The organism is Nocardia fusca NBRC 14340 (assembly GCF_001618425.1).
GTDB lineage: Bacteria > Actinomycetota > Actinomycetes > Mycobacteriales > Mycobacteriaceae > Nocardia > Nocardia fusca.
Genome location: NZ_BDCU01000069.1, coordinates 1 through 57,529, shown reverse-complemented (window position 1 = coordinate 57,529; position 57,529 = coordinate 1). Strand labels below are relative to the sequence as shown.

General features: G+C 65.7%; 51 protein-coding genes and 4 pseudogenes (1 of these 55 cut by a window edge). 34 read left to right on the top strand and 21 right to left on the bottom strand.

Translation table 11 applies throughout. The features are described from left to right. The 4 genes in view from NF4_RS34900 to NF4_RS34885 are tightly spaced (at most 60 nt apart) and all read right to left on the bottom strand, a layout consistent with a single transcriptional unit that may run on beyond the window. Positions 1–745, bottom strand: partial view of a tyrosine-type recombinase/integrase gene (locus NF4_RS34900; RefSeq protein ID WP_198165592.1) — the 5' portion only. The gene continues 464 nt to the left of window position 1, outside the view; only the first 745 of its 1,209 coding nucleotides appear in the window; it begins with the start codon at positions 743–745; its stop codon lies off the left edge, out of view. 13 nt (positions 746–758) lie between these two features. Next, positions 759–1,238: a DUF2637 domain-containing protein gene (locus NF4_RS34895; RefSeq protein WP_063131662.1), complete on the bottom strand. Its 480-nt coding sequence runs from the start codon at positions 1,236–1,238 to the stop codon at positions 759–761. 20 nt (positions 1,239–1,258) lie between these two features. Next, complete coding sequence (locus NF4_RS34890; protein ID WP_232330794.1) at positions 1,259–2,260, bottom strand: tyrosine-type recombinase/integrase; 1,002 nt, start codon at positions 2,258–2,260, stop codon at positions 1,259–1,261. Positions 2,261–2,320: 60 nt separating this feature from the next. Next, on the bottom strand, positions 2,321–2,755 hold the full coding sequence (locus NF4_RS34885; RefSeq protein WP_063131660.1) for a hypothetical protein: 435 nt from the start codon (positions 2,753–2,755) through the stop codon (positions 2,321–2,323). A 1,227-nt stretch (positions 2,756–3,982) separates the two neighbouring features. Between NF4_RS34885 and NF4_RS37320 the strand changes: the two genes are divergently transcribed. Beyond that, on the top strand, positions 3,983–5,053 hold the full coding sequence (locus NF4_RS37320) for a tyrosine-type recombinase/integrase (RefSeq protein WP_198165591.1): 1,071 nt from the start codon (positions 3,983–3,985) through the stop codon (positions 5,051–5,053). A gap of 299 nt (positions 5,054–5,352) precedes the next feature. Further along, positions 5,353–5,679 carry a histone-like nucleoid-structuring protein Lsr2 gene (locus NF4_RS37315; RefSeq protein WP_084533813.1) on the top strand — a complete coding sequence of 109 codons (327 nt, stop codon included), beginning with the start codon at positions 5,353–5,355 and terminating at the stop codon, positions 5,677–5,679. 508 nt (positions 5,680–6,187) lie between these two features. Here NF4_RS37315 and NF4_RS34875 read toward each other — a convergent pair. Next, positions 6,188–6,682, bottom strand: a complete 495-nt coding sequence (locus NF4_RS34875) for a DUF6283 family protein (RefSeq protein WP_063131658.1) — start codon at positions 6,680–6,682, stop codon at positions 6,188–6,190. 274 nt (positions 6,683–6,956) lie between these two features. Between NF4_RS34875 and NF4_RS34870 the strand changes: the two genes are divergently transcribed. Both NF4_RS34870 and NF4_RS34865 read left to right on the top strand, forming a co-directional pair. Continuing rightward, the gene (locus NF4_RS34870; protein WP_063131657.1) at positions 6,957–7,823 is read left to right on the top strand and encodes a sigma factor-like helix-turn-helix DNA-binding protein; all 867 of its coding nucleotides are present in this window, start codon (positions 6,957–6,959) and stop codon (positions 7,821–7,823) included. After that, positions 7,823–8,230, top strand: coding sequence for a hypothetical protein (locus NF4_RS34865; protein WP_063131656.1), 408 nt, complete (start codon positions 7,823–7,825; stop codon positions 8,228–8,230). Before NF4_RS34870 ends, NF4_RS34865 begins: the two co-directional genes overlap by 1 nt. 229 nt (positions 8,231–8,459) lie before the next feature. Here NF4_RS34865 and NF4_RS37310 read toward each other — a convergent pair whose 3' ends face one another. Further along, a complete protein-coding gene (locus NF4_RS37310) occupies positions 8,460–9,488 on the bottom strand; it encodes an NADPH:quinone reductase (RefSeq protein ID WP_063131655.1) in 1,029 nt (342 codons plus the stop codon). Positions 9,489–9,717: 229 nt separating this feature from the next. On the opposite strand from NF4_RS37310, the gene NF4_RS38340 reads away from it, so the two are divergent. After that, the gene (locus NF4_RS38340) at positions 9,718–9,873 is read left to right on the top strand and encodes a hypothetical protein (protein WP_198165590.1); all 156 of its coding nucleotides are present in this window, start codon (positions 9,718–9,720) and stop codon (positions 9,871–9,873) included. A 10-nt stretch (positions 9,874–9,883) separates the two neighbouring features. On the opposite strand, the gene NF4_RS34855 is transcribed toward NF4_RS38340, so the two are convergent. Next, entirely contained in the window at positions 9,884–10,618 is a 735-nt protein-coding gene (locus NF4_RS34855; protein WP_063131654.1) for an SDR family NAD(P)-dependent oxidoreductase, read from the bottom strand. A 117-nt stretch (positions 10,619–10,735) separates the two neighbouring features. Here NF4_RS34855 and NF4_RS34850 point away from each other — a divergent pair, with 117 nt between their 5' ends. Continuing rightward, entirely contained in the window at positions 10,736–11,383 is a 648-nt protein-coding gene (locus NF4_RS34850; protein WP_063131653.1) for a TetR/AcrR family transcriptional regulator, read from the top strand. 113 nt (positions 11,384–11,496) lie between these two features. On the opposite strand, the gene NF4_RS34845 is transcribed toward NF4_RS34850, so the two are convergent. After that, on the bottom strand, positions 11,497–12,108 hold the full coding sequence (locus NF4_RS34845; RefSeq protein ID WP_063131652.1) for a TetR/AcrR family transcriptional regulator: 612 nt from the start codon (positions 12,106–12,108) through the stop codon (positions 11,497–11,499). 127 nt (positions 12,109–12,235) lie between these two features. On the opposite strand from NF4_RS34845, the gene NF4_RS34840 reads away from it, so the two are divergent. From NF4_RS34840 to NF4_RS34760, 16 genes are all read left to right on the top strand, one after another. After that, positions 12,236–12,796: a pyridoxamine 5'-phosphate oxidase family protein gene (locus NF4_RS34840; protein WP_063814800.1), complete on the top strand. Its 561-nt coding sequence runs from the start codon at positions 12,236–12,238 to the stop codon at positions 12,794–12,796. Further along, positions 12,786–15,569 (top strand): amino acid permease, encoded by a 2,784-nt coding sequence (locus NF4_RS39680; protein WP_063814799.1) that lies wholly within the window; start codon positions 12,786–12,788, stop codon positions 15,567–15,569. Before NF4_RS34840 ends, NF4_RS39680 begins: the two co-directional genes overlap by 11 nt. Then, entirely contained in the window at positions 15,566–16,009 is a 444-nt protein-coding gene (locus tag NF4_RS34825; protein WP_063131651.1) for a nuclear transport factor 2 family protein, read from the top strand. The genes NF4_RS39680 and NF4_RS34825 overlap by 4 nt, the downstream gene beginning before the upstream one ends. After that, positions 16,006–16,884 (top strand): NAD-dependent epimerase/dehydratase family protein, encoded by an 879-nt coding sequence (locus tag NF4_RS34820; RefSeq protein WP_063131650.1) that lies wholly within the window; start codon positions 16,006–16,008, stop codon positions 16,882–16,884. The genes NF4_RS34825 and NF4_RS34820 overlap by 4 nt, the downstream gene beginning before the upstream one ends. 3 nt (positions 16,885–16,887) lie before the next feature. Then, positions 16,888–18,690 carry an acyl-CoA dehydrogenase gene (locus tag NF4_RS34815; protein ID WP_063131649.1) on the top strand — a complete coding sequence of 601 codons (1,803 nt, stop codon included), beginning with the start codon at positions 16,888–16,890 and terminating at the stop codon, positions 18,688–18,690. Positions 18,691–18,755: 65 nt separating this feature from the next. Continuing rightward, positions 18,756–20,294 (top strand): class I adenylate-forming enzyme family protein, encoded by a 1,539-nt coding sequence (locus tag NF4_RS34810; protein WP_063131648.1) that lies wholly within the window; start codon positions 18,756–18,758, stop codon positions 20,292–20,294. Next, entirely contained in the window at positions 20,291–21,244 is a 954-nt protein-coding gene (locus tag NF4_RS34805; RefSeq protein ID WP_369690973.1) for an NADP-dependent oxidoreductase, read from the top strand. Before NF4_RS34810 ends, NF4_RS34805 begins: the two co-directional genes overlap by 4 nt. 63 nt (positions 21,245–21,307) lie before the next feature. Further along, positions 21,308–22,069, top strand: a complete 762-nt coding sequence (locus NF4_RS34800) for an SDR family NAD(P)-dependent oxidoreductase (protein ID WP_063131646.1) — start codon at positions 21,308–21,310, stop codon at positions 22,067–22,069. Beyond that, entirely contained in the window at positions 22,066–23,070 is a 1,005-nt protein-coding gene (locus NF4_RS34795) for a phosphotransferase (protein ID WP_198165589.1), read from the top strand. Before NF4_RS34800 ends, NF4_RS34795 begins: the two co-directional genes overlap by 4 nt. Before the next feature lie 76 nt (positions 23,071–23,146). Next, positions 23,147–24,478 (top strand): aspartate aminotransferase family protein, encoded by a 1,332-nt coding sequence (locus tag NF4_RS34790; protein WP_063131644.1) that lies wholly within the window; start codon positions 23,147–23,149, stop codon positions 24,476–24,478. A gap of 3 nt (positions 24,479–24,481) precedes the next feature. Further along, positions 24,482–25,243, top strand: a complete 762-nt coding sequence (locus NF4_RS34785; protein WP_063131643.1) for a 5-oxoprolinase subunit PxpA — start codon at positions 24,482–24,484, stop codon at positions 25,241–25,243. A gap of 19 nt (positions 25,244–25,262) precedes the next feature. Further along, positions 25,263–26,150 (top strand): 5-oxoprolinase subunit B family protein, encoded by an 888-nt coding sequence (locus NF4_RS34780; RefSeq protein ID WP_232330793.1) that lies wholly within the window; start codon positions 25,263–25,265, stop codon positions 26,148–26,150. After that, the gene (locus NF4_RS34775; protein ID WP_063131641.1) at positions 26,147–27,133 is read left to right on the top strand and encodes a 5-oxoprolinase subunit C family protein; all 987 of its coding nucleotides are present in this window, start codon (positions 26,147–26,149) and stop codon (positions 27,131–27,133) included. The genes NF4_RS34780 and NF4_RS34775 overlap by 4 nt, the downstream gene beginning before the upstream one ends. Positions 27,134–27,163: 30 nt before the next feature. Beyond that, entirely contained in the window at positions 27,164–28,564 is a 1,401-nt protein-coding gene (locus NF4_RS34770) for an NAD-dependent succinate-semialdehyde dehydrogenase (protein ID WP_063131640.1), read from the top strand. A gap of 58 nt (positions 28,565–28,622) precedes the next feature. Further along, the gene (locus tag NF4_RS34765) at positions 28,623–29,372 is read left to right on the top strand and encodes an SDR family NAD(P)-dependent oxidoreductase (RefSeq protein WP_063131639.1); all 750 of its coding nucleotides are present in this window, start codon (positions 28,623–28,625) and stop codon (positions 29,370–29,372) included. Between the two features lie 32 nt (positions 29,373–29,404). After that, positions 29,405–30,583 (top strand): thiolase family protein, encoded by a 1,179-nt coding sequence (locus tag NF4_RS34760; protein WP_063131638.1) that lies wholly within the window; start codon positions 29,405–29,407, stop codon positions 30,581–30,583. Positions 30,584–30,713: 130 nt separating this feature from the next. On the opposite strand, the gene NF4_RS34755 is transcribed toward NF4_RS34760, so the two are convergent. Both NF4_RS34755 and NF4_RS34750 read right to left on the bottom strand, forming a co-directional pair. Then, positions 30,714–31,604 carry an NmrA/HSCARG family protein gene (locus NF4_RS34755; RefSeq protein ID WP_063131637.1) on the bottom strand — a complete coding sequence of 297 codons (891 nt, stop codon included), beginning with the start codon at positions 31,602–31,604 and terminating at the stop codon, positions 30,714–30,716. 123 nt (positions 31,605–31,727) lie between these two features. Continuing rightward, entirely contained in the window at positions 31,728–32,153 is a 426-nt protein-coding gene (locus NF4_RS34750; RefSeq protein ID WP_063131636.1) for a MarR family winged helix-turn-helix transcriptional regulator, read from the bottom strand. Between the two features lie 352 nt (positions 32,154–32,505). Between NF4_RS34750 and NF4_RS34745 the strand changes: the two genes are divergently transcribed. The 3 genes and pseudogenes from NF4_RS34745 (at position 32,506) to NF4_RS34740 (ending at position 37,041) form a co-directional block, all read left to right on the top strand. Continuing rightward, the gene (locus tag NF4_RS34745) at positions 32,506–35,748 is read left to right on the top strand and encodes a protein kinase domain-containing protein (RefSeq protein ID WP_369690972.1); all 3,243 of its coding nucleotides are present in this window, start codon (positions 32,506–32,508) and stop codon (positions 35,746–35,748) included. Between the two features lie 142 nt (positions 35,749–35,890). Then, positions 35,891–36,304 (top strand): annotated as a pseudogene (locus NF4_RS37295) (helix-turn-helix domain-containing protein); the annotation flags it as partial. A gap of 62 nt (positions 36,305–36,366) precedes the next feature. Continuing rightward, positions 36,367–37,041: a TetR/AcrR family transcriptional regulator gene (locus tag NF4_RS34740; protein WP_063131635.1), complete on the top strand. Its 675-nt coding sequence runs from the start codon at positions 36,367–36,369 to the stop codon at positions 37,039–37,041. 139 nt (positions 37,042–37,180) lie between these two features. Here the strand turns inward: NF4_RS34740 and NF4_RS34735 are convergent, their stop codons facing one another. From NF4_RS34735 to NF4_RS34720, 4 genes are all read right to left on the bottom strand, one after another. Continuing rightward, positions 37,181–38,050 (bottom strand): mycofactocin-coupled SDR family oxidoreductase, encoded by an 870-nt coding sequence (locus tag NF4_RS34735; protein WP_198165587.1) that lies wholly within the window; start codon positions 38,048–38,050, stop codon positions 37,181–37,183. A gap of 170 nt (positions 38,051–38,220) precedes the next feature. After that, the gene (locus NF4_RS34730) at positions 38,221–38,682 is read right to left on the bottom strand and encodes a VOC family protein (RefSeq protein ID WP_232330791.1); all 462 of its coding nucleotides are present in this window, start codon (positions 38,680–38,682) and stop codon (positions 38,221–38,223) included. Then, on the bottom strand, positions 38,679–40,187 hold the full coding sequence (locus NF4_RS34725) for a CoA-acylating methylmalonate-semialdehyde dehydrogenase (protein WP_063131633.1): 1,509 nt from the start codon (positions 40,185–40,187) through the stop codon (positions 38,679–38,681). Before NF4_RS34725 ends, NF4_RS34730 begins: the two co-directional genes overlap by 4 nt. 43 nt (positions 40,188–40,230) lie before the next feature. Further along, the gene (locus tag NF4_RS34720; RefSeq protein ID WP_063131632.1) at positions 40,231–40,791 is read right to left on the bottom strand and encodes a cupin domain-containing protein; all 561 of its coding nucleotides are present in this window, start codon (positions 40,789–40,791) and stop codon (positions 40,231–40,233) included. A gap of 342 nt (positions 40,792–41,133) precedes the next feature. Between NF4_RS34720 and NF4_RS34715 the strand changes: the two genes are divergently transcribed. Continuing rightward, positions 41,134–42,072 carry an alpha/beta hydrolase gene (locus NF4_RS34715; protein WP_063131631.1) on the top strand — a complete coding sequence of 313 codons (939 nt, stop codon included), beginning with the start codon at positions 41,134–41,136 and terminating at the stop codon, positions 42,070–42,072. A 238-nt stretch (positions 42,073–42,310) separates the two neighbouring features. Here the strand turns inward: NF4_RS34715 and NF4_RS34710 are convergent, their stop codons facing one another. Next, positions 42,311–43,339 (bottom strand): NADP-dependent oxidoreductase, encoded by a 1,029-nt coding sequence (locus NF4_RS34710; protein WP_063131630.1) that lies wholly within the window; start codon positions 43,337–43,339, stop codon positions 42,311–42,313. Positions 43,340–43,624: 285 nt separating this feature from the next. On the opposite strand from NF4_RS34710, the gene NF4_RS34705 reads away from it, so the two are divergent. The 4 genes and pseudogenes from NF4_RS34705 to NF4_RS40355 all read left to right on the top strand — a co-directional run. Further along, positions 43,625–44,107, top strand: a complete 483-nt coding sequence (locus tag NF4_RS34705) for a nuclear transport factor 2 family protein (protein ID WP_084533808.1) — start codon at positions 43,625–43,627, stop codon at positions 44,105–44,107. After that, positions 44,104–44,565, top strand: a complete 462-nt coding sequence (locus NF4_RS34700; protein ID WP_063131629.1) for a DUF3237 domain-containing protein — start codon at positions 44,104–44,106, stop codon at positions 44,563–44,565. The genes NF4_RS34705 and NF4_RS34700 overlap by 4 nt, the downstream gene beginning before the upstream one ends. Positions 44,566–44,757: 192 nt before the next feature. Next, positions 44,758–46,254 carry a long-chain-fatty-acid--CoA ligase gene (locus NF4_RS34695; protein ID WP_063131628.1) on the top strand — a complete coding sequence of 499 codons (1,497 nt, stop codon included), beginning with the start codon at positions 44,758–44,760 and terminating at the stop codon, positions 46,252–46,254. A gap of 130 nt (positions 46,255–46,384) precedes the next feature. Continuing rightward, positions 46,385–46,675, top strand: a pseudogene (locus NF4_RS40355) (fumarylacetoacetate hydrolase family protein); the annotation flags it as partial. A 416-nt stretch (positions 46,676–47,091) separates the two neighbouring features. Here the strand turns inward: NF4_RS40355 and NF4_RS37285 are convergent. Then, complete coding sequence (locus NF4_RS37285; protein WP_198165586.1) at positions 47,092–47,265, bottom strand: hypothetical protein; 174 nt, start codon at positions 47,263–47,265, stop codon at positions 47,092–47,094. Between the two features lie 353 nt (positions 47,266–47,618). Here NF4_RS37285 and NF4_RS34685 point away from each other — a divergent pair, with 353 nt between their 5' ends. Then, entirely contained in the window at positions 47,619–48,971 is a 1,353-nt protein-coding gene (locus NF4_RS34685) for an FAD-dependent oxidoreductase (protein ID WP_063131626.1), read from the top strand. A 76-nt stretch (positions 48,972–49,047) separates the two neighbouring features. Here the strand turns inward: NF4_RS34685 and NF4_RS34680 are convergent, their stop codons facing one another. Both NF4_RS34680 and NF4_RS34675 read right to left on the bottom strand, forming a co-directional pair. Beyond that, positions 49,048–49,848 carry an enoyl-CoA hydratase/isomerase family protein gene (locus tag NF4_RS34680; RefSeq protein ID WP_063131625.1) on the bottom strand — a complete coding sequence of 267 codons (801 nt, stop codon included), beginning with the start codon at positions 49,846–49,848 and terminating at the stop codon, positions 49,048–49,050. Beyond that, positions 49,832–51,052 carry a CaiB/BaiF CoA transferase family protein gene (locus NF4_RS34675; protein ID WP_063131624.1) on the bottom strand — a complete coding sequence of 407 codons (1,221 nt, stop codon included), beginning with the start codon at positions 51,050–51,052 and terminating at the stop codon, positions 49,832–49,834. Before NF4_RS34675 ends, NF4_RS34680 begins: the two co-directional genes overlap by 17 nt. 181 nt (positions 51,053–51,233) lie before the next feature. Here NF4_RS34675 and NF4_RS34670 point away from each other — a divergent pair, with 181 nt between their 5' ends. Together NF4_RS34670 and NF4_RS34665 are read left to right on the top strand one after the other, a co-directional pair. Further along, entirely contained in the window at positions 51,234–52,292 is a 1,059-nt protein-coding gene (locus NF4_RS34670; protein WP_232330788.1) for a LacI family DNA-binding transcriptional regulator, read from the top strand. Positions 52,293–52,662: 370 nt separating this feature from the next. Beyond that, the gene (locus NF4_RS34665; RefSeq protein ID WP_063131622.1) at positions 52,663–54,033 is read left to right on the top strand and encodes an MFS transporter; all 1,371 of its coding nucleotides are present in this window, start codon (positions 52,663–52,665) and stop codon (positions 54,031–54,033) included. Between the two features lie 115 nt (positions 54,034–54,148). On the opposite strand, the pseudogene NF4_RS34660 reads toward NF4_RS34665, so the two are convergent. Beyond that, positions 54,149–54,418 (bottom strand): annotated as a pseudogene (locus NF4_RS34660) (phosphoenolpyruvate carboxykinase domain-containing protein); the annotation flags it as partial. 649 nt (positions 54,419–55,067) lie between these two features. On the opposite strand from NF4_RS34660, the gene NF4_RS38335 reads away from it, so the two are divergent. Then, on the top strand, positions 55,068–55,211 hold the full coding sequence (locus NF4_RS38335; RefSeq protein ID WP_157120760.1) for a hypothetical protein: 144 nt from the start codon (positions 55,068–55,070) through the stop codon (positions 55,209–55,211). A gap of 71 nt (positions 55,212–55,282) precedes the next feature. Here the strand turns inward: NF4_RS38335 and NF4_RS34655 are convergent. Further along, positions 55,283–56,055: pseudogene (locus NF4_RS34655) on the bottom strand (MmyB family transcriptional regulator). A 267-nt stretch (positions 56,056–56,322) separates the two neighbouring features. After that, positions 56,323–57,488, bottom strand: a protein-coding gene (locus NF4_RS34650; protein ID WP_439956808.1) for an IS3 family transposase whose coding sequence is annotated in 2 segments (ribosomal slippage) — positions 56,323–57,201 and positions 57,204–57,488 — 1,164 coding nt in all. Because the reading frame shifts where the segments join, the coding sequence is not laid out codon by codon here. Positions 57,489–57,529: the final 41 nt, after the last annotated feature.

Sequence of the window (57,529 nt, the reverse complement as noted above, 5' to 3'; positions counted from 1 at the left end):
CCCAGTCGATATCGTGCAGTCCGATACCCAGCAGCTCGCTGGCCCGCGCCGCGCTCGACACGTAGAACAACAGCAGTGCCCGATCCCGGTCGTTGCGCATCGCGTCGAACAATTCCTCCCACCGGTCGTCAGGGATCGACCGCGGCGCAGCTGTCGGCACCTTTTGCCGCAATCGGGCACGCCGAACCACCGGTTTCGGCTCCGCCGGGCTCAGGTGCCGCAGCGCCTGGCGGCGCTCGGCCGACTCCGGCACCGGGTTGAGGACCGGGCCGCGTCCGAAGCTGCCGTTATAGGCATAAAAACCCCAGACCACCGATAGGCAATGGTTGATCGTCCGCGGCGCGTAGCCCGCCTTCAGCAGGGGTTTCCCCGTCCGGATGTTTACCGTCCCGGCCGCTGGGGCCCCGGCCCGGCGCCGGACCCGCTGCGGATTCGGTGCATTCCGCAGCCACCCCACCAGCAACGCCACTTCCGCCTCGGTCGCGTGGTCCCAGCCCACCTCCAACAACCACAGCAACCGGAACCAGCGCAGCAGGTCGTAGGCGTAGCTCTTACACGTCAACGGGCTCACATCGCTCAACGCCAGATCCCGCAGATAAGCCACTGCAGGCTCCACCGGCCGCTGCCCCGCGTCTACCACCACAAACGGCGGAAGCTTCCCCGGCCCGGCGACCACCGCACCGACCCGGGGAAGCTCGACCAACCCACCGATCACAGACCTACGAAGATCGCCATCCACCGACACACCAACTCCTTCGTTACCGCAAGGGACAAGGGATTGGTGCAGTCAACAGAATGGAGCCTTCGATGATCAGCGGCCACAGCCATGCTTCCCCGGCCGGTATCCCGGCGGTGACTGCGAGCGCGCGCAGAGCGGTGAACGACAGCCAGAACGCACCGGCTGCGATCAGTGCGGTCATCGCGGTGGCGACAAGGTGGGTGCCTCGTGCGCGGGCGTGCGCACGCAGCAGCAGCGCGACGCCGTGGACCGCGGCCAGCAGCGCCAACGGCGGAATGACCGCTACTGCAGCCGCCAGCACCGGCAACGCGGTCGCGTGTAGGAGCGCGTGCAGGGCGTTGCCGGTGATGCTGACTGCCGCGGCGGCGATGAGTACCGACCAGAAGAACCCGTGCGCACGGGGACCGCGTGCAGGGGTGGGGCCTGTGGTCGGTTCGTGAGGTGACTGCTCATCGGTGGCTGTGGTTGATTCGTTGCTGGTTGTGTTGGAGGTGGGCACAGAGCAATTCCCTTCTGCGGTCACGGGGCAGGTGACCACCGGGCCGGGGTGCTGTTCGTCTGGTGGTCGGCCAGGGGGTGTGGTTCACCGGTCAGTACCGCGACCGCGGCGGCCACTTCGGTGATGTCGGCTTTCACATAGGTCGTGGTGACACCATTGGCTCTGCTGTCGTGGCCGGCGTAGGCGCGGGCCACCGCGTAGGAGAACGTGCGCTCGACCCACGTCAACGTGGTGTGGCGCAACCAGTGCGTACTGATGCCTTGGGCGGCGACCCACGGTAGTTCCTGGCCAAGTCGCCTCCACAGGTGATCGAGGCGGCGGGAAGTGATCGGGCGGCCGTTGCTGTATCGCAGCAACTGCCCCTCGGGCGGGCTACCGCGCTCAGCGGCGTGCGTGAGCAGATATCGCATGAGCGTGGGGGATACCGGTTGCCAGCGGTCACTTGCATCCTTCTCCCGCAGGTAAACCAGGCACTGGTCCGGGTCCAGATCTTTCGGCCGCAACGCCAGCGCGCCACCGCGGCGGCAGGCGGTTTCGGTGACCAGCCGCAGAATCAGCGAATCCAGCTCCGGATCTGTGCCGGTCATCGCCGCGACACGGCAAATCTCGGCCAGCTGTGGCGCCGGGATCGCGAACCGCTGCGACGCACGACGGCCCGGTTTCTCTATCCGGCGGGCCGGGTTATCGGCAGGGGAGATCCAACGGTTCTCGGCGAACCGGTACAGGCATCGCACCGCGGCCACGAAATTCTCGCCGGCGCCGCGCCCGCCCCGGGACGCTCGGTTCGTGGCCGCGCTGCGGGCGACCTCCACCGCCATGGCTTGCAGTTCGGCCACGCCCGGCTCGTCGAGGCGGCGATCGGGCCACCGGTCCAACAGACGAGCGAAGTGAGTGTTATAGGTACGCAGCGTCCCCGGGATGAGGGTGGCTCGAACCTGCGGGATCACCTCGGCGAACGTCGGTACCTGGATCGGCCGCGCGGGGAGATCGGCGGGGGAGATGCCCATCTGTGCCAGCACCACCCGCGCAGCAGCCAGAGCCTCGGCCCCCGGTCTCTCCCGTACCGCCGCCTCCGGCGGCCGTCACCGGCCTTGCCCCTGCAAACCGGCCAACTGCTCGGCGAAGAACTGCGCCAGCGCGGTGGGAGGACAGATCAGCAGTCGGTCCGCGCCGCGACGGCTCAACAGCAGCACCCGGTCGCCAATTGAGAGGAACACCGGCCGCCGCAACCGGTACGGAACCCGGAAATACCCTGACGGAGACACTCGCACCGCACCGGCGGTGTCAGGGCGGGCCAGCAGCACGCCTGGCTCCCGGTACTCCACTGCGAGGCGCAGCGGGGCCGTCCAGCCCAGCCGGTCCAGCAACGGTTTGTCGGTGACCCGCCCGCCTTCGGCGACTCTCGACACACCGACCCACACATCGCGATCGGCGACCGGCGGCACCCGCCGTGCTGGGTCCGGCCCGTGGACCTGTTCCTGCCACGGTGTCTGCGGCGGAATCACAGGTGCGATCACCGGGAACCACCGCCGAAGGTGGTGAAAACAACCCCTACCAGGCGGACGGGGAGTAGATTGCGGCCAACATATCGCCGCAGTTCAGCGGCGCAATAACGAAGGCGGACACGGGCGAACACAGATCCTCCAGACGGTGTTCAAGTGGTACTTGAACACCTTTCGGTCGGAGGGGGTGCGTTCACCACCTTTTTGTGCGCGAGGGGGGACTACATAACGTTTCCTTGGGTGAAACAGGCGGAAACTTTTGGCGGGGATGTCAAGTGATGAGGAGATGGCACTCTTGGGATGATGCGACGCCGGTCTGAACAGAGGGTTGCATTCGGTGCGGGGGATCGAGTCTGCAGCGGAACATCAACGCTGTGTCGCGCGACTGTCTACTGCCCTTCGGCGTTACCGGCCCGGATTGCAGCGTGTATGCTTGATTTGGGGACGTGAGCTGACAGGGCTGAAAGCGGTGTGCTTTGTCTTGTATCTCAGTTGTCTGTCCGTTTCTGGTCACATCCAGACTGTCCTGCGATCCGCTAGCGGTTCCGGTCCGAGGCCGGGGCTTCTCATACTGCGGATATGCGAGCCACATCCTTGGTGGGACCTCGGTAGCTGCTCGTACAGGGATCAGCTGCCCAAGCGTCAAGGTCGTCCACTGCCTGATGCCGAGGAAATCTGGGCATGCCGATATGTGGATGAGGCTGCGCCGAAGAAGTCTGTTCTCCGATCAGTGTGTCCGTGTGGGGCTTCTGATTGGGCTGGAGAGTGGGGCATGAGCTCGCCCGAGCGACTTGATGAGGGCCTTTACCAGGCGAGTGCCTCAGAGAAGTTGCCGCCTGCGAGCTTGGCGGCGGACTTCCTGTATCCAGCGATCTCGGCGCAACCGGAGTGTGGCGAACTCCATTGCTCGGTCACCTCGATTGATGAGCGAGGCAGGCTCGCCGCCCGGTCCACCGTACGCCAACTCGGTTGGACTCCCGGGCAGACGGTATCGATAGAGGTGCAGCACGGGCTGGTCGTCATACGACGTTCGCGGCACGGCCGCCGAACGCCGAAGTCCGGTTTTGTCGTCCTGCCTTCCAGGATCCGTAACCGCATCGGACTGTACGCAGGCGACCGAGTATTGCTGGCCGCCTCGCTGGACGACGAGGTGCTCAGGGTATATCCGCCGCGCGCCCTGGCGGCAGCGTTGTGTGGATACACCCCCGGCCTTGGTCGGCGCCGATGATGCGGGACTCCGAAGTGGCCGAATTGCTGCAGGCTGTTTCCCGGCTGGGGCTGACGGTGGTCCGGGACGCCGCTGAGCCAGTCGTGGCGAAGGCTCCGACCTTTGACGAGTTCATCCCTCAGATGCTCGAAGCAGAGTCCGGAGCGCAGCGGGAATCCTATGGAGCCTGCTGGCGCGTGCTACGTGAAGCATGGGGTTCACGATCCTTGGACGAGCCAACTCCCACGGAGATTTTGCAGCTGATGAACCGGTACAAAGCCGGCGCGGTAGTGAGGTCGAACTGGCGCGGGGGTAACGCTGCGGCCCGAAACTTCCTGCATGGTGTACGGCGGCTGTATCGATTGGCCGAGATGGACGGCTTGATCGCGCCAGCGTCGAATCCCGCAGCGAAGGTACCGATGCCACGCAAGCTGGAGAGCACTCGCCATGCGCTGACCCCCCAGCAAGTGTCCGAGCTGGGGCGCGTTGCTGCCGAAACCGGTAACGATGGCGAACTGGACGCGTTGATTGTGCGCCTACATGTCGAGACCGCTTGTCGTCGCCGGGCAGCCCTGAGGTTGCGTGTCGATGACCTCAGCGTCGACGATTGCACTGTTCTGCTGCACCACAAGGGTGGGGTTGATACCTGGCATCCGATCTCGCCGCTTCTCATGTTGCGATTGCTCGAGCATGTCGACCGGCGTGGTGCCGGAGCTCCGGGACATCAGGTGCTGAGAACTCGCGGCGGGAAACCGATTACCGATCGCCGCTATGACAACCTCCACGGCCGGTTTCACCAGCATCTCGCTTGGGCAGAAGCGAAAGGTGTGACCGTGCACTGGCTGCGGCACACTACCCTGACCTTTGTTGAACGCACGTATGGAGAGGCTGTGGCCCGGAGATACGCGGCACACCAGGACCCTGGGACGACCGCAACCCCGATCTACACGAAAGCATCCTTAGTGGAGTGTGCTGAAGCGCTTGTGGCAGTGACCGGACAACCTCACCCCCTTGCGCCTGGTATGGGCAGGATCGGATTTATGGAACGAGAAGGGGGTACGGCCGCTGGATCAATATCCGAGAGGCATGGTGCCGAAGCTGTGTAGACGGTCGTGTGCGATCCAGGGACTGTGGAGGTTCCGGATGTGGCTCGAAGACGTCCGGGAGTCCACCGCGCGAGGCGTCGCGGCAATCTGGGCTTGCTTGGTGAACGGCTACTTCGGTACGCCTAGAATCTCACAGGTTCCCGGGTGTCCAAGCGTATGCCCGAGCACGGACCCCTACAGCTGTCAGTAGGTCTCCCGGAGCTTATGCACTGGCCACGTCGCTGGCAGAAGATGTGGCTGCTAAGGTGTCGGAGCGAAGCGGGGTTGGTCATGGCTTGGCTAGTGGAGGGTGTGGCGTCGTGGCGCGCAAGGTTGTAGTCACCGTGATTGACGATGTGGATGGTTCGTCGGCTGCGGCCGAAACCGTCTCATTCGGCATCGACGGGGTGGCCTACGAGATTGATTTGTCCGAGGCGAATGCGCGAGAACTACGCGCAGGGCTGGACAAGTGGATCCCCCACGCACGGAAGATCGGCGGCCGCAGTCGCGCGAAGATGCCAGCGGTGAGGCAACGCAAGGATGCGAGCGCAGTCCGTGAGTGGGCGCGCCGAAACGGGCACGATGTTCCCGCCCGCGGCCGGATACCGTCCGCTGTGCTGGATGCATATCGGCGCGCGGCAGATTGATTTGTAGTTGTCGCTCACCGTCCGGCGGGTTGGTGGTCCTGCTCACTTCGCATTCTTGAGCCGGGACGAATAGAGCCCTCCGAATTGTCCCAGTTTCGTGCGCGCTGAGTGTTGCTGGCGATGCCCGGTCTGTGGACTATCCGCACTGTTGCTACTGGGTTTGCAGGTTATGCCGACGCAGGTCGCAGAGGGGTCTGGCAGTTGATCGCCGCGAGGTCCGAGAGACCCCCAGATGGTGGAGAGGGGGCTGGTTCGGGCTGACGGCAACGATGTGCAGTTGAGTTGCGATTGGCATTCCAGTGCGGGTCCGCCGGGCTATCTGTTCAGGCCGCCGGGGAATCTGATGTTTCAGGGGATGATGCTGGTGAGTCGGCTCGTCGCTTACTCGGCGTAAGCAAAGCAGCATCTGCCGATATTGCGATATTCGCATTAATAGCGGTCGCGAAGCAGATAATGGGGCGCCAGGGTTGACCTTTGTGCAGGGCTGGCCGGAGCAGGCAGTTTCGGTCTAGGTCGAGGTGATCTTTGGCTCTGGTGGTGGCGGATCGCTGATCAAGTCGGAACGTGCGCGGCTGATTTTGTCCATGGCGCGAAGCGCCTCGGGGCTGGGGCGATCAATGTCGGCTTGTCCGTGATCGGCAGCCTCGGTGCCGGAGCTGAACAGCGGTGTGGGCGACTGATAATTCGCGGCTTGCTGGTAGGTCGCCGCGCTGATCCGTCCATCGAGCAGGGCGAGACGCAATGCGAGGAGTTCCTCGCCATGGCAGCCGCACCATCCGGCGCAAAGGCGCCTGTTTTCGCTGTCGGCATCGGCAACGTGACATTGGAACAGCCGGCCCGGCTGTAGCGCGGTGTGCTTGTCGTATTCACGGAGCTTGTCGTACTCATCGGCATGCCAGACTGCACCGGGTACATCCTGGCGGTAGGGGCATGCCGTACAGGGACGCGGCGCCGGAGGTCCGATGCCCTCCGATGTGGCCGTTTCGTCGTGAGAGGGTCTCATGGTGCTGTCTCGTGGTCGGGGCGACAGTAGGAGATGACTGTATCTATGTCTGGCGGAGGAGTCGCGTCGCGGCTCCTTTGGTCACACATCGACGAGATCGATCGACGAATTTCTTCATGGGTGGGGGGGATTCCGGCGGTCGAGGCCTATAACCCTGAGGACCGTGTGTGCAGAGGCAGGGTTACGGATCCGGCTGTGGGCCGGGCTCGGAGTGGGTTCGTGGAGGAGGAAATGAATGGGTACAGCGGGCTTCGATGCTGTCCGGAGCGGCAGCATGTCCGATCCTGGCCCCGTCGACGCCACGTTCCCGGAGAAAGTCGGCGAGGGCGTTCTCCGGGATCATGACGTCGACGTGGTCGCACAGGACCTGGGTGTCTTGGACGGCGAGCCCGCAGATAGCCGCGAGGAGGGAGCGGCGACATTGCTGGCCGCGGCTTTGGAGGCTCTGAACCGTGCGCAGGGCGACTACGACTTGTTCGACGCTCTTGTCCGGCACGGCGCCCGAGGGCTGGTGTGGGAGATGGTGGCCGAAAGAGTAGCTGCGTATGCGTGGCAGGTGCTGGAGTCGTGGATCTGCAGCGGTGCAATACACGAAAAGCTGTCGAGCAGATACCTCGGGATCCCGGACTGGCCGACCGGGCGGCAGCGGTTGGCCGGCGACCAGGTCTACCGCGAGGAGATAATCGCACACGTGGTGGCCGCGGCTCTGGAGAAGTTGCAGCAGGGCCTGGCCGCGGGCACCGGCTGGGATCCCCGCAAAGGACGCTCACTGAGTTCGTACTTCGTTGAGGGGTGCCTGATTGCATTCGTTTCGATGTTCGCCAAGGAGCATCGGTGGTGGACTGCCCACCACAGCAGCGCAGACCTCTACGACGAGGTGATCGAGGCGGGGGTGTCAGGGACCACGGTGCTGTGGGGATCGGAACTGGGGACTGACCCCGCCGACATCGTGACCGACCGCATCGTGCTGCTCGATTGCCTGGCCGCCATGCCCGAGACGGATCGGCTGGTGCTGTGGGCACATGCATGCGGATACACGCACGCCGAGATTGCGCACCTGATGAGTGTGACCTCCAAAGCGATCGAACGCCGCCTGCACAGGATCCGCAACGCCACTCACCTATCCGTGAGGAACCGATGATGAACCGACACGAGAGCACCGATATCGAGACGACTGAACTGGTTTCGCGCGTGCGTGCCCTGATCGAGGGTTCTTCCCTTGGCGAGGAAGGTCCGCGTCTGCTGAGCACGCGTACCTCTGACAAACAGCTGGAACGCATCCGTCGGCTGCGTCAGCGACCGGCCGATATCGGTGCAGGACCTTCGGAGTCGTCGGCTCGACGCCTGATAGCAGAGGCGATGGGCGGGGTTCGCCTGCCGCGGCGCACACCCGACCCGGACTGCGTCCAGAGCGTCTCCGGGGTTTCGGCCGTTGCCCACTGGATCTGCAACCCCGACCCTGCCCATAGCGGCTGCTACCGCAACGACTCGTACACGATGGTCAGAGTGATCGACGCGTTGCGCGGGTCGGCCTCGTGCCCGACCTGATCAACGGTCTGTCAGGACCCCACCGGATTAGGACGGGGCCATCGGGAGAGCTGCGCCGGAGTGCTGGGCTGGGTAGCCCAGCACTCCCGATCACCATCATCAGGCGGTGCAGGTGGTTGCTGCCGGCGAATCGGTCCGGCACGCGGCAAAGCGGCCTTTTGTCAGGAATACCAGGGGATCAGCTCGCCGGTCGTGGTTTCCCCCGGTCTATGTCACGTAACGGGAGAGGCTACGCGGCGTGATACGGCGGCCGTGTGCTGCAGCCCGCCGCGCTACCCGTGCTCGACCGCATTTTCTGGGAACCCACGCTGTCCGCGCATGCGTGGACAGCGCGAGTTCCCCCATCGCGTGAAGGGGCTCCTCCATGTCCGTCGTTCGTCTGCCCGATCCGGGCCCGCCACCGCGCCACCGACCTGACCCGGACAGTGAGCTGTCCTGGCAACAGGTCGTGCTGGTCCTGGGCGCCACCGCTCTGAGCTTCGCGTTTATCGTGGTACTGGTCGCCATGGGCGCGATGAGCGTGGTGGATGCGGCCTGGGTAGCCGCTGTGCTGATTACCATCTTCTTCATCTTGGTGTTCGGCAAGCCCGCCCTGCGGCGCGCGCGGGCGGCCTTGGTCGATGTCGATGTTCGCTCCCAGCGCGACCTCGACGACGCGGTCGACGTGTCCGACGGACGCCAGGATCCTCTCCGCGACGTCCTCTTCGCGGTAGTTCAGCACGAGGTCGGCGCCTGCGGCACGCGCCAGCTCGCCCTTCTCCTCCGAACTGACCGTGGTGATCACCTGGGCCCCCGCGTGCTTGGCCAGCTCGATTGCGAAGTGCCCGACGGCTCCCGCGCCCCCCGCGACGAGGACAGTCCGCCCCTGTACCGCGGTGGGATCGCCGCCGAGGCAGTACGCCGCCGTCAGCGCGGGTACACCGAGGCTGGCGCCGAGCTCGTCGGACGCGTTGTCGGGGAGCGGGACCACCTTGTGCGCCGGCACCACCGCGAACTCTGCGGCCGTGTCGTACCGGTTGTCGGCTGCGGCGAGGTAGAGCCACACGCGCTGGCCGACGGTGAGTCCGGTGACCCCCGGGCCGATCGCATCGACCCGGCCGGCGCCGTCGTGATGGGGCACCTGGAAATCGTCCGGAGCGCGACCGGTGAGTCCCGCGCGGGCCTTCCAGTCCGTGGGGTTCACGCCGGAGGCCGAGATCGCGACGCGCACCTCTCCCGCCTGAGGATCGGGCACGTCCAGCTCGACGATTTCGAGCACATCCCGGCCCGGCCCGGTCGTCCGATAAATTGCTGCTCTCACGCAGCCCAAGGTACCCGGGACCAATTGGAGCGCGGCACAATTTCGCCGCGGCATGGTTGGTCGCACCGCCGTACCCGGTGACGAAGAGTGAGCGCCGTCATAGTCACGCATGTCCGAGCGCCGACGAGCGGCGTCACACCTCGACATCGTTTTCGGCGGCCTAGCGCGCCGACGAAGGAGCTTCCCGATGACTCGAGCACTGGTGTGCATGTCGCACAGCCCGCTGCTGCACCATACCGATCCACCTGCCGAGACCAAGGCCGCGTTCGAGGCCGCGTTCGCTCGGGCCCGCGCTTTTGTGCATGACTTCGTAGCGAGTCCGCTCGGTCTGTACACACGGTGAACCTGTCGCCTCAGATCTGTGTGAGGCCGCCGTCGACGGGCAGTTCGGCGCCGGTGATGTAGCTGGACTCCGCCGATGCGAGGAACAGTGCCGTCGTAGCGACGTCGGCTTCGGTGCCGAGTCGGCCGGCGGGGATCGCCGCCAGGGCCTGAGATTTGAATTGCGAAGGCAACGTCTCGAATGAGGGGGTGCGAATCGCGCCGGGGCTGAGGACATTGACGCGGATGCGCCGCTCTTTCAGGTCGGTGGTCCATGTGCGTGCGAATGATCGCAGTGCGGCTTTGCTTGCGGCGTAAACCGTGCTTCCGGGGCTGCCCTGGACCGCGGCTGCCGATCCGTTGAGGATGATCGAGGCGCCGTCGGTCATCAGTGGCAGTAGCTTCTGCACGGTGAAGAAGGTGCCTCGGACGTTGACGTCGAAGACTTCGTCGAAGGACTTCTCGGTCACCGCACCCAGTGGTTCGTTGAAAGTGTGATTGCCGGCGCTCGCGAACAGTACGTCGACCCGGCCGCTTCGCTCGGTGACGGCCTCGACCACACGGTCGAGGTCCTCGAGGTTACTCACATCGCCCTGTACTCCGGTGGCATTGCGGCCGATTGTGGCGACGGCCTCGTCCAATTTGTCCTTGCGCCGTCCAGTGATGATGACGTGCGCGCCTTCCTCGGCGAACAGCCGGGCGGTCGTGAATGCCATTCCGACCGTGCCGCCGGTGATGACTGCTGTCTTGCCGTCGAGCTTGGGCATGGTGCGGCCTTTCCGAGTGCCGATGATGCGAGGGTCTCGGAGGTGAGGTTAACACCAAGATGAGGCCCCCCTCGACTTATCATGAGGGGGACCTCGACTTTGGTAGGGTCATGTGGCATGTCGGCCGTCGAACCCCCTTTGTCGTCCCGCCGGGACGCACGCCTCAATCGCGAGCTGCTGATCGCACATGCCAGGACTGCCTTCGCCGAACAAGGTGTGATGGCTTCGCTCGAAGGGATCGCGCGAAGAGCCGATCTTGCGATCGGAACTCTCTACCGGCACTTTCCTCGCCGCATAGACTTGCTGGTGGCCGTCTACGGAGCGCCTCTGGAAAAATTCCTCGACGATATCGAGGCCGGGATGAACTCGGCCGATCCGTGGGACAGGTTCCGCGACTTCCTGCGCGTGCTGTGCTCGGCCCAAGTAGGCGATCGCGGCTTCTGCGACTTCGTATCGCAGCGTTTCCCTGATGACGAGCGCACCGAAGCTCTGCACAACCATCTCTGCGGACTCGCCGAACGAGTTCTCACCCAAGCGCAGGAAGCGGGCGTTGTGCGTCCGGATGTCACCACTGCCGACCTTGTCATGCTGCTCTGGGCGAGTAGCAGGATCGCCGAGGTTACCGGTGGTATCGCGCCCCGGGCGTGGCGGCGAAACCTGGACTTGGCGCTCGACGGCTTCCGTGTTACCGCCGGGCACGACCTTCCGGAACCGCCGCTCGACGATACGCGGCTCTATCGGGTGATGGCCCGCCTGAACGGGTAGTACTCGGGGAAACGTCCAGTCCGCCGGGGTGGTCACCCTCGCCATGGGTCTGATCGCCTGGACGCAAATCCTGGAGCGCAGCGAGTGGGGCTCGGGACTCTTTCAGGTGTCGGTCAGGCGTCTCGCATTTCCGTGCCGGTGGCGCTCAGGGCGCGCAGGGCGGTGTCGGTCACATGGTCGAGGTAGTGGGGCTCGGCCGGTGCCTGTCGTACGACCATGCGCCAGTAGATGAGGGCGGCGACGAGGTCTTGGGCCATTTCCATATCGGTGTCCGCCGGGAGGTCACCCCGGTCGATTGCTCGCGTCAGGAGTGAGCGCAGGTGGGCGCGCCGTGGCTTCGCCAGCGAAACGGAGATCGCCTCGGCGAGCGCGGGTGTCCGGTGTGCTTCCGCAATCAGATCCGGGATGATCTTGGCGTAGGGCTCCGAGGCGAGCCAGGCTGCCATCGACTCCGCGGCGGCGCGCATGTCTCGACGGAGATCGCCGGTCTCGGTGACGTCTGCCATGGGGACGCTGATGTCGGCGAGCACTGCGAGCACCATGTCCTGTTTGGTGGGCCAGCGGCGGTACAGGGCACTTTTGCTGGTGCCCGCTCTTTTGGCGACGCCTTCCATCGACAGCCGGGCGTAGCTGCGCTCGACGAGCTCGGCGAGGACGGCCTTGATGATCGCTGCGGTGACGTCTGGCTTGAGAACGGCTGCTCCGGACGGTGCGCGCTGGGTCATATCGATCACCCTAGCCTATGGACGGGACGGTACCGGCCGCTCTATGGTGCATGGACGGGACGCAACCGTCTCGTCCGTTCCATTGGAGAAGCTCATGCCGTTCAGCTCCCCAGAATCCCCCCGAGTCGTGGGCGATGGTTCACTCGCGGCCCGCCTGGCCCGGTCGGACGGGCTCCACCCACCCCGTTCGCTCTCCGGTATCGAACAGGAGCGGTTTCTGGCCGAGGCGCATATCGCCGTACTGTCCGTTGACGCCGGCCCGGGCCGGCCTCCGATGAGCGTCCCGCTCTGGTACGCCTACGGCCCGGGCGGTGACATCCTGGTCAACACCTCGGTCTCGAGTCGGAAGGCCCGACTCATCCGCGCCGCGGGCGTCGCCACGCTCACGGTGCAGCGCGCGGCCCCACCGTACCGGTACGTCGTCGTCGAGGGCCGGGTTGTCGACGACATCCATCCGGCTCCGATAGCGGTTCGGCGGGATATCGCTCGGCGTTACCTCAGTGCGGAAGGCGCGGATGCGGCGGTCGACCGGTACGACCCCGAAGACCAGGTGTTGTTCGTTATCCGACCGCAGCGTTGGTACTCGGCCGACTTTTCGAGCGCATCCGTCCCTGCGGCCGACGGCCCGCTCGGGCCGGCCGGTCCCGCACGTCCCGTCCACGACACCGGGGTTTGTCATGGCCGGTGATGCCCTTTCCGATCAGAGTCCCGTCGACGCCGATACGCCACGCCTCCGGCGCGGAACGGTCACCACAGCGGGGATGATCTTCCTGGTGGTGGCGGCCACGGCGCCGCTCACCGCGCTGAGCTCCAATATCTCCATCAGCATCGGTCTCGGCGCGGGCACCGAAACCGTGGGCTATCTGGTCGTCGTGGGCGCGCTGCTGGCACTCTTCGCCGTCGGTTACCTGGTCCTGGCCCGGTACGTCGTCGAACCGAGCGCGTTCGCGGCATTCGTGACATTCGGTCTCGGTAGGCGGCTCGGCTCCGCTGCCGCCTTCGTCGCGGCGCTCGCGTACGGCCTCGCGTCGACGGCGATGGTCGCGGCCACGGGATACTTTGCCGAGCTGGCGCTGGCCTCGTACCTCGGCTCCTCGCCCCCCTGGTTCGTCCTGTCGGCGGTAGCCCTGTTTGTCGTCGCGGTCCTCGGCGTGCGCGGGCTCGATATCGCCCAGTGGGTGACGGCTCTGCTCTGCATGGCGCAGTTCGTCATCATCGTCGTGCTGTTCGTGGCCGTGCTGGTCCAGCGACCGGCATCCGCGTGGTCGCCCGTTGGGCTGCTCCCGACCGATCCCTTCTCGGGCGCCGCTTCTCTGACGCTGGTGTTCTGCTTGGTCTGTTTCGGTGGCTATGAGGCCACCGCCGTGTACGGCGAGGAGGCGCAGGCCCCGCGGCAGAGTATTCGCAGAGCGACGTTCGGTGCGCTGGGGCTGCTGCTGGTCGTCTTCGCGATCGGGACCTGGACTTTGCGGGCCGCCCACGATGATGTTGTCGGAGCGGCGGCCGGGGACGCCGGAGCACTGGTTCCGGCGACTGCGGAGTCCTACCTCGGTGGATGGGCGGGCCCGGTCCTGAGTGTGATGGTGGCCTTCGGCTTTCTCGGGGCGGCCATCGCGCTGCACAACATGGGCAGCCGCTACCTGTTCGCGATGGGACGCGCCGGGCGCCTGCCCGATGTCCTCGCGCGGGTGCACCCCCGGCACGGCACCCCGGTGATCGGCACGGCGGTTCTGATCGTGCTCACGGCCGGCATTCTGATCGTGTTCACGGCAGCGGGAGCGGATCCGCTCACCAACCTCTTTCCGGCGGTCTCCGGGATCACATCTCTCTCGCTGGTGACGCTCATGCTCGGCTGCTGCGTCAGTGTGATCGTCGCGCGGCTGCGTGGCCAGGTGACCGAGGGGCCTTGGCGGACCATCGTCGCGCCTGTTCTCGCCGGTGCGGGGTTTGTCGTCGTGCTGGGGGCAATCGCGGGCAACTACGCGGCCGTCACCGGCAGTGAGCACTGGGCGGTGGCGTGGATGCCCCTGGTGCCTCTTCTGGTCGCCGTCTACGGCTGGTTCCACCCGGGGCGCGCCGGCGGAACAGGTGTTGCGACGGTCGCGACGGTACGGTACCGTTCCGACGTGACTTCTTCCGCCCCGTTGCTCTTCGCAGACCATCCCCAGTACTGGTTCGAGACCGCGCGCGTGCTCGGCCACTCGGCCTACGGTGGCTCGGAAATCGGTGAAGTGCTCGCCACATCGGCGAGTATCACCGCGGGCGACCACGACAGCTGGTACGAGGCATGGCTGCAGCGGGCCGATCGCGTCGCGGAGGCTGCCCGTGCGGACGCTGCTCGAGGCCGGCCGGTGAGCGCGCGCGAAGGTTTCCTCCGGGCCGCGAACTACTACCGCAACGCCGACTTCTTCCTGCACGCCGACCCGCGCGACCGGCGTGTGGCGTACTCCTACCGCCTGGGTGTGCACTGTTTCGAGGCGGCGATTGCCATCCCCCGACCCTTCGAGGACGCGAAGGTGCCGAGCATCACCCCGGTCCAGATCCCCTACGAAGGCCTGACGCTACGCGGCTATCTCTACCGGGCGGCGACCGGCCACGGCGAGAAGCGTCCGACAATCGTCATGCACAACGGTTTCGACGGCAGCGCGGAGGAGATGCACTTCTTCGGTGCCGAGGCCGCCGTGGAGCGCGGCTTCCACGTGCTCACCTTCGACGGGCCGGGGCAGCCGGCCGCCGTGCACGACCACGGTCTGACGTTCCGTCCGGATTGGGAGAATGTCGTGGGGCCCGTTCTCGACTTCCTCCTCGCCGAGCACGGCGATATCGTCGACGCTGATCGCATCGCGCTCTTCGGCGTGAGCTTGGGCGGTGTGCTGGCCCCCCGCGCTGCCGCGTTCGAGCCGCGTATCGCGGCGGTCGTCTGCAACGACGGGGTATACGACGCCCTGGGCGCGGTCGAGGCACTTCTCGGTTTGACCCGCGCCGAGCTGGAGGCGCGCTGGCATGATCCCGCGTTCGGCGACGAGGTCGAGGCGGCGGCCGCGAAGCAGCCCACGCTTCGCTGGGCGCTCGATCACGGGCTCTGGGTCATGGGTGCTGCCGACCCGGCCGAGTTCGTACGGACCTACGCGCAGTACAACCTGCTCGACGGTGTGGCCGAACAGATCAGCTGCCCGGTCCTGGTCTGTGAGGCGGCCGACGACCTGTTCTTCGCGGGCGATGAGACCTCGCTGTCGCAGCCTCGACAGCTGATGGCGCACCTGTCGGCCCCCGCCACGCTGATGACCTTCACCAGCGACGAAGGAGCCGACGCCCATTGCCACGTCGGTGCCCAGCGGCTGGCTTCGGGCCGGATGCTCGACTGGCTCGCCGAAACCTTCGCCGCCGACCCGGCGGACCGCGCGCGAGCCGAGCAGCCGGCGCACCCGATCTCCGCACTCGAGCAAGGAGGACAGCAGTGACATCCCAGCAGACCCCGGTCAGCAGCCCCGCGCACGCGGTCCTGCTGCAGTCGATCGAGCTTCTTGCCGCCATGGATCTCGACGGCTACGTCGACCTCTTCGCCGAGGACGCCGTTATCGAGTTCCCCTTCGCGCCACCCGGTCGACCCGGTCGGCTGGACGAGCCGTCGTCCGTGCGGGACTACGTGATGGCGATCGGAGCCGCGGTCAGAATCGAATCGTTCCCGAGTCTCGTCGTTCACCATCTGACCGACCCGCACACGATCGTGGCCGAGGTCGCGTTGCACGGCACCGTCGTGGGGTCCGGTGCGCCCTACGATGTTCGCTACGTCTGGATCCTCGAGGAGCGAGACGGCCGGATCGTCCGCTTCCGCGACTACTGGAATCCCACGCAGACCTCGGCGACGACCGGGCCTGCCGCCGGAGAGGTCGCATCATGAGCTCGATCGGAACCGTGCTCGTCACAGGCGGTACGGGGCAGACCGGGCGGGTCGTCACCGACCTCCTGCACCGGCGCGGTGTGGACGTGGTCGTCGCGAGCCGGCACTACCCGCAGGAGCGGCCGGCTCCTGGAGTGCGGCAGGTCCGGTTCGACTGGGCCGATGCGGCGACCTACGACGAGGCGCTGCGCGACGTCGACAGCATCTACCTGCTGCCGCCGCCGCTCGACGCCGACCCGGCGGACGTCGTCGGGAGCTTCCTGCGCAGGGCCCGGGACGCGGGAGTCGGGCGAGCGGTGCTGCTCAACTCGTCTGCCTTCCCGCTGCGGACACCCGGCCTGCACGCAGTACGGCTCACCGTCGGGCAGATGCCGGAGTGGTCGGTCCTGCTGGCCTCGGGATTCATGCAGAATTTCCTCGGTAGCCACCCCACCGCCGTCACGGTCCGCGAACACCACGAGATCGTCGCCGCCGCCGGCGACGGTCGGATGGGCTGGATCGATGCGGCGGATGTGGCCGCGGTCGCGGCCGAACTGTTGACGCGCGCCGACCACGACAGTCGTGAACACGTGCTCACCGGGCCACAGGCCCTGTCCTACCACGATCTGGTGGCCACCATCGCCGCCGAATGGAGTCTCCCCGTCCGCTACCGGCCGGTCACACCCGCCGAGCGCACCGTCCAACTCGTCGATGCCGGGGTCCCGCAGACGTTCGCCGACGCGCTCGTCGGCGCGGACGTGCTGACCGCGAGCGGCGCGGAGGACCGCGTGACCAGGGAGGTTGCCCAGCTCGCGGGGCGGAACGCCACCTCGTTCGCAGAGTTCCTCCGGCGTCACCCACTACGCCCGGCGATGACGACGACCCCGGAGAAATGAGCCGTGTCAGCCTCCACCGATCTGCTTTCCCGTGCCGACCTCGACTTCCTGCTCCACGACTGGCTCCGGGTCGGGGACCTCACCGAACGGCCGCGTTTCGCGGAGCACTCCAGGTCGACCTTCGACGAAATCCTGGACCTCTGTGCCGACCTGGCCCAGGACCGCTTCGCTCCGCACAACCGGCGCAGTGACGCGGACGAGCCGCGGCTGGTCCAGGGCCGGGTCCGCCTGCACCCGGAGATCCGTCCGGCTCTCGACGCGCTGGCGGAGACGGGATTCCTCGGCGTGACCGCGGATCACGGCGTGGGCGGGCTTCAGCTGCCGCGCGTCGTGCACCTGGCCTGCGCCGCATGGTTCGCGGCGGCCAATGTGAGCACATACGGATATGCCATGCTCACCGTGGCCAACGCTCATCTCCTCTGCGCCCACGGTTCGCCGGAGCAGATCGCCCGATTCGTGACGCCCATGTTCGAGGGCCGTTTCCACGGCACGATGTGCCTGTCCGAACCGCAGGCAGGTTCCTCGCTCGCCGACACCATGACACGAGCCCACCCGGCCGACGACGGGACCTACCGCATCACCGGCACCAAGATGTGGATCTCCGGGGGAGACCACGAACTGGGCGAGAATATCGTGCACCTCGTGCTGGCTCGCACCGGTGCCGGCGAATCCGGCGTCCGAGGTCTGTCGCTGTTCATCGTCCCCAAGTTCCTGGTCGGCGACGACGGCAGCATCGGCGAGCGCAACGACGTGTCGCTGGTCGGGCTCAACCACAAGATGGGATTCCGGGGCACGGTCAATACCGTGTTGAGCTTCGGCGATGGAACCCATCGGCCCGGCGGGTCCGCCGGTGCCGTCGGCTATTTGGTCGGGGCGCCGGGGGAGGGGCTCGCGCAGATGTTCCACATGATGAACGCGGTCCGTCTCGAGGTAGGTGTGTGCGCCGCAGCTCTCGGCTACACCGCCTACCTGAAGTCGCTGGCCTACGCGCGGACACGTCCGCAAGGACGCAGGCCGGATGCGAAAGCCGCGCATCTGCCGCAGGTACCGCTCGTGGAGCATGCGGACATCCGCCGGATGCTGCTGGCCCAGAAGTCCTACGCCGAGGGAGCGCTCGGGCTGACGCTGTACTGCGCCCGGCTGCTGGACGAACGTGAGACTGCACCAGAACGTGTCGAGCGCGACCGCGCGGCGCTGCTGCTCGACATCCTCACACCTATCGCGAAGAGCTGGCCCGCGCAGTGGTGCCTGCACGGAACCTCACTGGCCATACAGGTGCACGGCGGATACGGCTACACGCGCGACTACGATGTCGAGCAGCACTACCGTGACAGCCGCCTCAACCCGATCCACGAGGGCACACACGGTATCCAGGCGATCGATCTGCTGGGTCGCAAGACGTCGATACACGACGGGGCAGGTCTGCAAGTGCTGGACGAGGAGATACGGCGAACCGTCGCGGCCGCCTCGCGGCTGGGGCCCGAGATCTCGGCCCACGCAGCCGATCTGGACCTCGCCCGAGCGCGCCTCATGGAGGTGACGAAGCCGCTCCATGCACACCCCGACCCGGTCACCCGGCTCGCTAATGCCTCGATCTACTTGGAGGCCGCCGGACATATCGTCCTCGCCTGGATCTGGCTGGAACAGCTCATAGCGCTCGGTGACCGGGACGACGCGTTCGCCCGCGGTAAACGCGCGGCCGCGCGCTACTTCCGATCGTATGAGCTCCCGGGAGTCGCACCTCGGCTCGATCTGCTCGCCTCTCTCGACCGCACCACCGTCGACCTCGACCCGTCCTGGCTCTGAGCAGGTACGACGAGCCGGTCCGAACGAGTTCCGCCCCCGCCCGCACCTTTTTTCAGGAGATATCCATGCCTACGCTCGGCCAGTTGGTGGCCCGACAAGCCCACCGAGCTCCGACCCGCGACGCGCTCGTCTACAACGGCAGGCGGATCACCTGGGCGGCCCTCGACAGTGCGGTCAACCGTGCCGCCGCGGTGCTCCACCGCCGCGGCATGGTCAAGGGCGAGCGGCTCGCGGTGATGAGCACGAACTCCGACAACTTCGTCGTCGTCCTGTATGCCGCGGCAAAGCTCGGCCTTCTCGTCGTCCCGGTCAATCCCCGGATGGCGGCGCCGGAGGTCACCTGGCTGCTCGACGACAGCGGCGCAACCGGCTTCGTCTTCCACCCGAGTCTCGCGACCGTCGCGGACACAGCACGAGCCGCGGCGTCCACACCACCGCGGACCCACCTCGCGCTCGGCCCACTGCCGGACCGCCCCGACGACCTCGAAAGCCTGATGGCCGACGCTCCGGACCACGAGCCGGCGATATCGCTCGCGGAGTCCGACGACGCCGAAATCCTCTACACCTCGGGCACCACGGGCCGGCCCAAAGGTGTCCTGCTCGACCACCACCGGGTGATCTGGGCGGGGCTCAACGTGAGCCTGACCGCCGGGCTGGCGGATGGTGAACGAATCCTGCAGGTCGCTCCGCTCTACCATTCCGCGGGCCTCAACCTCTTCCTGCACGGGGGCACAGCGGTAGGAGCCACTCATGTGCTCCTCGATACGTTCGACCCGGCCGTCGTCCTGAACCTCATGGAGTCCGAGCGGATCACGACCTTCTTCGGCGTCCCCACGATGTACCGGATGCTCCTGGACAGTCCGGACTTCGCCGGACGGGACCTGTCGAGCTGGCGAAACGGATTGTTCGGTGCGGCTCCCATGCCGCCGACCACAATAGAAGCACTCCGGAAGGCGGCACCGCGGGTGCGGCTTTTCAACCTCTGCGGACCGACCGAAGCCGGCCCGGGCGGCGTCGGGCTCGGGCCCGACCACATCGCCCAGCGCCCGGGTGCCAACGGGTGGGCCATCCTCAACACCGAGGCGAGGGTCGTGGACAGCGCGGGACGCGACGTCGCCGCCGGCAGCACCGGCGAGGTGATCCTGCGGGGCGAATCGGTGATGAAGGGCTACTGGAACAACCCGGAGGCCACGGCGCAGGCCCTGCGCGACGGCTGGTTGCACACCGGCGACGTGGCCCGCGTCGACGACGACGGCTGCATCACACTCGTCGACCGCATGAAGGACATGATCATCACCGGCGGTATGAACGTGTACTCGGTCGAGGTCGAGAACGCGCTGGCCGCCCACCCCGGCGTGGCGGACTGTGCGGTAGTCGGGGCGCCCCATCCGGTGTACGGCGAGAGCGTGGTGGCCGTCGTGACGCCTCGTGCGGGCTACGCGCTCACGCTCGAGGACGTGCGGGCGCATGTATCGGCGCTGATCGCCGACTACAAGGCCCCGCACCGCCTTGTGCTCGGGGAGATTCCGCGCAACCCCTCGGGAAAGATCTTGAAGCACGTCCTTCGCGGGCGGGTACGCAGCGATGAGGGAGCCTCGTCGTGACAGGGACGAAAGAGACGATGGTGGCGGTCCGCCAGGATGTCCTCGGTGGTCCCGAGGTTCTTCATCAGGCCGAGGTCCCGCGTCCACGGGTCACACCCAACCAGGTTTTGGTACGGGTGGGAGCCGCCGGTCTCAACCCGACGGACCTCAAGCACAGATCGCGGCGGATCTTTCTCGGTCCCCCGCCTTTCGTGCTCGGGTGGGACGTATCCGGTGTCGTGGCGGAGATCGGCTACGGTGTCGCCGATTTCCGCCCCGGCGACGAGGTCTTCGGGATGCTGCCCTATCCCCACGGTCATGGAGCACACGCCGAACTCGTGCTCGCCCCTGCTCGGGCACTCGTGCACAAGCCCACCGGACTCGATCACGTGCAGGCCGGAGCTCTCCCACTCGCCTCGCTCACCGCGTGGCAGGCACTGGTCGAACGCGCGCGGATCCGGGCCGGGCAGCGGGTGCTCATCCACGGCGCCGCGGGCGGTGTCGGTCACCTCGCCGTGCAAATCGCCCGCGACCGGGGCGCAGTGGTGATCGGCACCGCGAGCGCCTCGAAGCACGACTACCTCCGCGAGATCGGTGCCCACGAGCTTCTCGACTACCGCACGACCGCTTTCGAGGCCGAGCTCTCGGACGTGGATGTCGTACTCGACACGGTCGGTGGCGAGGTCACGAACCGCTCGCTCACGGTGCTCCGGCCGGGCGGCACGCTGGTCACTCTGATGCCCACCGGACGCGAGGTTTTGGTGGATGAGGCCCGCCGGCACGGAATCCGGGTGGTCGGCATGCTCGCGGACGCCGATCGTGCCGGCATGCAGGCAGTGTCGGACATGGTGCGGCGGGGCGTGCTGCGGCCCAAGCTCGACCGAGTCTTTCCGATGAGCGCGGCAGCGCAGGCCCATACCCGGGCGGAGTCGGGGCGCGCCTTCGGCAAGGTCGTGCTCGTCCCGGACTGACCTGCGCCGCACGCCACCACCTTTCGTCACGACCGACCACATATCCGAAAGGAAGTACTGTCCATGAGTCCTGTCAATCCCGACACCCTGTCCGGCAAGGTTGCCGTCGTCACCGGCGCCAGCTCCGGAATCGGCGCCGAGATCGCCCGCGAGATGCACCGAGCCGGCGCCGAGGTCCTCCTGGTGGGCCGGCACGAGGAGCGGCTGGCCGCCGGCGCTGCGCGCCTGGGGGCGGACGGGAACCGGGCCGAGACCCTCAGCGTGGACCTCACCGACGAGGCCGCACCGGAGGCCGTCGTACGACGTGCGCTGGACCGGTTCGGCCGGGTCGACATCCTCGTCAACGCCGCCGGTGTTTTCACCCCGGCACCGTTCCTCGAGACAACCGACCAGAACCTCGACGATCAGTGGGACGCCAACGTGCGGGCGCCATTCCGGCTCGCCCGCGCTGCCACCGCCCACCTCGGCGAGGGCTCGTCGATCATCTTCGTCTCCTCGATCTGCGGCTACGCCGGGTTCCCCAATTCGACGGCCTACTGCGCTACCAAGGGCGCGGTCGAGCTCCTGGTCAAGGCGCTTACTGCCGAACTCGCTCCGCGGGGTATCCGCGTCAATGCGGTCGCACCTGGGAATATCCGGACCAGCATCAACGAGCACCTGCTCGCCGACCCGGACTACGAGAGGCAGATGCTCGCGGCCACCCCCGCCGGGCGCCTCGGGGAGGTCGGCGATATCGCACCCGCGGTCGTCTTCCTCGCCTCACCGGCCGCGTCCTACATCCACGGGTCGTCCCTGCTGATCGACGGCGGATGGATCGCCAGTTGACCGAGCCACCGGGAGTGCTCGAGCACGAGCTCGCAGAGTACCTGCGTGAGCACTACGCCATCGATGTCGCGCTCACCCGCCTCGGCTCCGAGCGTGACGAGACCTATCGTGCGTCCGGCACGTCGGCCGCGGACCTGATCGTCAAGGTCTGCGCTCCCGGCGAGCCGCGTGCAATCGTCGAGCTCCAGCTCGCGGTGACCGATTACCTCACCCGAGCCACGACGGTCCCGGTGCCGGTCGCCGTGCCGACCCCTGCGGGCGAGACGATCACCCGGTGGGAACGACCGGGCGGCGGGCCCGACCGTCTGGTCTACGTCATCTCCTGCCTGCCGGGCACCGGCCTCGCCGAGCAGCGGCTCAGCCCTGAGCGGACGGAGCGCGTGGGCACCGTCCACGGCGAGGTCACCGCGGCGCTCGCCGGCTTCCGGCACCCCGCCGCTGCCCGCCGGCTCCTCTGGGATCTGTCCGGGCTGCCCGAGCTCGCCGACCGCATCACGCCCCCGCGGTCACACGCCCGGCTGGCCACTCAGGTGGTCGGCCATTTCACCAGCGTCGTCCGTCCCGTGGCCGAGGGCGGAGCGCGACAGGTCGTGCACGGCGACTACAGCGTGCACAACGTACTGGCGAACCCGGCCGCCCCGGGCTTCGTCACCGGCGTCATCGACTTCGGTGACGTGCATATCGCGCCGGTGCTCTACGACCTCGCGGTCGCGGTGTCCAACCTCCTCGACCACCGTCTCGCAGACCCGTGGACATTGGCGTCCGCGCATGTGCGAGGTTTCCTCGGCGTTCACGACGTCGAACCGACCCAGCTCCGCACCCTCGCCGCGGCCGCCGCCGCCCGCTGTGTGCAACGGGCCTTGATCTCGCAGTGGCGCGCCACCGTCTACCCAACTCGCGCCGCCTATGCCGAGCAGCATTCGTGCCACGACTGGGTTCGTGCCGAGGCCGCGATCCAAACCCTCGACACCGGAACCCAACACTTTCTCGCAGCCGCCTGACCACCCACCCCTCACGAGTCAAGGGATCACGTCCGTGTCATCACCGCCACCTCGCGCAGCCGTCGGACCCGTCGGCATGGTCAACGGCTTCGACGTCGCCGACCTCGCGTCCCAGCCCGCGGATATCGCCTCGATGATCGAGCGACGTAACGGGCTCCTGGGTCCGGGATATCAGCTCTTCTACGCCGATCCCATCGAGGTCACCGCCGCCCGGGGGGTGTACCTCTACGGCCGCGACGGGACCGAGTACCTCGACGCCTACAACAACGTGGCGCAGATCGGGCACTGCCACCCGCGGGTGGTCGAGGCGGTCTCCCGCCAACTGGCGACCCTGAACACCAACACCCGCTACCTCCAGAAGCCACTGCTCGACCTGGCCGAGCAACTTCTCGCGCATTTCCCGGCGCCGCTCGATCGGGTGACGCTGACCTGCACCGGGTCGGAGGCGAACGATCTGGCGACCAGGATCGCCCGGCACCACACCGGTGCCGGCGGCATCATCGTCACCGCCAATGCCTACCACGGGGTCACGAGCAGCGTGGCGGCGTACTCGCCCTCCCTCGGTCCCGGCGCACCCCTGGGTCCGCATGTGCGGACCATCGCCGCGCCGGACCCGGCGGCCTTCCCCGACGAGGTCGCACTGACCGCCGCGGTGCGAGACGATGTACGCCGTGCCGCCGACGACCTGACCCGTGCCGGGTACGGGGTGAGCGCCTGTCTCCTCGACACTGTCTTCTCCTCCGACGGAGTCTTCACCCACCCGCCAGGTGTCCTGCGGGCGCTCGCGGACGAAGTCCGCTCCTACGGCGCGGTGCTGATCGCCGACGAGGTCCAGGCCGGCTTCGGCCGTACCGGCGACGATTGGTGGGGGTTCGCCCGCCATGGCTTCGTCCCGGACATCGTCACGATGGGTAAGCCGATGGGCAACGGCTACCCGGTCGCTGCGGTCGTGCTCCGGGCCGAGATCGGCCGTGCCTTCGAGGCGGCGGTCCGCTACTTCAACACCTTCGGCGGCAGTACGACCGCCGCCGTGGCGGCACAGGCCGTCGTGACGGTCATCGAGGAAGAGGACCTGGTCGCCCGCGCCCGGCAGGTCGGCGCGTCACTCGGGAACGCCCTGCGCGACCTGGCCCGCGGGACCGACCTCATCGGCGCGGTCCGCGGCGTCGGGATGTTCTACGGCGTCGAACTGTCCGCCGGCGGCAGCAGCGGCGACAACGCACGGATCGCTCGCGAGGTCGTCAACCGGATGCGCCGGGCCGAGGTGCTGATCTCGGCCTCCGGACCCCAGGGCAATGTGCTGAAGATCCGCCCGCCGCTCACCTTCGACCAGACCCATGTCGACCGTCTGGCCGAGACCCTCGCCGGGGCCCTCCGATCGGTCGACCGCACCACCCGGGAGGTATGAGCCATGGTGCCCACATCGATAGACGTCAACGCCGACGCCGGCGAGAGCTTCGGCCGCTGGCGGCTGGGCGACGAGGCCGGCCTGTTCGCGTTCGTCTCCAGCGCCAATATCGCGTGCGGCCACCACGCCGGCGACCCCTCCACCCTCCGGGCGGCCGTCCGGAACGCGCGAGACGCCGGTGTCGCGGTCGGTGCGCACCCCGGATACGACGACAAGGCCGGATTCGGGCGCCGCGCCCTCGCGATGTCGATCTCCGAGACCGTCGACGCGGTTGTGTACCAGGTCGGGGCACTGGCCGCGATCGCCGAGAGCGAGGACGTCCGGCTCCGGCACGTCAAGCCGCACGGAGCGCTGATGGGGGCGATCTGCGGCGATCCCGAGCTCGCCGTCGAGGTCGCGGCAGGTCTGCGCAACGCCGGCTTCGCACTGCCCCTGATGATGGCGCCCACCACTGCCCTCACCGCGGTACGGACGGCGGGCCACCCGGTCATCCCCGAGAACGCCGTCGACCTCGACTTCACCGACGACGGCATCAATGTCATCGAGCCGCGGCCCATGGCCAAGGACCCCGATCGAATCGCCGAGACCGCCGTGACGGTGGCACGCGGCCGAGCGGTCACCGTATCGGGTCGCAGTATCGAGATGCCGGTGCGCTCGGTGTGTGTCCACGGCGACCGGCCCAATGCCGTACCCATCGCCGCGGCGGTCAACCGTGCTCTCACCGCCGCCGGCTTCGCCATCCGCCCGGCCGAACCGTGGGTGTGACGCCATGCGGGACTCGACCATGTACACAACGCTCTCCGATGGGAGCCGCGCCAGTTTCGGCGGCGACGAGTACGTCTTCGTCGAACTCGACGAGGCGATGAGTCTCGGCGCTGCGCTCCGGGTCCAGTCGATTACGGCACGCATTGCCGACCTGGAACTGCCGGGGGTCCTCGACATTGCGCCCGCCAACAGCAGCTACCTGATCCGCGTCGACCCGGACACCCTCGACCCCCGCCGGGCACTCGGCGCGATCGCCGACGTGCACGAGGCCGGGCAGGCCACGGCGACGACGATCTCCACCGAGATCCTCGACGTGCCCGTCCTCTACGACGACCCGTGGTCGGCCGAGGTCTGCATGCGATTCCGCGACGGGCACCAGTCCGCCACCGAGAGCGATATCGAATACACCGCACGGATCAACGGCTTCGCCTCCGTCGACGAGCTGGTCGAAGCTCATTCGAGTGCGCCGTTCATCGTGACCTTTCCCTGCTTCAAGCCCGGCAATGCCGAGTCCTACCAGCTGGTGCCGCACGAGCGGCAGCTCCAGGCGCCCAAGTACCTCACGCCGCGCACCGAGACGCCCGCCCGGGCCGTCGCCCACGGTGGCGCCTTCACGGTCATCTACCCCTCGAGCGGGGTAGGCGGTTACCAGCTGCTCGGACGCAGCGCTATCCCGGTCGTCGACCTCGGCCAGGCCACCCGTGAGTTCCGCCGATCGCCGGTGCTGACCCCGATCTCGACCCTGCTGCGGTTCCGCCCGGTCGACCGGGCGGAGTACGACGAGGTACGCCGTCTCGTTGCCGTCGACCAGTACGTCGTTCGCCGCGCGCCCGCCGAGTTCTCACTCGCCGACTTCGAAGAGGACCCGGTGGAATACGCGCTCGAGCTCGAGGCGCTCCTGCCATGATCTCGATCCTCGTCCCCGGTCCGCACACGACGATCCAGGACATCGGCCGCCCCGGCCACTACGCCATGGGACTGCCGCCCTCCGGTGCACTGGACCAGTACGCGCACCGGTGCGCCAACCTGCTGGTCGGCAACGCCGAGTCGGCCGCGACCCTAGAGTCGACCATGGCCGGGCCCACCCTCGAGTTCGAAGAGGACTCCCTCGTCGCGATCACCGGCGCCGATGTCGCCGTCACCGTCGACGGCCGTCCGGTGCAGACCTGGGCTGCGCACACGATCCATGCCGGTCAGCAGCTGACGATCGGTCCGGCCCGAGCCGGCGCCAGGTCGTACCTGGCGGTGCGCGGCGGCATCGACTGCCCGCCGTTCCTCGGCAGCCGCTCGACCTACACCGCTGCCGGTATCGGCGGCCTCGCCGGCACATGCCTCGCCGCAGGGGACACCCTGCAGGTCGGTTGCGAGACCGCGGCACCGCCGCGGCCGGGGGCACACCTCGATTCCCGCCTCCACGGCCGCCCCGGGAACCAGGTGACGGTCCGGGTCGTCCCGGGACTGTGCAGCTACCGCTTCACCGCCGAGTCGCTGGAGCAGTTCTTCACCAGCGCCTACACCATGACCCCGCGCTCCGACCGTATCGGTTGCCGCCTCGACGGCCCGCGGCTGACATTCGTGGAGCGGGAACAGCCGTTCGGCGCCGGCGACAACCCGAGCAACGTCGTCGATCTCGGCTACCCCGTCGGCTCGGTCCAGGTCCCCAACGGCGCCGAGCCGATCTGCCTGCTCCGCGACGCCGTCACCGGCGGTGGTTACGCGACGCTCGGAACGGTGATCAGCGCCGACCTCGATCTGCTGGCTCAGGCACGAGCGCCCGACACCATACGTTTCGAGCCGGTCTCGGTCGACGACGCACTGGTCGCTCGCGCCGAGTATCGAGCGCGCCTGCGCGAGGCGCGCACCAACCTCAACCTGCTCAGCCTGTTCTGAGTGGTCTCACTCCTACCGAGAGCAGCCACCATGATCGATCAGATCACCACGCCGACCTTCGCAGTAGAGGATCCGGCCACCCTCGAGGTCGTCGGGCACGTCCGCGACCTCGGTCCGGCCGATGCCAGAGCCGCGGTCGACCGTGCTGCGGCCGCGTTCTCGAGCTGGTCCCGCGCCGCCCCGCGCCGCCGTGCCGACGTCCTGCGCCGCGCGTACGAGCTGATGCTGCGCGACCGAGATGAGCTGGCCACGCTGATCTCGCGCGAGAACGGGAAATCTGTCCAGGACGCGACCGACGAGGTGGTCTACGCCGCCGAGTTCTTCCGCTGGTATTCCGAGGAGGCGGTCCGCGCCGCCGGTGCGTACGGCAACTCACCGGCGGGGGAGGCCCGCACGATCGTGACGCGCAGACCCGTCGGGGTCGCAGCGCTGGTCACTCCGTGGAACTTCCCCGCGGCGATGGCCACCCGCAAGATCGGACCAGCGCTGGCCGCGGGTTGCACGGCGGTCGTCAAACCGGCAGCTCTCACTCCGCTCACCATGCTCGCGATTGCCGAGATTCTCGGCGAGGCCGGTCTCCCCGAGGGAGTCCTCGAGGTGGTGACGACACGCAGCTCCGGCGCGGTGGTCTCGGCCTGGATGGCGGACGACCGCGTCCGCAAGATCTCGTTCACCGGCTCCACCGAGGTCGGGCGCACGCTGCTGCACCAGGCCGCGGACCGGATCGTCAACGCGTCGATGGAACTGGGCGGCAACGCACCCGTTATCGTGACCGAGGACGCGGACCTGGCAGCGGCCGTCGAGGGCACGCTGGTGGCCAAGTTCCGCAATGGCGGACAAGCGTGCACGGCAGCCAACCGCGTCTACGTCCACGCCGATATCGCCCGACCGTTCCTGGACGCGTTCGTTGCCGCGGTCGGCAAGCTGACGGTCGGCCCGGCGCTCGACGGTGCCGTGATCGGCCCGCTGGTGAGCGCGAACGAGCGGCAACGCGTCAGCGCGGCGGTGGAGCTCGCCGTCCGCAACGGAGCGCGGGTGGCCTACGCGGCGGAGCTACCCGCGGCGCCCGGCCACTTCTACCCACCGACCGTCCTCGTCGACGTCGCACGCGACTCCACGATCGTGAGCGAAGAAATCTTCGGACCCGTTGCCCCGATCCTCGAATGGACCGACGAGGACGACCTCCTCGACCACCTCAACGACTCCGAGCTCGGTCTGGCGGCCTACGTGTTCGCCGGTGACCTGGCCCGCGCCATCCGCATCGCCGAGCGGCTCGAGGTCGGCATGGTGGGGATCAACCGCGGCATGGTCTCCGACCCGTCGGCGCCATTCGGCGGCGTGAAACAGAGCGGCCTGGGGCGCGAGGGGTCGCGCGACGGCCTGCGCGAATACCAGGAAACGCAGTACCTCAGCGTGGATTGGCCCACCTGACCAGCGACCTCGTACGAGCTGATCACCACCCAGCAACCAACACCACGGAATGAGAATCATGCAGATCGACAATGTCGCGGCCGTCGTCACCGGCGCCACCTCCGGGCTCGGCAACGCGACCGCCGCGGCACTCGCGGCCAAGGGCGCCCGCGTCTTCGGGCTCGACCTCGATATCGCCACCGCCCCTCGGATCGACGGCGTCACCTACATCGAGGCCGACGTCACCAGCGAAGACCAGGTACGGGCCGCAGTCGCGCACGCCGCCGAGCAAGGTCCGCTACGAATCGTCGTCAACTGCGCCGGCATCGGAACACCCGCCCGCATCCTGGGCAAGGCCGGCGTCCACGACCTGGCCCACTACGCCAAAATTGTCGAGGTCAACCTGATCGGCACCTTCACCGTGCTCGCACTCGCCGCCGAGGCGATCGCGCGAACCGAACCACTCGACCACGCCCAACGTGGTGTCATCGTCAACACCGCATCGGTCGCGGCGTTCGAGGGCCAGATCGGACAGGCGGCCTACTCGTCCTCGAAGGGCGGCGTGGTCGGCCTCACCCTCCCGGCAGCCCGCGACCTCGCCCAGCACGGCATCCGCGTGAACACCGTGGCCCCGGGAATCGTCGACACTCCTATGCTCGCCACTCTCGGCGAGGAAGTCCGGGAGAGCCTTGCCGCGGGTGTCCCATTCCCCAAGCGCCTCGCGCGGCCATCCGAGTACGCCGACCTCGTCGCGTTCATCGTCGAGCACGACTACCTCAACGGCGAGACCATCCGCATGGACGGGGCCTTGCGACTGGCACCACGCTGACCCTCGACACTGTCCGGAAGGAAGCCACCACCATGAACTCAGCTGTCATCGTCGATATCGTCCGGACCGCCTCCGGGAAGGGCAAACCAGGCGGTGCCCTCTCCGGGGTCCACCCGGTCGACCTGTTCGCAACCCTGCTCACCTCGCTCGCCGAGCGCAACGACCTCGATCCGGCCGTTGTCGACGACGTGATCGCCGGATGTGTGACCCAGGCAGGCGACCAGGCTCTCAACATCGCCCGCAACGCTGTCCTGGCCGCAGGTTTCCCGATCGAGGTGCCCGGCACCAGCATCGACCGGCAATGTGGTTCCTCGCAGCAGGCGACTCACTTTGCCGCCCAGGGCATTATCGCCGGCGCGTACGACGTCGTGATCGCCGGCGGCGTCGAATCGATGAGCCGCGCTCCAATGTTCTCCTCGGTACGCGGTGGGCATCCCAGGGCGCCCCTGGAGAAGCGATTCCCGTCCCTGCCCGACCAGGGCATCGGCGCCGAGCGGATCGCCGCCCGATGGAAGCTCGACCGCGAAGCTCTCGACACATTCGCCGCCGAGTCGCACCACCGCGCCGCGACGTCGGCCACCGGCGGAGACTTCGGCCAGGAGATAGTCCCTATCGCGCTTCCCGGCGGCGGCCTCCACAGCGAGGACGAGACCATCCGGGCGACGACGTCTGTAGCAGGGCTGGCCGGTTTGAATCCGTCGTTCTACGACGACGAGATGGCCGGTCGGTACCCGGAGATCGGATGGCACATCACTGCGGGAAACTCCTCCCCGTTGACCGATGGCGCGAGCGCGGCACTGATCATGAGCGAAGAGAAGGCCGGACAACTCGGGCTGACTCCGCGTGCCCGGTTCCACAGCTTCGCCGTCGTGGGGTCAGACCCGGAAATCATGCTGACCGGCCCGATCCCGGCGACACACAAGATTCTCGAGAAGGCCGGACTGGCTATCGACGACATCGACGCGTACGAGGTCAACGAGGCGTTCGCGTCGGTACCGCTCGCGTGGGCGGCAGAGTTCGATGCGGACCCGACCAAGCTCAACCCACGTGGCGGCGCGATCGCCCTCGGCCACCCCCTCGGCGGCTCCGGGACACGGTTGATGGCGACAATGGTCAACTATCTCGAGGACACCGGCGGCCGCTACGGCCTCCAGACCATGTGTGAAGGCGGTGGTATGGCCAACGCGACCATCATCGAACGCCTCGGCTGACACCGTAACGGCCAACGGGCCCGGCCGGCAGCCGGTGATCGTCGAACGGGCTCCGCAACGCCGGAAAGGCGGCTACTTCGTCGGTCTGCCGGCGGCGGGCCCGGCAAGATCACGGCCTACGGCTGGAGTACTAGGAACGGACCCGGCCCGCGGGCGCGGTCCAGCCGGTGGAGCGGATCCACTCGGCCAGGTCCCAGGTGGTCGGCTCGATCGCCTTCACTGCTGCGAGGTCTGACGGGTATTCGGACGCCTTGGCGAACTGGCGGAACATCGCCTTGTCGAGGTCGTTGCCGAGGACGCTCAATGGCAGGACCTCGTAGCGTGACGGTAGCCCGGCGCGCGCGCCGAACGCGGCGGCGATCTGGGGGCCCGTCGGCTCGTCGCCGATGACCTCGATGGCTCCGCCGGGCACGTCCACGGTGTCGAGCAGGATCGCGGCGGCGACCTGGCCGATATCCTTGATCGAGATCATCTTCAGGGCGATGTCGTTCGGCAGCGGCAGCCTCAGCACGATCGTTCCGTCCTCCAGGCTCGGCGCCATCACGGTTGCGAAGTTCTCCATGAAAGCGGCCGGGCGAACCATCGTGGCCCGCAGGCCGGAAAGCTTCAGGTAGTCCTCGATCCGGTGCTTCGAGTCGTGGTGCGGCACGCCCGTTTCGCGATCCGCTCCGAAGACCGAGTTGAACACGACGTGTGGCACGCGGGCTGCGGCAGCCGCATCGACGAGGGCGGTACCCACTCGGACCTCCTCCTCGATCTCCTCGAGGCTGTTCGCTTCCGGGGTCATGAAGTAGAACGCGTCGACTGCCTCCAGTGCGGCGACCGTTGACGCCGGGTCGTCGATCTGGACGGCCGCCAGCTCGACGCCCCGGGCGGCCAGCGCCTGCGCGCGATCGGACTCGGGGGTGCGGACGAGGGCCCGCACCCGCGCTCCTCGGGCCAGGAGCGCGTCGACGACCGACCCGCCCTGCTGTCCCGTCGCACCGAAGACCGCGATCGCACCGTTTTCCCGCGTGACCATGTCGTCACCTCTCGCTAGGGCATGCCATGAGCTCGAACTAGTTCATGGCATGAACAATACTAGTTCACGCCATGAACTGATGCAAGGCATGAGAGTGGCGTCAGAAGGACTGCGCGCGGTATGTCAGGACGAGGTGGAGGCCGAGACACCCGACGCGTCCACGATGGCTGTGGCCAGGCGTTCGAAATCGCGCTGGTCGTCGGCGTCGAGGTTCTCCGCGACGTCGGGAAGGCGCTTGGTGGTCTCGGCGAACACCGCCTCAGCGAGCACCTTCCCCGTGGGCGTCACGCTGAGCATGATGACCCGCCGGTCCTGCTCAGAACTCGCTCGGCTGACCAGGTGGCGCCGCTCGGTGCGATCGACGAGCTGACTCAGCGCGTTCTTGGTCATGCCGAGTGAGGCGGCGAGGTATGCCATCTGCCGCGGCTCGTCCTTGACCGCGCACAGCAGCGTGGCCTGTAAGGAAGTCAGGTCGTACTCGGCGCAGATCTGCGCGTACCTCCGCTGGATCAGGACCGAGAGCCAGAAGAGCTTGTCGCCGTAGTCCACGCCCGCCGCCCCTCATCTGGTGCCCAACGCCCAGTATACCGACGCCGACCGGCTTGCCCGACCGTCCAGCTGCCAGTGAAAGCCGCTTTGCCTTGCCTTCGTAGTGCTGGAGGGTGGCGGGCGCGTCGGAGGGCGCTGAACCGCGTATGTTCGATAGCCGGGCCGGGAGAATGCGAATCAGGTCGGAAGCACCCTTCAATCCACGGGCCCGTCCCAGGTCGCTGGGTAGTCGCCATGTAACCCGGGTAGGCTTCTTTTGCCAAGTGTTGACGTATGCGGCGCTCGTTGCCGGGACGGCTGACAGATGTGTGCAGCTCTGAGTGAGGATGATCCGTCTCCGACGGTCCGTGATGTGGCCGATCCGGTCACGGAGGGGTTGGCTGCGTCCGGGTTGGATGACGCCGAGGAGATCGGACGGGGCGGTTTCGGCGTGGTTTACCGCTGCAAACAGGCGGAGTCGGATCGGGCGGTTGCGGTGAAGGTGCTGCCTGCCGAGTTGGACGCAGAGAGCCGGGCGCGATTCTCCAGGGAACAGCGGGTGATGGGGCGTTTGACCGGGCATCCGAATATCGTCATCATGCTGGAGACGGGTGTCACCGCGGACGGGCGGCCCTACTTGGTAATGCCGTATCACCGGTTGGGGTCATTGGCCGAGCGCATCCGCGAGCAGGGTCCGCTGCCGACCGAGACCGTTCTGGGGATGGGTGTAAAGATTGCTGGAGCCCTGGAGAGCGCGCATCGCCTGGGCGTCCTGCATCGGGACGTGAAACCGGGCAATATCCTGCTGACCGATTATGGTGAGCCGGCGTTGACCGATTTCGGTCTCGCGCGGATTGCCGGGGGGTTCCGGACAGCCGCCGGTGCCCTTACCGGGTCGCCGGCGTTCATGGCCCCAGAGGTCCTCGCGGGTGAGGACCCTACGTCCGCGGCAGACGTCTACGGCCTGGGCGCCACCTTGTTCTGCGCGTTGACCGGACACGCGGCGTTCGAACGGCGAAGTGGCGAAAATGTGGTGACCCAGTTTCTGCGGATCTCCAACGAGCCGGTGCCGAACCTGCACGAGCTGGGCATCGCTGAGGACGTTGCGGCGATGATAGCGGCGGCGATGAGTCGAGAACCACAGCGTCGGCCGACTCTGGTGGCGCTGGGAGAGGCGTTTCAGCAGGCACAACGGCATCACGGGTTTGCCGTCGTCGAGATGGCGTTATCTTCCGAACCGGACGGCGAAGCCCGGGACCGCATGGTCGCCGCGCCACAATGGCGTTCACCGGTGTCAGCGCCTCGGCGGGGCGCGGGGACGTTACCGCTGGAGTTGACCAGTTTTGTCGATCGCCGCAGTGAATTGGCCGCGGTGAAGAATCTGCTGTCCACGGCTCGGCTGGTGACATTGACCGGGACCGGAGGGGTCGGAAAGACTCGGTTGGCGCTGCAGGCAGCCGCTGCCGTGCGCGAGGACTTCGCCGATGGGGTGTGGTTGGTCGAGTTGGCCGATATCTCCGAGCCGGCACTGATCGTCAACGCGGTGGCGACCGCTCTCGGGTTGCGTGATGATCTGGCGCGGTCGTTGTCGGCCGTGGTGCTCGACTTCCTGGTCTCACGGGAGTTGTTGCTGGTCCTGGACAACTGCGAGCACCTGGTGGAGGCAGTGGCGGAACTTGTCGGCAGTTGGCTACAGCACTGCCCCGATTTGCGGATCCTGGCGACCACCAGGGAAACGTTGGACTCTGCCGGAGAGGCGATATTGCAGGTCCCGCCGCTGGCAGCGCCTGAACCGGATCAGGAGCCGTCGCCGCGAGGACTGGCCCGCTACGATGCGCTGACTTTGTTCACCGACCGTGCGACCGCGGCCATGCCAGGTCTGCAGTTCTCGGACGATGACAAGGTGAGTGTGGCTCGGATTTGTGCTCGGCTGGACGGATTGCCATTGGCGATCGAGCTGGCGGCGGCCCGTATACGTACGATGTCTCCGGAGCAGATCTTGCAGCATCTCGACGATCGGTACGCATTGCTGACCCGCGGGAGCCGCACCGCGCCCAGGCGGCAACAGACCCTGCGGTGGTGCATCGACTGGAGCTACGAATTGTGTACCCCGGCCGAGCAGCGGCTGTGGGCCCGGCTGTCCATCTTCGCTGGTGGCTTCGAACTCGACGCCGCCGAGCAGGTGTGCGGAGCTGATTCGGCTGCGGGTGGTCTGCTCGATGTGCTGTCGTCGTTGGTGGACAAGTCGATCCTTACCCGGGACGAGTCGCGTGGTGTGGTGCGATTGCGGTTGCTGGAGACGGTCCGTGAGTACGGTCGGGACAGGTTGCGGGAGTCCGGCGAGGAACAGTTGCTTCGGCGTCGTCACCGCGACTGGTTCAAGCAGCTGGCGCAGTCTGCGGACGCCGAGTGGATCAGCGCTCGGCAGCCCTACTGGTTCGCCAGGATCCAACGCGAACAATCCAACTTACGTGCCGCCCTCGAATACAGCCTGGCCGAAGACACCGAGCAGGCGGCGGAAGCCGGGCTGAAGGTCGCTGTTGCGCTATACGGCGTCTGGACCTTCCTCGGGATGTACAGCGAAGGTCGCCGATGGATCGAGTTGCTCCTCGACCATCCCGCTCAGCAGCCTGTAGCCGACCGGGTAAAGGCTCTTCAAGTGGGCTCCACCATTGCTGCCATGCAGGGTGACCTGCCGACGGCCGCTGAGTTTGCGGAAGAGGGGCATGTGTTGGCTCAACAGGCTCCGATCCCGACAACTCGGGCGCCGATCGCCTACGCCGACGGCTCTGTGGCGCTCTACAGTGGTGATCTTGCAGCGGCGTCTCTGTCCTTCGAACGTGCTGTTGAAGAGCTGGGTTCGAATCGGCAGGGTTTCCCTTACGGTTCTGCTTTGACCTTTCTCGGTTTGGCGCGCCAACTTTCCGGTGATCCGAGGGGGGCGATCGAGTGTTATCAGGAGCTGCTTTCCGTCACTGAGGCGTGTGGCGAAGTACTTTTCCGGTCTGCTGCGTTGTGGGGCATGGGCCTCGCCGCTTGGCAGCAGGGCAGCCTGGCATGGGCGATGGAACTGCTCGAGAATGGCCTGCGGGTCAACCGACAGATGTCCAGTCCGTTCGTTGCTGCATTGCTTCTCGAAGTGCTGTGCTGGGTGCATGGTGACCAGGGCGAAGCCGAGCGCGCAGCAGTACTGATGGGAGCCGCGGAAGAACTGCAGCGGTCCATGGGCAACCCTGCGAGCATTTTCCCTACCTCCCGCCATCACGACGAATGCCTGCTGCTGACGAGATCCGCCCTCGGCGACCGTAGGTTCGATGCGGCTGTCCACAAAGGACGAGCGATGGTGATGGACGAAGCTGTTGCCTACGCGCTCGGTGAACAACCCGCCGAGAACAAGCCCTTGGCAGGGCCCGGCGGGGCGCTGACCAAGCGCGAACAACAGGTCGCTGACCTGATCGCCCAGGGTCTCACCAACAAGCAGATTGCCGCGAATCTTGTGATTTCCCAGCGCACCGCCTCTGGCCATGTCGAGCACATCCTGATGAAGCTCGGGTTCACCTCTCGCGCACAGATCGCGGCATGGATCGCGGAGCGTGCCGAGCAGCAGAATCAGTGACCGTTCCGAATCAGGATGCAGCCTGTGCGGCTGTTACTGTCCCGCGGGGGCTTGGATGGCCCGGCTGGGTTTGTGAGCGCGGGCTACGACTGTTGCCGTCCACACCCGCGCGGTCCGCAACCTACTGGCCGACACCTGAGCCGTGACGGAGACCACCTGTGGAGCCTGGCCAGGAGCGCTGGGCGACCCGGTCGCCGCCGCCGCGCCGCCGCCACGCTGCGGGCGTTGCATTCGGAGCCGGCCGCGCCGTGGAGCAACGACCGCTCGGTCGCGGCGGCGGGAGTCTCCCCGCGCTACTCTGGCGCGCCGGTTCACCACCCTGGTCGGCCGCCCTCCGACGGCGTACCTCACTTGGTGGCGCGTGATCCTTGCCGCCACGATGCTTCGTGACACCCGCGAAACCCTCGTCACTATCGCGGGCCGAGTCGGCTACGGCAGCCCGTACGCACTTTCCCGCGCCTTCGAGCGAGAATTCGCGACTACACCGGGGCGATACCGGGTGCAGGCCGCGGAACGGTCCGCGTACCGCGTGGACCCATCAATCGAATACCCCTGACAACGACGAACTCTGAGACCGGGCTGTCGCCATGCCCGGGGCCGGTCACTACGATAGAGGCCATGGCGGCTTCGTTCTCAAACGGTCTCAACGGCACCGAACCCCGGGCTGGTCGGCGGAACCTCAAGGGCGATATGCGAGAGCAAGCGATCCTTCAGGGTGCTTATGAAACGCTGCGCACCGAGTCGATGCGTACGGTCTCGATTGATGACCTCGCCAAGAGCGCAGGATTGTCGCGGTCATCCTTCTACTTCTATTTCGAATCGAAATGGCAGGTTCTTTCCGCGCTGCTGTCGAGTGTGACCGACGATGTTTTCGTCGCGTCGTCGATGATTTTCGAACGGCCGGCTGGAATCCCGCCGGAGGCCGCGATAGAGCACGCGGTTTCTGAAGTCACGGCTGTCTGGGAGAGACACGGTCACATTCTTCGCGAAGTTGGTGACGCCGCTGCGACGGAACCTGCCTTGCAGGCGCAGTGGGATAAAATCTTGGGCCGATTCATCAAGGCCGCTTCTGTCGCTATCGAGCGCGACCGGTCCACGGGCGTGGCGATCGACGGGCCCCCGGCCCGCGCGCTGGCGGCAGCGCTTATATGGATGGGTGAGAGAAATCTTGGTCTGATGAGCATGCGTAGCGCGAATGCCATCCCGACGGAAGATATGGTGGAGACGGTGACTACCGTGTGGCTCAGAACTGTATTCGGCCTCGAATATGCGGGAACGACGAACCACGCCTGAGTCGAATAGTACGATCGCAGCGAACCGGACTCCGTAGGAAGCGGTTCGCTGCGATCGGGTGTCTATTCAGTTGGTCATATTTGTACGCAACGTACGTTTTCGCCGATGTTGTACGGTGCAATGCGGTGTCGAAATCTCGCTACTGCTGTTGATCCGCAGCCATCTTTGCCATGTTCAATCCAGGCATCAGCATGTGTCCGCCATCGACGAGCATTTCCAGTCCGGTGGTCCAACGTGACTCATCGGATGCCAGCCAGAGTACGGCTTCGCTCATGGCGCGCGGTGGGAGCAACCCGACGTCGCGAAGGGCGGACCAATACTTCGCGCCTTGGAGATCCTCCTTGACTCCTTGCCCCGGGCCCTTGCCCGAACAGAGGTCGTATCCGCCCTGCCAATCCAGCGCAGGGGTATCAGTCGGCCCAGGAAGAAGAATGTTGACTCTGATTCCGTACTGCCCGAACTCGAGCGCGGCACTCTTCGCGAGCCCGATCACGCCGTGCTTCGAGGCGACGTAGTGCACATAGTGTGGTGATCCCTCTACGCCGTTTCCGGAGGACGTCACCACGATCGACCCGCCGCCCCGTGCCTTGATCGCGGGTGTGACAGCTTTCAACGTTCGCCAGACTCCGGTGATGTTGACGTCGAGGACGGCCGCGAACTCCTCTTCGGGGATTTCGTCGAACGGGCGAACGGTCCAAATTCCGGCATTGGCGACGGCAATGTCCAGGCCGCCGAATGCCTTTACGCCGTCGGCGACCAATTCATCGATCGAGGACTGCTTTCGAACGTCGCCCTCGTGTGCGATGATGCGCCGTCCCAATCCCTCGACCTCTTTGACGGTGGTCTGGAGATCTTCCGGCGATCCAGTCGCATAGGGGAGCCCGGTGTCGGTGGGGCAGTCGAGGGCAAGGATGTCAGCACCCTCTTCTGCGAGGCGAATCGCATGAGCTCGCCCCATTCCACGTGCTGCTCCGGTCACCAGAGCAACTTTTCCATCCATTCGTCCCATTGTTATCTCCTCTTTGAGCGGGGTTGTCGTGAATCAGATACTGCGCATTGGGGGCTCGGAACCCAGGGCAGTAAAGCGCGTTGATGATTTCCGTGTCAGACGCGCAGCGACGTGGATGAATTGCATATCCAACGATCAAGACTGGGTATTTATGATAACCAGGAGAACAATCATGCGGTGTCGGACGGCGTGATCAGCTGTAGCAGAATGTCGATTCCAGGCGGCTCGGTCCAGATATGGTCAGAACTGCCGATCTGAAATGGCGAACTGATTGGATCGGGCCGACCGGGACCTCGAATGGTGCATCCGCTCAGATCGGCGTCGCTCAGGCTTTCGCCGAACGCGAGAGCGATATGATCTATTTTGGCCGGTGCACTGCCCAGCGCGTACTCGAGGATCTTCGGCTCATCAATGGTGTACAACTCGATTTTTGCCGAGCCAAGGTTGAGGAACGTTGCCCGAATATTGAGTGCGGGCGATTCGAACCTGGACGCGATGGGAACTGCGAACCTGCCCTGCCATTGGGCCGACGCCTGCTCCAGGTCGCGAACCAATATGCCGACGTGGTCGAGCCGCGGAAATTGTTCCTCGGTCCCGCGAGCGACGTCCGGTGACAGCTTCGGCATCGTCATTGACTTCCGGCGGCGACAAAGTGCGGCGCGACACCTTGGCGGGGTTCGGTCCAACGCTGAGTGATCACCTTGGCCTTGGTATAGAAGCGATACGCGTCGTAATTCAATCCGTCGTCACCGAACCGTGAGTCGCCCCATCCGCCGAACCCGAACCAGGAAATCGGCACCGGAATCGGGACGTTGATCCCGACGCTTCCCGCCCGCACAGTGTGGGCGAATCGACGACCAGCTACTCCACTTGTGGTGAAGATCGACGCGCCGTTTCCGTACGGGCTCGCGTTGACGACACGAAGAGCCTCGTCGAGATCGTCGACGCGGACCACGCTGAGGATCGGGCCGAAGATCTCGTTTTTGTAGAGGTCGCTGTCGGTCTGGACGTGGTCGACCAGACTCGGGCCGATGAAGTACCCCGCGTCATGGGAGTCGTCCTTTCGACCGTCCAGGACGACCGTTCCGCCTTGGCCGGTAGCTGTATCGAGGGCGCTGCGAACTCGATTGACCGCCGACTCCGAGATGAGCGGCCCCATGTCGGAACTCGCCGCGTCTCCCGGGCCCGTGCGGAATGCCTCGGCTCGTTGCACTGTCTTGGCAACGAGCTGGTCGGCGATGTCTCCGACCACCACCGCCACGGGCACAGCCATGCATCTTTGGCCCGCGGCGCCGTACGCGGCCGACACCAACGCGTCCGCCGCCGCATCCAGATCGGCGTCGGGCATCACGACCAGGTGATTGTTCGCTCCGCCGAGCGCTTGCACCTTCTTGCCGACGTCGGCTGAGCGGCGGTAGATCTCACGCGCGACCTGAGTGGAGCCGACGAAAGAGATGGCGGCGACATCGGGATGGTCGATCAGCGCGTTGACTGCATCGACGCCTCCGTGCACGACGTTGAAGACACCGCTGGGCAGACCGGCTTCGGCCAGAAGTTGCGCTAGGCGCACAGACGCCGACGGCACCTTCTCACTGGGCTTGAGCACGAACGAGTTGCCGCACGCGAGCGCTGCCGCGAACATCGACACCGGCACCATAATGGGGAAGTTGAATGGCGTGATGCCGACACATACTCCTAGCGGTTGGCGGAAGGAGTATGTGTCGACGCCTCGGGAGACTTGTTCCGCGAACTCGCCTTTGAGCTGTTGAACCGCGGATGTTGCCACCTCCACGGCTTCGACAGAACGGGCCACCTCGCCCCTCGCGTCAGCCAGGGTCTTTCCTTGTTCCGCGGTGATGATCGACGCGAGCTCCTCGCCGTGTTCCAGCAAGAGCGTGCGAAATGCCAGAAGAATCGTGGCCCGAGCGGGGGTGGGAGTCGACGCCCACGCTTCCGCTGCGCTTCGTGCGCTGGCGACAGCCTGGTCGACGACGTCAGCGCCTCCCAGCTCGACGGCCCGTATCGGGTGACCTGTCGCCGGGTCTACGATTTCGGACTTTGTCGCGCTTGTCGAACCCACGGGAGCGCCGGCGATCCAGTGCGGAACGGTTTCGAGATGGACACCGTTTGTAGTCACAGTTACTCCAAATTAGCGAATTGGCGAATTATTTCTCGAAGGTTCAGGATTTTTTCTCCCGAGGGTGGGGCAGCTCCGGGAACATTTCCAATCCGTAATTCGTCTTGAGATTCTCGACCTCTGCCGCGAGCTGCTCGGGCGTACGCAGTTCGCGATCACGAGCCTCGTAGAAGTACTTGTCGATGCCACTGCCGGGCGCGAAAGTACCGGCTGGTCCCGGTACGAACACGACGAGGATCCTCGCCTCTTCTCCGACGACCTCATAGGTATGCCGCTGGTCCTTACGCCCCCACACAAATTGGCCGGCGCCCGCATTGTACGACCCTGCTTCGGTGTGAATCGTAATTTCCCCGCTCATCACGAAGAAGCCCTCTTCTTCGCGGTGATGGATATGCCAGACCGGCTCGGTTCCGCGAACCCAGTTCGTCTCGATGACAACTAGCTGGCCCTGAGTAGTCTCTCCGGTCGCATGAATCCAGAAATCCACACCGGTCATGAAATCGCCGGTCATTTTGAAATGCACATCATCGCGGTGGGAGACGTAACTCTCCCCGTCTCGGGTTGTCGACGGCTGGATCTGATCGACACCTGGCTCGGTCACCATGGGGGTCCCTTTCGTTTACTCGCCGGGCGAGTAGCTGCGTTCTACCTTGAACAGGATTGAGACTAGACTCACTGTTGGCTGGAGTCAACAGTGTGTCTAGTATTCATGAACTAGCTGTTGAGAGGTGGTATCGCAGTGAATGCCACCCCGTCGCAAGCTGGCTCTCTAGTTCAACTAGACAGACCGTTGACAACTCCAGACAGTATGTGCACAATGCTCCTCACTCGTATGCGCTCAGGCATCAGATTCGCACGCGAGGCTTTGGCGCCCGACTCTAAGAGGACCAATGACGTTGCTTCAGGAAACGAATCATCTCCGCGCGGCCGATTGTGCGGTTCGATAATGGGAGCTTTGAATGATCAGGTAATCGAATTACTCGCGTCACTGTCTACGAACCCACCTGCGCAGCCCTGGGACGTGCCGATTTCCTCATACAGATCGGCCGGCGAGAAGTTGATCGGGTTGGCGGGCAACCCTAATCGCGGCTGCGAGGTTCGGAACTTCCACATCCGCCTTCCCGGAAGGACTGTCGGTGCGCGCGGTTATCGCCCGAAAGGCGCGGTAGGTCGCGTACCCGGTGTCGTCTACTTCCACGGTGGCGGATTCGTCAGAGGCAGTCTCGATTCGCATGACAGGCTGTGCCGGGAGTTGAGCGTCCAGGGTGGGCTCAGCGTCATCGCCGTCGAGTATCGACTGGCTCCCGAAAATACCTATCCAAGCGCGCACGACGATGCGATGGACTCGTTCCTCTGGGTATCGGAGCACTCCGATGAGCTGAATATCGACAGCGACGCACTGGCAGTCGCCGGTGACTCCGCAGGAGCGATGCTCGCGGCGGCGACCGCCGTAGATGTTCGGGCACGCGCCCGCGGTGCGACGGCGAAGGCGCAGGGACTGCTGTGCCCTGTCCTCGATGCGACCATGACCGGAACGTCCGCCGAGCGATACAGCGCGGCGCCCATTTTGTCGCGGCCCATTCTCGAATGGTGTATTGATCAGTATTTTCCGAATGTACTAACTCGACGGTCACCGGCCGTATCGCTTTTGATGAGGGAAACCCTGGCAGCGTCTCCTCCTGCGCTCATCCTCAGCTCGGAAATCGATCCGGCCTCGGATGACGCTCGGCGCTACTCGGCCAAATTAGAGGCTTCGGGCGTCGGGGCCGAGTTTCGTGAGTATGCGGGCATGCCGCATAGCTTCTTTCTGCTGGCCGGTGTGCTGGACGAGGGCGAGCGTTGCATCGCCGATTTCGCGGAGAAGCTATCCAGGTTGCTGCGCTAGTGGACAGTACGCCCGTGGAGCAATAGATACGTCGAATCGTTCACGCTACGGCAGCTCCCGGTGGCCTGGCCGGTCCGGCACGTGACCGGCCGGGCTTTCACTGGTCCGAGACATCATCGACGTCAAGAGCGCGGGGAATCGGCTCGGAAGCCGGAGCGCCGCAGATGTCCGCCAATTTCGAGCAGACGCGCTGCGGCCCGTGATGCATGAATTCGGCCGCAGCGCGTGGTCGCGAGGATCAGACGACTTTAACGACGACTTTCCCTCTGTTCTCACCCGCGATACTACGATTGAGAGTGTGTCGCGCATTCTCCAGGCCATCGACCACAGTTTCCTCGGCCTGCAGCGCGCCTGCGCTGAGGTCCTGGGACAGCTGCTCGATGATCTCGCCGTACCGATCCACGTGATCGAAAACGATGAAACCCCGCAGAGTGGCCCGCTGCATCAATAGCTGGCTGAGATTACGTAGCCCGCGCTGGGTGCCGGCGGTGTTGTAATCGTTGTATTCAGAAATAAGACCGCACAGCGTGATGCGCGCACCGATATTGAGTCGATCGAGTACATGATCCATGATCTCGCCGCCGACGTTCTCGAAATCCACGTCGATTCCTGCAGGTGTTGCCCGGTCGAGTTGCGCCTTCCAGTCGTCGGCATGTCGATCGACGCAGGCGTCGAAGCCGAGCTCCTCGACGAGGTACCGACATTTCTCGGCACCGCCGGCGATCCCGACCACTCGGGCTCCCCGTCTCTTCGCGAGTTGGCCCGCAACCGCCCCCACTGCTCCTGCCGCGCCCGAGACGAAGAACGTCTCGCCCGGCCGAGGATCCCCGAACTCAACGCCCAGGTACGCCGATATTCCGGTGTGGCCGAGCACGCCGACGAACGCGGGCAGCGGCGCTGGCAACGGATCGGGCAGGACCGTGAACGGCATATCCGCACTCGCCGCATCGGCCACACAGTAATCCTGCCAACCCGTCAACCCCACGACATGGGCGCCGACAGGAAGATCCTCGCGCTTGCTGGCCACCACCTGGCCTACACCTGCCCCCCGCATGACCGCGTTCAGCTCGACCGGGGGTATGTAGGAACGCATCGCACTCATCCATACCCGATTCGTCGGGTCCACAGACAAATAGTGCGTGCGGATTAGTGCTTGTCCCTCGGAAATCTCGGGAACCGGCTCTTCGGACCATTCTAGATTCGCGTCCGTTACTTCCCCCTCCGGTCGACTCCGCAATCGATAGAGCCTATTGGTAAGTGTGCTCATGACGCCTCCTAAAAGGGCAAGTAAAGGGTTGATGCGCGGACTGACGACACCGCCGGAACCCATGTCCGTAGATGATTTCGGGCGGCTCACGGGTCAAACCAGACCCTGAGAATAGACTTGGAGTGGATTATCGTCAACACCATGTCGATCCGGGCCTCAGTGAGCGGTGCCGCACTCGATCTTGACTGTCGACACACTGTTGACTATCGCCGACAGTTCGGGCATTCTCTCACGTTACGGCGACTGGAACATCAGTCGTCGCCAGGCCGCAACGAGGAGGCGATTGTGAGTACCCAAGCGGAGAATCGCAAGGTAGTGGACCATTTTTGGAGCGATCTCGATGGCGGACCGCCGACCGGAGCGAAGCTGGAGGAGTGGAAGGACTGGTTCGCGGAAGAGGCTGTCTGGGAAATGCCGTTCGCCCCAGAGCCGCTCGCGAAGGCAGTCCCCGGCCGCGCGCTCATCGGCCACTTCGTCGACTGGTTCTTCGGATCCGTGCCGGATCTGGTGATCGATTCGCTGGTCGTCCACGACACGACAGACCCTGAGCTTTTTGTTCTCGAACTTCATGGTCGGGCGACCGTGGCGCAGAACGGGAATATCTATGCGAATACCTATTGCACGCACATGCGTGTCAGGGACGGCAAGGTAACTTTGATTCGCGAGTACTTCGATCCGAACGTCGTCGTCGGAGCTTTCGGAGTCGAACTTATCGGTGAAGGCATGGCCACAGTAATGGCTGCCGCGGGCCTGGAGGTTTCCAAGTGAAGCTCATTCCAGAGTTCTCGTACACCGCGGAGTTGGGTGCGCCGCAAATTGTCGGCCCCGGGCCGTACGGTTTACGGCAAGTGCTCCCGGTCACCGGCGGTACGGTGACGGGCGACCGACTCAGCGGTCAGGCGGCCATCGGCGGCGGCGACTGGCTCCTCGCCGGCGAGGACGGCTTCGGGCGGTTGGATGTGCGCGCGCAGTTCAATACCAACGACGGTGCCGTCATCTACATGAGCTATCAGGGGCTGGTCGAGGTCACGGACGCGGCGGCAGCCGCTTTGGCAGGAGGGGATTCGGGCACAGAGTTCGGCGATCACTACTTCGTCACCACTCCGCGGCTCGAGTCCGGCGACCCCAGGTACAGCTGGGTCAACCAGACAATTTTCGTGGGGCAGGGGCGCGTCACACCGGGTCCGGTGATCGAGTTCCAGGTCTTTCGGGTAGCCCTTCAATAGCACCAACCGGGCACGACAAGTGGGCCGCGCATTCGTACGCAGTGACGATGTGCGGCCCACGCTTCCATGCGGCCGTGGTTCCCACTGTCGCTGGCTCGAGCCGCTGTCGACGAGGTCGAGTTGCCTCGTGACGCCGCTCGGATCAAACAGGAGTACTCCCTTATGTCTTCTACCATGTCTTCGACGTTTTCCATGTCGTCAAATCTCGCGAACAATCTCATCGACACTGCTCGTGACCTGGGTGATCGGCCGGCGATCAGACTCGAAACCACTACGCTGAACTATTCCCAACTCGGGCGCGCGGCAGCGGCCGTGGCGGGTGATCTGCAAGCCAGGGGAATCCGCGCCGGCGACCGCGTCGGTATCGTGCTGCCGAACGTGCCGGCGTTTCCGATCCTCTTCTACGGGATCCTGATGGCGGGTGCCGTCGCCGTCCCGATGAATCCCCTGCTGAAGGCACGGGAGGTCACGTATTACGTGGAAGACTCCGGGATGTCGCTCGTCTACGGCTCGCTGACAGCGGGGGACGTGGTGTCGGAAGCAGCACGCGCGGCGGGCATTCCGGCATTTCTCGTCACGGAGTTGGGGCCGACCGAAGCGGATCTGCTCGGTTTCCCGGTCGAGGAACCTGTGTGGCGCGGTCGGGACGACACCGCGGTGCTGCTCTACACCTCCGGTACCACGGGCAGCCCCAAAGGCGCTGAACTCACGCATGACAACATGTCGACAAACGCTTCCACCACCGTCGATACGCTCATCCAGACAACCCCCGATGACATTATTCTGGGGTGCTTGCCACTCTTTCACGTATTCGGTCTCACGTGCGGTTTGAACGCCGCCGTGAGGTCGGGTGCTCTGCTCACCTTGATTCCCAGGTTCGACGCCGAAACAGCCCTTCGTGTTCTCGTGCGGGACAACGTCACGGTCCTCGAGGGCGTTCCCACCATGTACTCCGCCCTGCTGAATTCCGCCGATGCTGATTCCGTGGACCTATCGCATCTTCGCTGCTGCATCGTAGGAGGTGCACCGATGCCCGTCGAAGTGTTGAAAGCATTCGAGGAAAAATTCGCGTGCGAGATATACGAAGGATATGGGCTTTCGGAAACCGCTCCCATCGCTTGTTTCAATCAGCAGGGAACGCCGCGTAAAGCTGGAACGATCGGAATTCCGGTCCGCGGCTGCCTGCTTCGCCTGGTCGATGACAACGGCAACGAACTGCACGGATCCGATGAGCCAGGGGAGATTCAGATCAAAGGTGAGAACGTCATGAAGGGGTATTGGGGCCGCCCAGCGGCGACCGAGGAAGCCATAGTGGACGGCTGGTTCAGTACCGGGGACATCGCGACCCGAGACCGCGAAGGCTATTACAGCATCGTGGACCGGAAGAAGGACATCATCATCAGGGGTGGATACAACGTGTATCCCCGCGAAGTGGAGGAGGTGCTGTACGAGCACTCCGCCGTAGCCGAGGCGGCAGTAGTCGGGATCGAAGACGGATATCTCGGCGAACAAATCGGCGCTGCCGTGGCACTCAAGCCAGGAGCCCACGCCGAGCCCGCCGAAATAATCGACTTCGTGCGGGAACGGCTGGCGGACTACAAGTATCCCCGCCGAATCTGGTTCGTGCCCAGCTTACCGAAAGGCCCTACGGGCAAGATTCTGCGCAGGAGCGTTGTACCACCGGTCTGATAACGCACAGATTCGCGGGTGGAATCATCTCGACGGTGCCCCGGGCACCGATGCCGTGCCATTGAACGCTCCAATGTGGGCAGCCTTGAAAAACCCGCTCCGCAGTTGACACGGAGTGGGATGCGAGTAGGTGGGGCCCCGAGTGCTGCCGCGGCTCGCAACGCTGGTTCGATCGCGGCTCGGGCAGGAACTCGTCGTTCAAGTGCGCGGCGCGGTGGTCGAGGCGAGGTCCTCGCTGCGTCGGTGGAGCCCGGGCGCCCGTCGAACTCCCGCCGGTGGCAACACCGACTGGGAGGTCGAATTGGTCGTCGTGCTCGGCAAGCGGGCCTGGCGAATCGAGGAGGACAACGCGTGGGCCCACGTGGCCGGGCTGACCGTCGGCCAGGATCTCTCCGAGCGCATCACTCAGACAGCCGGGCCATCGCCGCAGTTCAGCCTGGGATGCGGCAAGACGGCGAGCTGGCCTCGGCCACCGACGTGTCCATCCCGGCCAGGACGGTTCTCGCTACGGTGCAAGGGGGATCCGTCCTCATGCAGGCGTCACGTTCGGTCGACAAGTTGTTGCAGGCCCTGGATGCCGCGTTGCTCATCCTGTATTCGAATAAGAACGCGAGTCCGCCGACCTGACGGCGTGCACGTCGCACCGCAACGAATTCGGTTCCCATCGGCCGCCCGCCGATCGCGGAACTCGACGGTGCGGGTGACGTCCGGTGCGTGGGCGATCGCCTCCGGCGACGGGTCCGACCTCGAGGTAAGTGAGACGCAGGTCATGACTGCGTGCCCGGGAGCAGTACCGTGACCCACTGTCGACCACGGACCACACCGAGCCCGTCCGGGTCACCACAGATACTGGTCGACCAAGCGCTCGAAGGCGCGGGCCGCCGCGCTCGGGGCGCGGCTGCCGGGTGTGGCCAGGGAGATCGGCCAGTTGAGGTCCGCTCCGGTGACAGGCAGCGAGACGAGGTCGGTGTCGTGCCCGGTGCTGCCCCGGGGCAGCAGAGCGACGCCCATGGGGTGCGGGCGTCTTGATCGGATAGCGCGTCGGAGAGCAGGTCGCGTACGACGTGAATGTGGCCGGGTAGGACCTTGTCGACGCGGGTATGACCGGCGTCGGTGATGGTGACGACGGTGACTCGGTGGTCCTCGGTGCTGACATCGCGGGTGATGAGGCCTGCTTTTTCCAAGCCCGGCCTGGTGGGTCAGGCCGGAGCGGCTGTAGACCACGCCGTCGGCGCAGTGCGCAACCGGTTGTTCATTGGGTGTTTCTGTGCTTGACTCGGGTAGGGAACCGGTCGTCGGCATACCCGTTTCCCGCCGATCCTTCTCGGACCACACATATCGCACATTCGAGGGCAGCGTCAGAGATGATCAGGAACTGGAAAGAAACATCAATCGTCGGCACCGACTGTGACCTGCCGATTCTCGACACCGTCGATGTTCTCGTCGTGGGTGGCGGAGCCGCTGGTGTCGCAGCCGCAACGGTGGCGGCGGAAGCCGGAGCGAGCGTCGTCTTGGTCGAGAAGTACGGGTTCTGCGGCGGTGCTGCCGTCGCCGGGATGTCGGGCACCGTGTGCGGGATGTACGCGGCGTCGGACACGCCCGGTTCGCCCGTGCAGATCGTGCAGGGCTTTTCCGAGCGGTTCTCCGTCGAATTGACCGAACGAGGTGGTCTGACAGCGCCGCAGATGTACGGCAAGACCTGGACGGCCGCGCACGATCCGCTGGTCTGGCGCGAGGCGGCGGAAACGATGCTGCTCGACGTCGGCGTGCGAATTCTGTTTCATACCAACGTGATCGGTGTGATCATGGAGGGGGCGTCCTACGAGGGTGTTGTGGTGGAGTCGACCGCAGGTCGCTCGTTGATTCGCGCGCGGCGCACAATCGACGCCTCCGGTGACGGTGCGGTCATCGCCCGCGCCGGGCACCGATATACCTACGGGGACAATGGGCGTATTCAGAATCCGACGATGTTCTTCCGGATCGCCGGTGTCGACGTCGACCGGTTTCTCGACTTCTACGGCCACGACACGATCTGCTCGCCGGATGTTTCCGCCGACATCGTTGCCGCACGCGCGGAGGGGCTCGACCTGCCTCGACAGAAGATCTGGATCTTCCAGACACCGCGACCGGGGGAGTTGATGGTCAACGCCACGCGTCTGGTCGGGTTCGACGGCCGCATGCTCAACGTTGTCGACCCGGTCGATTTCACCGAAGCCGAGATCGGGGGACGTCGCCAGGTCCGTAGCTACGCCGAGTACCTGAAGCTGCGCATGCCAGGGTGCGAGAACAGCTACGTCGTCGATACCGGCACCGAGGTCGGCATCCGGCAGACCCGCACCATCGCGGCGGTGCAACAGCTCACCAATACCGATGTGCTCGAGCATCGAAAGCGCGCCGACGGCATCGCGCGGGTGCCCTGGCCGATCGAACTGCACGATGGCGACAAACCGAAACTGCACTGGATTCTCGACGACTTCTATGAGGTCCCGTTCGACGCGCTGATTCCCGAAGCGGGGGACAACATCATCGTTGCGGGCCGATGCCTGGGTGCCGAACACGAAGCGCTTGCCTCTGCCCGGGTGACCGCCCAATGCTTCGAGTACGGGCACGCGGCGGGCGTCGCGGTGTGCCAGTCGCTCGAGCACGATGTGCCCTTACGGGAGATCCGCGGCGAGGCCGTCCGCGAGCTCATGGCCGCCAACGGCAGTGACTTGTAAAGCGCCGATGGGTGTTACGCGAAAGGTCGGGGTGGCCTCCATATGCAGGCCACCCCGACCTTTCGCGTGGCGTGGGTCAGCGGCCGGTGAACCTGGCCGGCCGTTTCTGGACGAACGCGGCGATGCCTTCCCGACCGTCCTCGGAGGCGAATAGGTCGAACAGCAGGCTCTGCTCCAGGGCGTAGCCGGGCCCTCGGTTGCCTGGCACCGCGGCCGAGGCGTAGCCGACGGCCTTTTTGATGGCGGCGACCGCCAGCGGGGACCGCCCTGCGATGTCGGTGGCCAGTGCGCGCGCGGACTCGGCCAGGTCGTCTAGAGCGCACACCTGCGAGACGATGCCCGACCGCTCGGCCTCGGGGGCGCTTAGGCGGCCAGCGGTCATGATCAGATGGCGTGCACGGTTCGGGCCGATGAACTGCGAAAGGCGTTGGGTCCCACCCCAACCCGGCAACAGACCGAGTGAGACCTCCGGCAGGCCGAAGGACGCCGATTCGGCGGCGATCACAATGTCGCAGGCAAGGACGATCTCGAATCCGCCGCCGAGCGCCACGCCGTTCACCGCGGCGATGACGGGCTTGTCGAAGGTGTCGATCCGGTCGCACAAGTCGTTGCATACCCGGGTGAACGCGGCGAACTGGGCGGCATCCGCCTTCTCGTACTGGGCGATATCGGCGCCGGCGGCGAACGCCTTGCCGGTGCCGATAACCACGACGGCGCGGATTTCTGGATCCTCGGCCACAGTGTCGAGGGCCTCGTTAAACTGTTGGACCATCGCCGAATTGAGGGCGTTGAACTTCCGCGGCCGGTCGAGGGTGATGGTGGCCACGCCAGCACCGATTTCGAGCGAGATGAGTTCTTCCTCAGGCGTTGTGGACACGGACAACTCCTTCCTGTGCGAGTGCGTCGATCTCGCCGTCGTTGAGCCCGAGTGTGCTCAAGATGGACTCGGTGTGTTCTCCCAGAGTGGGAGGCAGTGTGCGGGCGGTCGGTGTCCGGCCGTCGTAACGGATCGGGTGAGCGAGTACTTTGACCGGCCCGCTGCCGGGGTAGTCGAATTCGAGGAAGCTGTTGTTGTGCAGCACCTGTGGGTCGTTGATGACGGCTTCGTAGTCGTTGACGGGGGCGAACCAGACCTTGTACTCGGTGAAGTGCGTCTCCCACTCCTGGGTCGTCCGTTTGGTGAGGTGTTGGGAGATGCGTTCGTTGATCTCTTCACGGCGGTCGTATTCATCGTCCGCGGCGATCGTGGTGAACCAGTCGTCGTCGAACGCCTTGGCCAGGATCGCAGGGGCGGTGATCGAAACGGCGATGTGCCCGTCCGCGGTGCGGTAGATCCCGTACGGCGCCTTGTAGTAGCGCGACCCGATACCGGTCGGACTACGCTCGCCCCGGAAACCGTTGAGGTAGTAGGAGATCGGTTCGATCTGTAGGTCGAGTGCGGCGTTGAGCAGATTGCTTTCGACCTTGCTTCCCTTGCCGGTGCGTTCGCGGCCGAGAAGTGCCGCAAGGATGCCGAACGCGCCCAGGACGGCACCGTGTTGATCGATGACGGAAGCTCCCACCGCGGTGGGCGGTGCGTCGGCGCTGCCGGTCGCGTGTGCGAGTCCGGACAGCGACTGCAACAGCAGATCCTGACCTGGTCGGTCGCGGTACGGACCGGCGGAGCCGTACCCCGAGAGTGAGCAGTACACCAAACGGGGATTGCGGGCCGACAGTTCCCCGTAGCCGAATCCGAGTCGCTCGAGGGCGCCCGGCCGGAAGCTTTCGACGAGCACGTCCGCGTCGTCGATCAGCTTCAGCAGGATCGACTTGGCCTTCTCGGATTTCAGATCGATCGACAGGCTCTGGACATTCCTGTTGCCGAGCAGGAAGAAGACACTGGCATCGCCGACATAGGCGTCGGGTCCGGACCAGCCTCGCTCGAATGCCCCTGTGGGAGATTCGATCTTGACTACCTCGGCACCGAGGTCTGCGAGCATTTGCGTGGCCGACGGTCCCTGTAGGAAGTGGGTGAAACTGACAACGCGTATTCCGGACAGCACGGACCCTCCCGAGCGTGAGTGTGAATGACCCGGTCGCATCGATCTGTGCGCTGCGAGCTGGTGGGCCGATGTGTGACCCCGACCGTGTCTTGGTGCGAGGCAATTGGTACCTGCAGTTAAGCACGACGGCATGTGATGCGCAACCGGTTGTTCATGAGGTTTTCTGCCATTTGTACGTCGTCGAGCGCAAGTCGGCCGGCCTCGGTCGTTCGGCTGAAGGGTGCGGTGTCACCAGTGCGTCCTGCTCCTTATACTGAGTCCGATGGTGAGCCTCGATAACGTCGCACGCGCCGCAGGGGTGTCAAAATCCGTTGCGTCCAGGGCGCTCAACGGCGACGTCAACGCGCGAATTCGCGAGGACACCCGTAAACGCATCCTCGAGATCGCCGAGCAACTCGGGTACGTGCCGAACCGGCGCGCGATCGCGCTGCGGTTCAATCGCTCCGGCGCCATCGCGTTGATCGTTCCAGACCCGAACAACCATGTTTTCGCCGAGATGTTGTCCGGGATCCAGCGGGTCGCCACTCCGGCGGGGATCGATGTCCTCGTCGGTAATGTCGACCATGCGCCGGAAGGCCGCGAGGCGGTGCAGCGCCTGCTCAAGCAGGGGCGAGTCGACGGCATCCTGATTCAGCGCCGAGAAGACTTCGATGACGACGAGCTTCGCGACGTTGTTCCCGAGGACATTCCCACGGTGTTCGTCAACTGTCGACTCGATGACCGGGTCGGGTCGGTCATCCTGCCGGATATCGAAGGAGTTCGTCTCGCGACGGAGCATCTGATAGACCTCGGTCACCGTGACCTCGGATTCATCGGCGGGTCGGCCACCCACGACACCGCGGTCCGTCGCCGAATCGGCTTCGAGGAAACGCTCGCCGCGCACGGCTTGAAGTTACGGCCGGAATGGGTGCGAGAGTTCGGATGGGAGGCTCCCGCCGGAGCGGCCGCGGTCGATGCCGTTCTCGGCCAGTCCGATCGGCCGACCGGCCTGGTGGTGGCGAGTGTGAACGCTGCGGTAGGTGCCCTCTCCCAATTGCAACGAGCGCAGGTCAGGGTCCCCGAGGAGATGTCCATCGTCGGGATCCACACCACCTGGGTGTCGGAGACGGTGTTCCCGGCCATCACCACGGTGCGGATGCCGTTGGCGAAGGTCGGCAGCAGGGCCGCGCAGATGCTCCTCGGGCATCTCGACGGTGCGGCGCTTGCCGATGTCACCATCGATGATCCCGCCCCCGAATTGCTGGTGCGTGGCACCTCTATTGCTCCGGCGAAGGCGTGATCCGCTGCTGGGTAGCCTGATTCGGGACGCTGGGCGATCTGTTCGCGGCGCGGAAGCGTCCGGGGTGGCCAGGGTCGCGCCGCGGCTTCGATCGGTGTAGTGCGAGCGGGCGGGCTCGGCGTGGCTGTGGAGTTGCGAGTGGGGGCGGGACTCGGGCGGCGCAAGGGCCGCGACACACCACGCGCGGCTCACTTTCCTTCAGCGATCTTCATGTGCGGTTACCTGGACAACTTTGCACAACCGGTTGTGCAAATGCGGTAGTGGGTGCTTTACTGTGCTGCATCCGCCTTGTGACCGAGACCACCCCGGTCGGGCGTCCCACCCCGCTCCTCCTTGAAGGAATGCAATGAATCCTCCCGAGCGAACCTTGATGGCTTCGCAGCCGACCGAAGCATCCCAGCCGACCCAGCGCGGGCTGGGGAAGGTAGTCGCCGCCTCGATGGCGGGGACTGTCGCGGAATGGTACGAGTTTCTTCTGTACTCCGCTGCTTCCGCGCTGGTCTTCGGAACCCTGTTCTTTCCGAAGACCGACAATGCCCTCGACGGTGTGCTCAGCGCACTGCTCATCTACGCGGTCGGCTTCTTGGCCCGGCCGATCGGTGGTGTGGTTTTCGGAGTCTACGGCGACAGATTCGGCCGCAAGAAGCTGCTGCAGGTCAGCCTTTTGATGGTCGGGATCTCTACGTTCGGAATGGGTTGCCTCCCCGGTTTCGGTGATATCGGCTATTGGGCGCCAGGGCTGTTGGTGATTCTCCGTTTGGTTCAGGGATTCGCTGTCGGGGGCGAATGGGGTGGCGCGATTCTGTTGGTCAGTGAGCACAGCTCCGACCAGCGCCGCGGATTCTGGGCGAGTTGGCCACAGGCGGGGCTTCCTTTGGGAAACCTCGTCGCGACGATGGTCCTGTCCGTGCTTGCCTTCGTGTTGCCGGAATCGGCATTCCTCGGTTGGGGATGGAGGTTGGCATTCTGGCTCTCGGCGGTCGTCATCATCATCGGCTACTACATTCGCACCCATGTCGAGGACGCGCCGATCTTCCGGGAGTCGCAGAAGGCCGAAGAGCAGCGCAGTGAGAACAGGTCCGGTGTATCGCAGGCGATTCACCAGTATCCACGGCAGATCGCCATCGCGATGGGACTACGTGTCGCCGAGAACATTCTCTATCAGATCGTCGTGACCTTCTCGATCACATACCTGGCCTTCAAGGTGGAAATGGAGATCGAAGACGTCTTACTGGCGATGTTGATTCCGCATCTGCTGCATTTCATCCTGATTCCGCTGATCGGCGGCCTGACCGATCGAATCGGACGCAAGCCCGTTTACCTGACCGGTGCACTGCTGATGGTGTTGTGGGCGTTCATTTCCTACCCCCTGATGAACACAGGAAACGTCGTGCTCGTGGTCGTGGCGCTGACGCTCGGACTGGCCGTTCATGCGCTGATCTACGCGCCGCAGGCGGCGATGATGTCCGAAATGTTCCCGACACGGATTCGGTATTCCGGGGTGTCGCTGGGTTACCAGGTGACTTCTATCTTCGCCGGGTCGGTGGCGCCATTCATCGCGACCTATCTGCTGCGTGAATATCATTCGTGGATTCCGATCGCGGGCTACCTGGCAGTCGCGGCGGGTGTCTCACTGGTCGCCATTGTGGCCGCACGCGAGACGCGGGGGATCTCTCTGCGCGATATCGACGCGCAGGACCGGGCGAGATTTCCACTGAGTGTGAGCCAGCCGCGCGGATAGGCGCCTCGCGGCACGCGGACCCACTTCACCGGAACATCGGTGGCAGGGGTCCGATGTTACGGCGCGCACCCTCACTACCCATTTTCGAGTTGTCCCGCGCGGCCCAGTTCGACCTCGGGTCTCGGCGTACGACGCCGACCGCGCCGGTGGCCGCCGCGATGGTTTCCGAGGACAGCGCCGATGCCGTGAACACTCCGTGTGCCCAGTCGTAGGATTCGGCCACCGGCGGGATCGTGGTTGCGCGGCGACCGCCGAACAGGATGGTTGACAGTGGCACGCCGGCTGGGTCGTTCCATTCGGGCGCGACCGAGGGGCATTGTTCGATCGGTGTGCAGTAGCGGGAGTTGGGGTGCGCCGCTGGACTGGTCGCGGTCTCGGGTGACCAGGGGTGTCAACTGGCCCTGGCGGTAGGCCCGGTCCAACAGTTCGGCGGCGGCCCGGCGATCAGCGATACGTGCCCGGGTACCCGGCGGATATACCGATTGGGGCGGTGGCGCAGCCGGTGGCCCGAAAGTAGATGAACCCTGGAGGTCGGCCACCAGTTCGCTGAGCTCACCGAGTGTTCTCGCGGCCTGGGCCTGCGCGACACCGTCGTGATTTCGGCGGCACCCAGCTGCCCCTCGGCATAGGCGGCGTCCAACTGGGCCGCTATCTCGACACGATCCGTTGCCTCATTCCCCGCGTCGACCGCGACTACTTCGACCCCGAGAACGAACACCGCCGTCCCCCGGTGCACACCGACGCCGACCGTCTGCGTCGCTGGGGCAGCCACCTTGTCTTCGCCGACAGCGTCGCCCGATCCTCGAGCAGGGGCTCGCGACGTTGTGGGAGGACAGTTACACCGTCGACGGGAACCCGACGCTGGCGCCGGCGCCCGGGCACACGCCCGGATCGTCGGTTCTCGAGCTGAGTTCCGGCACGGACCGGGCATTCTTCGTCGGAGACCTCCTGCACAGCCCGGTCCAGGTGGCCGAGCCGACGGCCAACAGCTGCTTTTGTGAAACCAGGCCGAAGCGCGAGCAACGCGTTACCGGTTGCTCGGCGAGGCCGCCGAAACCGGTGCGTTGGTCGTGCCGGCGCATTTCCCCGGCCGGGGTGCCGCCGAGGTGCGCAAAACGGGGGAGGCCTATGAGTTGCACAACTGGGCCGCCTTCGAACCTCCTTTCATGGCGGGCTAGGTGGGCGATCAGCTCGGAGGTCGTGGAGCAGCTGCCGCAAGGCCGGTGGGTTGGGGCGGGCTACGAGGTGGTCACCGGGCGACGGTGGAGCGGTCGGGCAGGGCCGGTCCACCGCTCCGGCCGGACCGCTCCACCGCACTCGCCTGCCGCAGCCGGGCCATGGCCGCCTCCGACGGTGACCCGGCGGGCGTCGTGCACACCACGACGGACTGCCCCGGCGAACGCGCGAGGACGAGGGTCTGCTGGGTGACCGTCACCGTGCCGATGACAGGATGGCGCAGCTCGTAGGTGGCGGCGTCACCCGGTGGTCACCCCACAACGCCACGAATTCCGGGCTCTTCATCGTCAGCTCGCCGATCAGCTCGGCGAGCAGCCGGTCCTCCGGATGACGGCCGACGGCGATCCTCAGATTGCCCACGACCGCGCGCACCTTGCGCCGCCAGTCCCCGTATAGCTCGCGGCAGTGCGGGTCCAGGAACAGCATCCGGCTCATGTTCGGCCGGCGCGCGGGGTCCTCCGGGCTCAGCGGGTCGACGTGACCGGCGAGCAGGGCGTGGCCGAGTGGGTTCCACGCCAGCACGTCCGTGCGCCGGCCGAGGACGAGCGCCGGGACGCCGTCGAAGGAGCGCAGCAGGTCCCGCGTCTCGTCGGCGAGCTTCTCGGGGCGGGGCCTTCGCGCCTGCGGTACCCGGCGGGAGGCCCCGGCGAGGCGTTCCAGGTGGTCCCGCTCATGGTCGTCGAGCAGCAGGGCGCCAGCGATCGCCGCGAGCACCTCCGCCGCCGCGCCACGGGACAGGCCCTGTTCGAGCCGGGTGTAGTAGGACAAGCTGACCCCGGCCAGCATTGTATTAGCTAATACTAGTTGCCCTCCGAAAATGCTGCAATCTAGGGTCTCCCGCCGCCCTCCCCGGCCTTCCTTCCGTGGTTTGGGTGGCAAGCCACGAAGGCATGCGGCAGTTCGTGCCGGTGAAGTCGAGCTACCGATTGGGGCCGCTCGGGTATTGCCGCTGCGTTGTGTCGGTACCGCGTGCGACCATCTGAGCCATGAGTGCGTTCAGTGACTTCCTGTCACAGCCGGGGGGGGGGCTGCTGCACGGTCAGGTCCCAGTTGTTATGCGGCCTGAGTGACCGCTGGGGTCATGATCGTCTCGTATTCGATCGGGGTCAATCGACCGAGCCGGGTTTGCCGGCGTTGGCGGTGGTAGGTCCGTTCGATCCAGGTCACGATCGCGATCCGTAGTTGTTCGCGGGTATCCCACCGCTGCCGGTCCAGCACGTTGCGTTGCAGAAGGCTGAAGAAGCTCTCCATCGCCGCATTGTCGCCAGCGGCGCCGACGCGACCCATCGACCCGACCATCCGATACCGGTTCAAGGCGTGAACGAAACGCCTGGAACGAAATTGCGACCCGCGGTCGGTATGGACAATGCAGCCGGCGACCTCACCACGGCGAGCGACAGCATTGTTCAACGCGGTGACCGCGAGCCGGGACTTCATCCTCGAGTCGATCGAATAGCCCACGATCCGGTTGGAGAACACATCCTTGATAGCGCAAATATAGAGCTTGCCTTCACCGGTTCGATGTTCACTGATATCGGCCAACCACAACCGATTCCGATCCTTCGCGGTGAACACGCGACGGACCAGATCGTCATGGACCGGCGGTCCGGGCCGGCCGGATTTCCCACGGCGGCGTTTACCGAACCTGCTCCACCAGCGATTGGCCGAGCAGATCCGCCAAGCGGTGCGCTCCGCCATCGACTCACCCGCGACACCGGCCTCGTCGGCGAGGAACCGATACCCGAATTCCGGGTCATCGTGGTGAGCGTCGAACAACGCGTTCGCCCGATACGCCTCGACGAGTTCAGCGTCGGTGACCGGACGGTTCAACCAGCGGTAATAGGGTTGTCGAGCAAGCTGCAATACCCGGCACGTCACCGCGACGGGAATCCCGTCGGCGGCGAGCTCACTCACGAGCGGGTAGAGCCTTTTCCCGGAAGATGAGCCTGCGACAGATACGCCGCCGCACGGCGCAACACTTCGTTCTCCTGCTCGAGCAGGCGGTTGCGGCGCCGCAATTCCCGCAGCTCAGCGGACTCGCCGCTGCTGGTACCCGGCTTCGTCCCGTCATCGACATCGGCTTGACGCATCCATTTCGACAGCGTCACCGGATGCACCCCGAAATCGGCCGCGACCTGGTCCAGAGTCACTCCGTCCTCACGGTTACGGGCGACCCGGACAACATCGTCGCGGAACTCCTGGGGATAGGGCTTGGGCACAGTGACATCCTTCCAGGCCCGCCTGTCGGCCAGCCAGATCG

What these genes read in the sequence shown, in the direction of transcription:
- NF4_RS34875 (WP_063131658.1), bottom strand. Translation starts at nt 6,682, where the DNA reads ATGAGACCCTCTCACGACGAAACGGCCACATCGGAGGGCATCGGACCT.
- NF4_RS34870 (WP_063131657.1), top strand. Translation starts at nt 6,957, where the DNA reads ATGTCCGATCCTGGCCCCGTCGACGCCACGTTCCCGGAGAAAGTCGGC.
- NF4_RS34865 (WP_063131656.1), top strand. Translation starts at nt 7,823, where the DNA reads ATGAACCGACACGAGAGCACCGATATCGAGACGACTGAACTGGTTTCG.
- NF4_RS38340 (WP_198165590.1), top strand. Translation starts at nt 9,718, where the DNA reads ATGACTCGAGCACTGGTGTGCATGTCGCACAGCCCGCTGCTGCACCAT.
- NF4_RS34855 (WP_063131654.1), bottom strand. Translation starts at nt 10,618, where the DNA reads ATGCCCAAGCTCGACGGCAAGACAGCAGTCATCACCGGCGGCACGGTC.
- NF4_RS34850 (WP_063131653.1), top strand. Translation starts at nt 10,736, where the DNA reads ATGTCGGCCGTCGAACCCCCTTTGTCGTCCCGCCGGGACGCACGCCTC.
- NF4_RS34845 (WP_063131652.1), bottom strand. Translation starts at nt 12,108, where the DNA reads ATGACCCAGCGCGCACCGTCCGGAGCAGCCGTTCTCAAGCCAGACGTC.
- NF4_RS39680 (WP_063814799.1), top strand. Translation starts at nt 12,786, where the DNA reads ATGGCCGGTGATGCCCTTTCCGATCAGAGTCCCGTCGACGCCGATACG.
- NF4_RS34820 (WP_063131650.1), top strand. Translation starts at nt 16,006, where the DNA reads ATGAGCTCGATCGGAACCGTGCTCGTCACAGGCGGTACGGGGCAGACC.
- NF4_RS34810 (WP_063131648.1), top strand. Translation starts at nt 18,756, where the DNA reads ATGCCTACGCTCGGCCAGTTGGTGGCCCGACAAGCCCACCGAGCTCCG.
- NF4_RS34800 (WP_063131646.1), top strand. Translation starts at nt 21,308, where the DNA reads ATGAGTCCTGTCAATCCCGACACCCTGTCCGGCAAGGTTGCCGTCGTC.
- NF4_RS34790 (WP_063131644.1), top strand. Translation starts at nt 23,147, where the DNA reads ATGGTCAACGGCTTCGACGTCGCCGACCTCGCGTCCCAGCCCGCGGAT.
- NF4_RS34785 (WP_063131643.1), top strand. Translation starts at nt 24,482, where the DNA reads ATGGTGCCCACATCGATAGACGTCAACGCCGACGCCGGCGAGAGCTTC.
- NF4_RS34780 (WP_232330793.1), top strand. Translation starts at nt 25,263, where the DNA reads ATGTACACAACGCTCTCCGATGGGAGCCGCGCCAGTTTCGGCGGCGAC.
- NF4_RS34775 (WP_063131641.1), top strand. Translation starts at nt 26,147, where the DNA reads ATGATCTCGATCCTCGTCCCCGGTCCGCACACGACGATCCAGGACATC.
- NF4_RS34770 (WP_063131640.1), top strand. Translation starts at nt 27,164, where the DNA reads ATGATCGATCAGATCACCACGCCGACCTTCGCAGTAGAGGATCCGGCC.
- NF4_RS34765 (WP_063131639.1), top strand. Translation starts at nt 28,623, where the DNA reads ATGCAGATCGACAATGTCGCGGCCGTCGTCACCGGCGCCACCTCCGGG.
- NF4_RS34760 (WP_063131638.1), top strand. Translation starts at nt 29,405, where the DNA reads ATGAACTCAGCTGTCATCGTCGATATCGTCCGGACCGCCTCCGGGAAG.
- NF4_RS34755 (WP_063131637.1), bottom strand. Translation starts at nt 31,604, where the DNA reads ATGGTCACGCGGGAAAACGGTGCGATCGCGGTCTTCGGTGCGACGGGA.
- NF4_RS34740 (WP_063131635.1), top strand. Translation starts at nt 36,367, where the DNA reads ATGGCGGCTTCGTTCTCAAACGGTCTCAACGGCACCGAACCCCGGGCT.
- NF4_RS34735 (WP_198165587.1), bottom strand. Translation starts at nt 38,050, where the DNA reads ATGGGACGAATGGATGGAAAAGTTGCTCTGGTGACCGGAGCAGCACGT.
- NF4_RS34730 (WP_232330791.1), bottom strand. Translation starts at nt 38,682, where the DNA reads ATGACGATGCCGAAGCTGTCACCGGACGTCGCTCGCGGGACCGAGGAA.
- NF4_RS34720 (WP_063131632.1), bottom strand. Translation starts at nt 40,791, where the DNA reads ATGGTGACCGAGCCAGGTGTCGATCAGATCCAGCCGTCGACAACCCGA.
- NF4_RS34715 (WP_063131631.1), top strand. Translation starts at nt 41,134, where the DNA reads ATGGGAGCTTTGAATGATCAGGTAATCGAATTACTCGCGTCACTGTCT.
- NF4_RS34710 (WP_063131630.1), bottom strand. Translation starts at nt 43,339, where the DNA reads ATGAGCACACTTACCAATAGGCTCTATCGATTGCGGAGTCGACCGGAG.
- NF4_RS34695 (WP_063131628.1), top strand. Translation starts at nt 44,758, where the DNA reads ATGTCGTCAAATCTCGCGAACAATCTCATCGACACTGCTCGTGACCTG.
- NF4_RS37285 (WP_198165586.1), bottom strand. Translation starts at nt 47,265, where the DNA reads ATGGGCGTCGCTCTGCTGCCCCGGGGCAGCACCGGGCACGACACCGAC.
- NF4_RS34685 (WP_063131626.1), top strand. Translation starts at nt 47,619, where the DNA reads ATGATCAGGAACTGGAAAGAAACATCAATCGTCGGCACCGACTGTGAC.
- NF4_RS34675 (WP_063131624.1), bottom strand. Translation starts at nt 51,052, where the DNA reads ATGCGACCGGGTCATTCACACTCACGCTCGGGAGGGTCCGTGCTGTCC.
- NF4_RS34665 (WP_063131622.1), top strand. Translation starts at nt 52,663, where the DNA reads ATGGCTTCGCAGCCGACCGAAGCATCCCAGCCGACCCAGCGCGGGCTG.